We start from the raw sequence: 57671 nt of genomic DNA on the forward strand, positions 1-57671 counted from the left end.
TTAAATGTGGCAAAATTAATTCCCCTATCGTACCTTTATCCACGGTTCCCAATCTTGATCTGACCTTTTATGATTTGCACCACAAAAATCAGCTTTTATTGGGAACCTTGTTTTACCCTCTAAATAAGTTTAAACAACTTCGTTAATAAATGTAGTTGTTTAAACTTTTTTTCCGGTCAGTTTTTTTGGCTGATACTTCTTTTACCCTATAAAAATTGGTGCTTTTACCAGCCTAACCAAATCCAAACATATTGCCCACCAATTTTTATAGGGTAAAAGAAGCATGGTGCAAAGCACAAAAAAACAAGTTTAAACAAGTTCAATAAGTGATTTCGACAATTCATTTTACAATTTTTAAACTCAAACCCAAATTTATTGATCCATAATTTTATCAGTTCCTACCCTTCCTTTTTTGCCCTATAACCTATTTGCGTTCTCGGTGTTTCTTCTTTTTCGATAAATTTACTCAGATAGGTAAAGAGCAATTCTATCTTTTCGTCGTGCTTGATCATTTGCTTTTCTACTTGTTCTACTCTTAGAAAAACATCTTTATGTGCCAGCAGCATTTCCCTTATCCGAGTGTAAATTCGTATGATTTGGATATTGACATGTATAGCACGCTTACTATTGAGAATACAGGATAACATGGTTACACCTTGTTCTGTAAAGCAGAACGGCATATAGCGAAGACCTTGCCGGTCTTCCCTGGAGGTCACATTTTGTGACCTCCAATTTTCAAACTCTTCTTTATCCATCTCAAACATAAAATCTTCAGGAAAGCGCGCCATATTTCGCCTTACAGCTTGTTTCAGCACTTTAGTTGCTACGCCATATAACTCTGCCAAATCCCTATCAACCATTACTTTCTGATCCCGAACCATGTAAATCTTACTCATTACCACTTCGTCCGGTATCGTTGTAGCCAATTGTTTACTCATGCTTTCAAATATGTTTCTTTCTAATTTGATATAGAATTTTACCCGGTAAAAGAAGCATCAACCCTTAGTAATCACAAACTTCTTACTGTAATTTTTCGATCCCGTCCTGATCCGCAAAATGTAATTACCGCTGGCCATACTGGTGGTATTGATGCTGGTATTATACTTGCCAAAAACTGTAATGGCCGTGGTGTTTTGGTACATCAACTGGCCAATGCTGTTCCAAACAGAATATTGCAGATCACCTTTTTGGTACAACTCGAAACTTAAATTTAAAATATTATTTGTTGGAACCGGATAAATGATGAGGTTGATATCCGTAAGCGGGCTTTCGCCGACCGGCAGCGTAAAATTAAAATCTGCCGAAGGCGAAACACAACCTGCGGAAGTGGTTACATCAACCCGATAAGTACCTGCAACTTTTGGCTGATAGGTTTGGCCAGTTGCGCCTTGGATCAACGTATTATTTAAATACCATTGGTTGCCTTTGGCGAAATTGGAAGTTAAAGTGGCGCCATTCTGGGTGATTTGTGGTTTGGTAACGGGTACGGCAACACGTGCAGCAGCAGCACAACCGGCACTTTTTACGGTCAAATCATAAAAGTAATAGTAATAAGCCTGCGGCGTGGCGGCAGCGTTTGTTCCGGTAAGCGAGAAGAAATTGCCGATGGTAAACGGATAACCGATAACGCCGCCATTGTTGCGGTAAATAGTGGCGTTATTCGCATAACTGATGTTAATGGTGTAGCTTCCGGCGGCAGGAAGCAGTAAATTAAGCTGGTAAACACGGCCAACGTCGGTTGGGTCGTCCGCCTGTGAGCCGGTTTGCGGGTTGCTGCGCGTGGCGGCCACATTTAAAGTAACGCTGGAAACGGTTTGTCCGGAAGTATTGGTTGCCGTAAAAGTGATGGTGCCAGGATAACCAATGTACAGCCTGGCACTTTGCAAAATAACAGGAACGGTAGTGGTGATGTTCATTCCCGGCCCAAATTGGTTGTAGCCGCCGGATGAAAAAACGTTTTTAGTTACCGGGCCAACTTTTCCTGCCAAATCATTTAAACCGGCATAATAGGTGTTGTTGATGGGAGCCTGTGTTGTATTGACAGAAGGGCTGCTGTCAAAAGGCAGTGCATCAGTAGCATTGGCATACCAAAAAACGGTTCCATCGCCATTACCCGTTAACAAATACGAATTGGTATTGAAGCAGTTTACCGCCAGCAAATTGCTTAAAACAGGTGCCGGGCTGATGGTTGCCGTTTCGGTTGACTGGTTATTACTGCTTTGTGTATCTCCGGCTAAATTTGTTGCAGCCGTGATTTGATAAGCAGCGCCAGCCTGGGCATTAAAAGTTGTATTTAAAGTAAAATCCTGTTCTTGCGAAGGTAAAATCGTACCCGTAAAAGTTTCGTTAATGGTGGTAACCGATCCGTTTGCGTTGGTGATATTGACCGTAACCGGAACATTGCTGATGGCCGCGCTGCCATAATTATGCAAGCGGATACTGATTTGCTCGGCATTGTTACTGCAAGTGCCGGAAGCACCCGGACTTAAAATACTGGCAATACCGGCATCTTTTGTACTTCGGACAAAATTAATGCGGTAATCCTGGGTTTCGCCTTTTGCATAAGTTCCGCAGGCGGTAACGGCAGCAGGATCGGTGGTTTCTGTTTCTACAATCCGCATCAAACTATAGGTATTTGGCATTACCGAAACCGGCACCAAAATATTGCCGGTAAAAGAAGCATTGCCATTAATTATGGGCGAAGTAGCAACCAGTTCTCCGGCATCGTCAAAATCGCCATCGGCATTCCAGTCAATAAAAATTTTGGCGATTTTGTTAAAATTTCCACCGCAAGTTCCCAAAGTTATATTGAAAGGAAAAGTTGCGCCTTGCTCCAGCGTAGCAGTCAAACTGGTGTTATCGGTATAAGAAGTGCAACCGGCAGCCGCGGTATAATTGATTCCGGCAAACTGAACCTGGTTAATTTTAGAATCGGATGTCGAGTTTGCCGCCGAAGCACAATAAACCTTGCCGCCAACACCTGTAACAATCAGCGAATAAGCCTGAGGGCCGCGGCTCAATGTTCCTTTATGATTTACGGTGATGGTATAGCTTTTTCCCGGAACGGTGTTGGCGATGTAAACCTGTTCGATGTTATCGCGGCTATTATCACCGGTTGTGGCAGCCGCTGCCGGATTTGCAGGATCTAAAACCCAGGGCTTAAAAACAGTAGTATTTTGATTTATACGGATGTCGAGATCGTTTACCAATTTAATCGTTGGGTCATCCACTACGCCTGTTGGTCCGACCGTTCCTTCGGGATCAGTCCAGGAAATCGTGGCAACCAAAGGGCCGTTTCCGGAAGAAACCACATTAAAAGCTTGCGTTTGCCCTTGTGCCAAGCTATTTTCGCTGATGATGCTTTTCGTGCCGTTGTCCGTAATGGCCTGTGCCGCTTTGGCTATGTTGAGCAAGCCCCAGCCGTAAATATAATCGGGGCCGATATTTCCGGCATCAAAAGCAGTATGGCAAACCAAACCTTTTAACGTAGCAGCACGCATAAAACTGCCGGAACTTTTTTGTGCATAATATTCCTGCAACAAAAAGACCGAGCCGGCAACATTGGGCGAAGCCATGGAAGTGCCGGATAAAGCTTCGTAAGCATCAGGTGCTGTATAACCGGTTGAAGTTACGTTAACGCCATCACCGCAAATATCCGGTTTGATGCGGCCGTCATCCGTTGGGCCCCAACTACTGAAATAAGCAATGGCAATATCCGAAGACGAGGCCGGGCCAAAAGGCAAAGGGTTTACCGCGCCAACAGCCAGTACATTTTTGGCTAATGATGGAGCATCCATAATATCATAACCATCGTTACTGCTCAGGCTGGCCGGCCTGGCACCTTTGTTTACAATCGTCTGGTCGGTACGGCTTTGATAGCCATAATAGGTTGCACCAACAGCCGGGCCGGTTTCTCCGCGGGCATTTCCGGCGGCTACCGTAATCAGGTAATAAGGTGCGTTGTAAGCAATCCGGTCAAAACTTTGTGCATAGGTACTGTAATAACCAAACTTATAATCTTCGTTATCGCCGGGCAAGCCATACCATTCCCAACGGTTTGGCGTTACGCTGGTATTATAGCTCCAACCGGCAACAATACCATACGAATGATTGGAAACCAATAAGTTAACCGCAGCGGCAGCCATTTCCGAAGCATCATTGTTAAAATCATAAGCAACCAATCCGTTTGCACCAAAAGCCATTCCCCTTGCCGGTGCATAAACACCTTTGGCAATTAATGTTCCGGCTACGTGCGTGCTGTGTTCGCTGACCGTTGCTGAATTGTCTATCATGGTTACCGTTTTTCCGACGAACTCCTGGTGGTCGGGGTAGATTTTTCCTTCGTCCCAAATCCCTAATTTACTGCCCATAAAAGCACTTGAACCGGAAAGGTTTAAGCCGAGCGAACCGCCGGAATAAACCGATGTAGTTTGCGTGGTTGCCGCAGCAATAATGTTATTGTTGGTTTGCAGATAGATAGGAAAACCCAAAGCATCCACGCCTTGTAAAGACACGATCCGGCCATCTTTTTGCTTGCGTAAAATTGGCCAGCCTTTTACTTTGGCCAGGGCAAAAGCTTTGGTGCGGTTGCTTTCAAAATCCGTTTTTAAGCGGTCGGAAAAACTAATCAGCTCCCTCCTTTTGTCTTCGCTAACAAACTGCGCAAAGCCCGGAAGCGTTTTAAAAGTGATAAAAAACAATATAATACAGGTAAAATTTTTGATCATAAAAGAAGCATATTTAAATTAACGGGCCGGATAGGCTTAGGTGTTATTCGAGCGTTTAAGATACATACATTACTTTTATATCATGCGAAGTTTTTTAACCCTTATCTTATTTTTATTGGTTCCTATCCTTCAACCCAAACCTTTGAAAAAACCGAAACAGGGCATTTGCGGCTATGTGCTGCTTAAACAGGGCAACCAAATGCCAAGCCCGGGCCGCGCGCCATCCGTTTCGCAACCTGTAAAACGCGAAATTGCCATCTACAACCTTACCAATGTGAATGAAGCAAAAAGCAACGGCGCTTATTTTACCGGCATAAAAACAGTATGCGTGGCCAAAACCAGCAGCAATGCAAAAGGGTATTTTGAGGTAAATTTACCTGCCGGTCAATATTCGGTTTTTGTGGTGGAGAAGGCAGGTTTGTACGCCAACAGTTTCAACGGAAAAGGGAGCATTAATGCAGTTGAAGTATTGCCGGACAGCCTGGTGCGTAAAGACATTTACATCAGCAATAAAGCTGTTTTTTAAAAAAGCCTTATTACTGAATGCTTTTTTTATCGTGCCAAAATATGAATGCTTTTAAGTAATTTAGGGTTTTACTAAGATTGAAACCTATGCACCAGCAAATTGAAAATATAAAAAACACCAGAACTTTTTTGCTTACACTAATAGAGAATTTAAACACCGAACAGTTAAACCAATTACCCGAAGGTTTTAACAACAACATCATCTGGAACCTGGCGCATTTAACTGCCGTGCAACAAGCACTTTGCTACAAACGTTCCGGCCTGCAGCCCATTGTGCAGGACAAATATGTTACGCCTTTTTTGCCCGGCACCAAACCGGATAGTTTTATAGATAGTAATGAGGTAGAAACCATTAAAAGCCTATTGATATCCTCTCTTGACGAGTTTGAAAGCGATTATAAAAAAGGCTTTTTTAGCACTTATACACCTGTTGTTACGCGTTATGGCGTTGCTTTGGATAATATTGACGATGCCGTTAATTTTTTGCCTTTTCATGAAGGTTTCCATACGGCTTATATTATGGCTTTGAAAAGGTTGGTTTAAGATTATTAGTTGCCTCTTTTAATTTTTAATATTTTACCTGCTTGTTTAATAAATTATGGAAATAAAAAAGGATAATAGTTTTTTAGAGTTTCACAATATTATACAAAAGTTCTCGGATAGCAACTTTCTTTTTCGAGGCCAATCAAATTCAGCTTGGGAATTGATTCCTAAAATTGGAAGGCCAGAGTATACTAAAACAGTTCCTAAATATCTTAAAGAAAAGGATATTATAAAATCATGGTCAAGATATGCTAATCATAATTTGTCTAACATACCTGTTGATTTATGGGATTGGTTATCATTAGGTCAACATCATGGTTTAGGAACTCGATTACTTGACTGGACTAAAAATCCGTTAGTAGCTTTGTATTTTGCAACGGAAAACTGTAGTAGTAATAATGTTTTGTTGTGTCTTTATAGTTGATTTTAAAAACCATCCTTTAACAACAGATGGAGATCCTTTTGACATAACTTCTTCTGGCTTTTTCTATCCTAAAGGATTAACAGCAAGGGTAATTAGTCAAAGAGGTGTTTTTAGCATTTCGCATGAGCCAACAATATCTTTAGAAAAAAATATTAAAGAATATGAATTCATAAAAATCGTTATAAACAAGAAATCTAAAAAAGAGATTCAGAAGCAACTTGAACAGTATGGAATAAATGAATATTCGATTTATCAAGATTTGGATAGCTTATCTGACTATTTAAATAGATTTATAAGGGATAGAGAAATAAATTTCATTCCTTAACATTTGCTTCAAATATTAAGTTTAAGCTTAGCAATAATACATTTCTAAAAAAATTTCTTTCTTTACCTGTAGCGTTTCTAAAACTGCTTTCGTATAATTTAATAATTACAAAACAAATAATAGAACTGATCTATAAATTTTAATATTGTTTATTAAAGCTTACAAAACATAATTTCCAACAGGGAATGAATAACTGATACAAGCGGAAAAATCCGGCCTTTACCCGACAAGACCTGGTTCGGCAATGTAAATTAGTCCATTTGAAATACCAAGATTACTTTACCGGCAATACTTCTTTTACACCTATAAAAACAGCATCAGCTTAAATACTTCCCCACAATCGGCATCCGCCTGCCCATACCAAAAGCTTTGGCCGAAACCCGTAAAATAGGCGGCGTTTGGTAACGTTTATGTTCAGAAATATTGACCAGGCGGATTACTTTTCGCACCACAGCTTCCTCAAAACCGGCTGCAATAATACTGGTTGATGATTTTCTGAATTCGATGTATTCCTTTAAAATCCGATCCAAAATATCGTAATCCGGCAACGAATCCGAATCTTTTTGTCCGGGGCGTAATTCTGCGGAAGGTGGTTTTGCGATGGAATTTTGCGGAATGATTTCCCGTTCGCGGTTAATGTGATTGGCCAGTTCGTAAACCTGCGTTTTGTACACATCGCCCAAAACCGAAATCCCGCCGCACATATCGCCATAAAGTGTTCCGTAACCAACAGCGGCTTCGCTTTTGTTGGACGTGTTGAGCAAAATATAGCCAAACTTGTTGCACATCGCCATCAAAATAACGGCACGGCTGCGCGACTGGATATTTTCTTCTGCAATGTTAAAAGGCAAACCGGCAAACTGTGGTTCTAAAGCCTGTTCAAAAGCGTTGGTGATTTCTTTGATGGCCACAGTTTGGCTCATGCAGCCCAGATTTCTCACCAAATCTTCGGCATCTTTGATGGAATGATCGGAAGAAAAAGCTGAAGGCAGCAAAACCGCCATCACGTTTTCGGCACCTAAAGCTTCGCAGGCCAGCACACAAACCAAAGCCGAATCTATTCCTCCGGAAAGCCCAAGCGTTGCTTTGGTAAAACCTGACTTTTTAAAATAATCGCGAATACCCAAAATCAAAGCCTGATGAATTTGTTCGATTTTGCTCATTCGCGAAACATCTGGCGTTAAAGTTTTTTCTGCTTTGATGGATACTTCTTTTACACCTGTTTTTTCGATGTTGTAATATGCAATCTGCTCTTTAAAATAATCCAGTTCATCAATAATTTGTCCGTTAGAATCATAAACCATTGATCCTCCGTCAAAAATCAGTTCGGTTTGGGCACCAACATGGTTTACATAAAGCAGCGGCAAACCGTATTTTTTGGCATTGTAACTTAGAACCTTCATTCGCTCCTGGTCGTGGTTTACGGCAAAAGGCGAAGCGGCAATGTTGATCATCAAATCCGGTTTTTGCCCGATTAAAACGTCCATTGGCCGAATGCGATAAAGCGGATCATCAATGTTGTTCCACAGATCCTCGCAAATGGTCAGGGCAATTTTCTGGCCTTGATATTCAATGCACTCAAAATTGATTGCCGGTTCAAAGTATCGGTATTCATCAAACACATCGTAATTGGGCAGCAACGCTTTGTTGGCTACTGCTTTTACCGTACCATTTTCGATGAAGTAAGCGGAGTTGTACAAATCTTTTCCTTCGGGAGAAGAATTGACGGTGGGCAAACCGATGATACAGGCAATACCGTGGCATGCTGCTGCAATTTGCTTTGCCGATTTATCGCACAAAGCAATAAACTCGGCAAACTCTAAAAAATCGCGTGCCGGATAACCGCTAATGCACAGTTCTGCAAAAACTACTAAATCGGCACCGTTTTGCTGTGCTTCTTTTATGGCATTAATTATTTTATTGGTGTTGGCCTCAAAATTTCCAACGTGGTAATTAAGCTGTGCTAATGCGATCTTCATCATAAAAAAGGTATCTGTAAGCACAATATTAGCGTTTAACAGATTAAAATTTTATTTTCGTTTGCTATGAACCAAACTGTTTCCCAAATCCTAAAAAAACAAAGCTATCTATTTTTTCTGATTTGTGTTTTCCTGCTTTCCTGTAAAAGAAAAGATAAAATTGATGTCAGCGGCATCAACCTCAACGTAAAAATAGAACGTTTTGACCACGATTTTGATGGTTTCAGAAACAGCAATTACCCAACCAAAGCCAACCAGTTGTACCGGCATTACGGCGATTTTTATGTTGATTTTATCGAACGGATTTTGGGTGCCGGAAGCGTAAAAGACACAGCTTATTTTGCAAACCTCAGAAAAGTTTTTGCCGCGAGGTCTTACACGGATTTAAAGCACGAAGTGGATTCTGTTTACCCGAATTTGGACAAGCAGGAAGCCGAAATGACGGATGCTTTTAAGCACATCAAATACTATTACCCGCAGAAGAATTTGCCGCACGTTTATGCGTATTTCTCTGGTTTCCAAGCGCAAAACTCAATCGGAAACCATTATATCGGTATTGGTTTAGACCTTTTTCTCGGTGCCAATTCTAAGTTTTACCCAGCTTTGATTGAAACTTTTCCGCATTATATTTCGCGCCGTTTTACGCCTGATAATATGGTGCCGCGCGTGATCGAGAGTTTGGCGCGCGAAGAAATGTTTGAGGAGCAAACGGAGGACGACAAATCGTTGCTTTCGCGGATGGTTTACAACGGAAAGATCATGTATTTTATGGATCAGGTTTTACCGGAAATTGCTGATTCCACTAAAATTGGTTATACCGATGCACAACTGAAATGGTGCAACGAAAACCAGGCAAACATTTGGGGCTATTTTTTGGAAGATAACCTGATTTATGAAACAGATTACCAGAAGATACAGAAATATTTGACCGAAGCGCCTTTTACGCCAGGCTTGGGCGACCATAACAATTCAGCACCGAAACTGGCGGTTTGGACGGGCTGGCAGATCGTAAAGCAGTACATGGACAAAAACCCGAAAGTTACGCTGCAGCAATTGATGACAGACCGGGACGAACAAAAAATCCTTAACCAGTCCAAATACCACCCAAAATAAGCTTTACCAATTTTTAGGTGGTAAAAGAAGCATCATTTTAAAATGGCAAAAACAGTGCGCAGGCAAAGAACAATAGCACCTATAAAAAATATATTGGCAACAATCGTGTAGAAGACAGTATCACCAAAAAAGCGAAAATACACACCAAAAATTCCGATAAAGATACTTATCGCCAAGATAATATAATGCCGGGTATCGTTGGCAGAAGCGGTTTTGTTCATGTTTTGATAATTTGATTTCAAAAGTAAACCATTTTACCGAAAGCGAAAAACAGAAAAAGGGTTTTTACAAAAATTAAAGTTTTCTTCACCGAAAATATACCGGTAAAAGAAGCATCAAAAAAAACCCAGCTTTAGCCGGGTTTTTTAAGTTTATAATCGGAAAGGTTTTATCCGTTAGATAATGCTGCTGCACCACTAACAATTTCGGTTAATTCGGTTGTGATGGCCGCCTGGCGTGCCTGGTTGTACGAAAGTTTTAAGGCTTTCAGCAAATCGCCGGCATTTTCTGTGGCTTTGTCCATCGCCGTCATCCGCGCGCCGTGTTCGGAAGCATGCGAATCCAGAACAGCTTTGTACAATTGCACTTTGATGTTTTTTGGGATCAATTCTTCTACAATTTCCTCTTGCGAAGGTTCCAGAATATAATCTACCTGTGCTGTTTTTACCGCCTCTTTTTTAGAAGGTTTTGCAACCGGCAACAATTGTTCGGTTACAATGTATTGAACGGCAGCGTTACGGAAATGGTTGTAAATCAGTTCAACACGATCATAATCGCCGTTAACGAAACCTTGCATAATGGCTTCGGTAACCAACGAAACATTATCAAAATTCAACTCGGTAAACAACTCGTTGTTGTTGCCGATGACGTTGTATTTTCGGCGTTCGTAATATTCCTGCGCCTTTCTTCCGATGGCAACCACCGAAACGTTTTTTGCCCGCAACTGCTCTGCATATCTTTCGGCAATCAGGTTATTGGCCGCTTTGATAACATTGGCATTAAAAGCACCGGCCAAACCACGGTTGGAAGTAACCGCAACAATTAAAACCCGAACAGGCTCGCGCACTTGCATGTAAGGCGAAGCTGCATCTTCTAAACTTAACGACAAATTAGCCAAAATCTCGTTCAGCTTGGTCGCGTACGGCCGCATTTGCGTAATCGCGTTGGTTGCACGTTTTAGCTTAGCCGCCGAAACCATTTTCATGGCTTTGGTAATTTGCTGGGTAGATGATACGGAGGAAATCCGGTTTCTTACTTCTTTTAAATTGGCCATTTTCTAAGAGTAGTAAGTATCGAGTAACAAGTATTTAGATTACTTGCCGCTTGATACTTGATACTATTTACTCGATACTTTCTTAATTATAATTTGCAGATAGTTCTTTTGCTACGGTTTCTAATACGCTGGTGCTTGCATCGTCTAATTTTCCTGCTTTTAAAGCAGCTAAAACTTCGGGATGGCGAACTTCCAACTGGCTGGTAAATTCAGCTTCAAATTCCCTTACACGGTTTACCGGCACGTTGCGCATCAGGTTTTTTGTGCCGAGATAGATAATGGCCACTTGTTTTTCTACCGGAACCGGTGCAAATTGTGCTTGTTTTAGTATTTCTACATTGCGCGAACCTTTATCCAAAACTGTTTTTGTGGCAACATCCAAGTCAGAACCGAATTTGGAAAATGCTTCCAATTCGCGGTATTGTGCCTGGTCTAATTTTAGCGTACCGGCTACTTTTTTCATGGATTTAATTTGTGCATTGCCGCCAACACGAGACACCGAAATACCAACATTGATGGCCGGACGAACACCGGCGTTAAAAAGATTTGATTCTAAGAAAATTTGCCCATCAGTAATCGAAATTACGTTGGTTGGAATATAAGCAGAAACGTCTCCGGCTTGTGTTTCAATAATTGGCAAAGCCGTTAAAGACCCGCCGCCTTTTACAATACTGCGGATTGATTCCGGCAAATCGTTCATCGCTTGGGCAATCGCATCGTTTGCATTGATCTTGGCAGCACGTTCTAATAATCTGGAGTGCAGGTAAAACACGTCTCCCGGATAAGCTTCGCGGCCTGGTGGACGACGTAACAATAAAGAAACTTCGCGGTATGCTACGGCTTGTTTAGAAAGATCATCATAAATAATCAAAGCCGGACGGCCGGTATCGCGGAAAAACTCGCCAATGGCTGCACCGGCAAAAGGCGCGAAAAATTGCATCGGAGCCGGATCCGCAGCAGAAGCGGCAACCACAATGCTATAAGGCATCGCGCCGTTCTCTTCCAAAACCCGGACAATATTAGCTACGGTCGAATTTTTTTGACCGCAAGCCACATAAATACAATAAACCGGTTTGCCGGCTTCGTAAAATTCTTTTTGGTTGATGATCGTATCAATACAAACCGCTGTTTTACCGGTTTGCCTATCGCCGATGACCAATTCACGTTGTCCGCGGCCAATCGGGATCATCGCATCAATTGCTTTGATTCCGGTTTGCAAAGGTTCAGTTACCGGCTGGCGATAAATAACGCCCGGCGCTTTACGCTCCAAAGGCATTTCGTAAGTAGTGCCTGCAATTGGACCTTTACCGTCAATCGGTTGGCCTAAAGTATTTACCACACGGCCTAACATGCCATCGCCAACACGAATGGAAGCGATTTTTTTAGTCCTGCGAATGGTATCTCCTTCTTTCACTTCATCGTAAGCACCTAACAAAACCACGCCCACGTTATCTTCTTCCAGGTTCAAAACGATACCTTGCAGGCCGTTTTCAAACTCAACCAACTCGCCTGATTGCACTTGCGTTAAACCGTAAACACGGGCAATACCATCGCCCACTTGCAATACGGTCCCAACTTCTTCTAACTCTGATTCTGACTTAAAGCCTGCCAACTGCTGGCGCAGGATGGCGGAAACTTCGTCTGGTCTTACATCTACCATTTTTTGAGTTTATTTTAAATCGTTATATTCTTCTATTTTGAAAAGTACTTTTTTACCGGAATACTTCTTTTACCTGCATTTTTTTTGCCTCATCTATTTTCAGAAAGCAAAAATTGTTTAAACCAATTCTGCGGCTGTTTTATGTTCAAACTCTTTTTTAAGTTTGGTTAATGTGCCGGAGATGCTGGTATCAAACTGCCTGTCGCCAACGGTTAGTACAAACCCGCCGATTAAGCCCGGATCTACTTTTTCTTCCAGAACAACATCGCCAGCCGTTGCGGCTTTTACTTCGGCCATCGCTTCCAAACGGTTGCTTTCGGATAAAGGAACGGCCGAAACAATTACTGCTTTTACGATATGTTTTTTAAGATTGTACTGCTCTACAAATTCTTTTGCGGTATCAAACAAAATTTCCGAACGCATTTTATCTACCATGATCTTAAAAAACGAGATCGTGGCAGGCTGCACTTTCCCCGTAAAAACCTGGTTCAATATCGCTGATTTTTTTTGCGGCGAAACGATCGGGTTTCTTAAAACAGCGGCCAGCAAACTATTGGCCCGTAAGGTTTGCACAAACAGCGATAGATCGTTTTTGATCTGTTCGAGCAGGTTTTGCTCTTCTGCAAGGTCAATCAACGATTTGGCATATCTTGTGGCAACTTTAAACTCAGACATTTTTTATCACGTAAAATTAATTCAGCTTTACTTCTTTCAACAAATCGGCTACCAGCTCGTCTTGTTTGTGTTTGTCTTCAAACTGCTTGCGCAAAATCTTTTCGGCAATATCTACAGAAAGCGTGGCAATCTGGTTTTTAACATCCGCCATGGCAATTGCTTTCTGGCTGTTGATCTCAATTTTTGCTTTTTCGATGATCTTGTTGCCTTCTGTTTGTGCCGCAGCTTTTGCTTCACCGATTATTTGGTCTTTTACCTGTTTGGCTTCTTTCAAAATCAAATCGCGTTCGGCACGGGCCTGTTTTAACAAAGCTTCGTTTTCGTTGGTCAAACGGGCCATTTCTTCTTTGGCTGCTTCCGCTTTCAGCAAAGCATCTTCGATAGATCTTTCGCGCACATCAATGGCGCCCATAATTGGCCTCCAGGCAAATTTGGCCAGTAAAAAGAACAGTATCAAAAATGATATTGTCGTCCAAAATACTAAGCCAATTTCGGGGGTTACTAATTCCATATCTATTTAAAATTAACTGATAAAATAAAGCTGGCCTTTGCCAAACGCAAAAGGCCAGCTTGGATAAATTACTTAGGGTTGTTGCCCAAGAAAGCCACTACCACACCAAATAATGCAGCGCCTTCAATCAAAGCGGCTGCAATAATCATGGCAGTTTGAATTTTACCTGAAGCTTCAGGCTGGCGGGCGATACCTTCCATGGCTTTGCCACCTACCTGACCGATACCGATACCTGCACCGATAACAGCTAAACCTGCACCAATTGCAGCAATACTTCCAGTCATCATTGTTCTAAATTAAAAGTTAAATATAAATATAAAGTTGTTTACAAATTAGTGGTGGTGTTCTTCGGTTGCTGTACCAATAAATAGTGCCGTTAGCAAGGTGAAAACAAAAGCCTGCAGCAAGGCCACCAGCAGCTCCAGCACATCCATAAAAACTACAAATGCAATAGAAACCGGTGCAACCGCAATAGATTTAAAAACAAATATCAGTGATATCAAGCTCAATACAATAATGTGGCCTGCGGTGATATTGGCAAATAAACGGATCATCAAGGCAAACGGCCGGGACAAAATGCCCACCAGCTCTACCGGCCACATAATCGGGTACAGCCAAAAGGGTACGTCAGGTGCAAAAATATGTTTCCAGTAATATTTGTTGCCGTTCACGTTCACCACAACCATGGTAATAACCGCAAGCACAAAGGTAACCGCAATATTGCCCGTTACGTTGGCGCCACCCGGAAAAAACGGCACCAGCCCGATCAGGTTGTTGATCAATATAAAAAAGAAAATCGTTAAAAGCAGCGGCATAAAACGCTCGTATTTGTAACCGATGTTCGGTCGCGCAATATCGTCCCTTACAAACACAATCACCGGTTCTATAAAAGACTGAAAGCCTTTTGGCGCTTTGCCGACTCTTTTTTTGTAAGAAGAAGCAACGGCAAAAAAGAGGACCAGCAACAGTACACAGGCAATCCAAAGGGCAACCACGTTTTTGGTGATCGAAAAATCGTAAACTTTTTTGCTGGCCGCCTCGTCCACTTTGCCGGAAGGGTCTACTGCTTTTACCTTATCTTTTTCTAAAGCATAAGTGTAATATTTGCCTTTATAAACTTCGTGCCCGTGCCCAAAATTAGCAGAAGAAAACGTTTCAAAACCTTTGTTTGTATATAAAATAACCGGAAGCGGAAAAGCTGTTTCGCCCCAAAGGTGCCAGTAATGCGAATCGGCGATGTGTTCTAAAATAGCAACAGACGGATCAAATGACTCCTTTTTGTCCCCGGCTTTTTCATGTCCCGGGTTTTCCTGAAATGCAAATGCTTTTCCAACAAAAAGAACAGATAAAACAGCAAGAAAGAAGCTTAGCTTAATTTTTTTTGAGTTCAAAATATGGCTTAAATCCATTAAATATCGCGATTTTTACTTTTGATTTTGGAGGCGCAAGTTACACAACAAAGCATAAACTTCAAAGACCGTATTTAATAAATATAAATAAAAAAAGCAGGCTAAGAAAAGCCCTTGGTTTACGTGGTTTTTGGCCAAATAAACCGGCACAAAGAACATGCAGATTAACAGCTTGACCACTGTGGCCACTAAAAATACCTGAACCGATAATTGGCTGTTTTTTAGATTGCTTATCAGGGTAGAAAAGCACACCAAAAAAGTAAGTACGGCAAACATCAAAAACACCACCCAAAAATGCGGCATCAGCCCTAACCCTTTATAAAAATATTCGTATGCAAAGGGCGGCAATGCGATAAAAATCATCGCCAAACAATAACTCAAGATAAAATTAGAAATTCTCAATCTTTTAAAGATTTTAAAACGATGTACAACGAAACAAATACGCCGCATAAAGATAATACAGCCGTAACCCATTGCGTTTGATGGTGCATCACCTGGTCTGTTTTGTAGCCCGCAAACGAAAACAGGCCGATGATGATGATCATCTGGAAACCAAGCGCGCTGTATTTGATGTAATTGTTCATTTGAATTGGTTTACTTGGATGAATGAGGTTTCAAAATTAAGGGCTTGTTTAAATTTTATCAAACTTATTTGATGCTTCTTTTACCACCTAAAAATCATTGTCCTTTTGCAATACACGTACCGGTACAGTATCCAAAAACAGAATTTATGGGCATAAAAGAAGCATTATCAATTTTTACGGTAGAAATTTAAACAGGCCCTAAGTAACCAAAATGTTTTTTTAGTAGTTTGGCATTCGGTTGGTTTTCACAAAAATACTTTTGATACAATAATTAACAACGATACGCTTGGCCCGGTCTTTCAGCTTTAATACCATACTGTTTTTACCCCTGTTATTTTTGCTTGCGATGAGTGGCTGCTCTTTGGAAAAAGAAAGCCGCTTTAACCGAAGCATGCAAAACCTGACGGCGCACTACAACATTTTGTTCAATGCGCGGCAAATCATCCTGCAAAAAGAGGAACTGATGGCGCAGGTTTACAACGATGATTATTCGGAGATTTTAAGCGTTTACCAGGATACGATCGCTAAAACTGCAGCAGGAAACAAGGATCTGGAAGCAGTTACCAGCCGTGCAAACAGTATTATCAGCTTAAAAGAACAAAGTCATTATTTGGGTGATGCTTATTTTTTGCTGGGACAGGCTAATTATCTCGGCAGCGATTATTTTAATGCGGTGGAGTATTTTAGTTACGTGGTTCGTTCTTTCCCCAAAAACACAGAACTGACCCGGACGGCACTGGCCTGGAAAGCGCGTTCGTTAATAAAACTAAACCAGCCGGAAAAAGCAGGAATTGCATTAGACACCGCACGCCAGCTTTTTGAGGCAAAGAAAGCTTCGGCAGAAGACATCACCGGCGCGGATTTGCAATTTAATTTAGACCAAGGCAACTATGAACAGGCCGAAAAGCTGGCCGTGCAAGCCGTTGATTTGGCAAGCGATCGAAAAAGAAAAATACGCTGGACGTTTATTTTGGCGCAGATACAGGAAGCGAACAAAAAACCGGAAGACGCCTACAAAAATTATTCAAACGTTGTACACAGCAATGCTTCTTTTGAGCTTGCTTTTAATGCCGATTTAAACCGTTTGCGCATCGAAGAAAAGCAGCAAGGCGAACAAATTAACCGCATCAGCCGGTTGCGGTTGTTGCTGAAAGACGATAAGAACACGGATTTTATTGACCAGATTTATTTTCAGATTGGGGAAACGGCTTTGTCAGCCAAAAAAATTGACGAAGCGGTAAAGAACTATAAACTATCCGTTAAAAACAGTACCAAAAACCAGAAGCAAAAAGGCTTGTCGTACCTGCGTTTGGCCGACATCAACTTTAAATACAAGTCCGATTATATCCAGGCCAAAAAATACTACGACAGCACATTGCTCAACCTTTCACCCCAGTATCCGGGCTATCAGCAAATCCTTAAAAAAGCCAATAATTTACAATTGCTGGCCAGCCGTTACCAAATTATTACGCGCCAGGATACCTTGCAGGCTTTGGCCAAATTGAAAGAGCCGGACCGGATTGCCCGCATCAATTTAATGGTAGATCAGGATGCCATGCAGCAGCAAAACGCGCCCGTTACCGTAAATCCGGCTACCAACACGGGCAATGTTTCTTCCACGCTCAGCCGAAGTTCAAGCTCGTTTTACTTCTACAACCCGGATGCGGTAAACCAGGGCATCGCAGCCTTTATCCGTGTTTGGGGGAAACGAAGGCTGGAAGACAACTGGCGCATCAGTTCGCGTGTTGCAAATTTGGCTGCCACCAATCCGAATGCAGTGAACGACCCGGATGCTGCACAACCCATCCAGGCACCCGCGTTGGCAACGCCGGGAGCCGGAAATTACCGGCAGGAATTGTTGAACAGTATTCCGCTTACGCCTGCTTTGTTGGAGCAGTCCAACGTCACCATTTTTAATGCTTATGCCGATATTGCCGGTTTCTATAAAGATATTTTGAGCGATGAAAAGGAATCCATCCAGACTTACGAGTACATCGTTGCGCGCTTCCCCGATAATCCAAACTTAGCCCCTGTTTATTACAGCCTTTACCGTTTGTACACCGATGCGCACAACGAACCGCAAGCCGAGAAATACAAAAATTTGTTGCTGAAAAACTACCCGCAAACGCAGTATGCGCAAATTATTTTGGACCCGGAATACAGCAAAAAAATGCTGACCGAAGACTCGCGGCAAAATGCTTTTTACAATTCGGTTTATGATTTGTACCGAAACCGGAAATACGATGCCGTAATTGCGCAAACAGATTCGGCCTTAAAATTGAAACCGCAAAACCGCCTGGCACCGCAATTGGCTTATTTAAAAACCATCGCGCAAGGCCATCAGCAAAAGCTGGATCCTTTTCTGCTGGAGTTGCAGCAAATTGCCGCGCAATATCCGAATGACCGTTTGGTAACGCCTTTGGTGAAACAGCATTTAATTTTTATCAAAGAAAACCAGGCCGCAATTGTCGCTCGCCCGTTTGTGATTATGGACAGCGACCCGAACGATATTCCTTTTTCTCAGGATCGTTTTCATCCACAAACAATAGCCTCAAATCCGGTTGTTGCGCCTGCCCCTGTTCAGCCTAAAGCGCCTGAAGTTTTGGCTGCGCCGAAAAGCAATAGCACGATTAATGCTCCAACGGCCACTTTAAACAACAAGCTCAATGTTACTTTACCAACAGACACCAAAAAAATAGGCATAAAAGAAGCATCGCGTATTTTTACTTTGTCGGATAGTACCGAACTGTATTTCGTTATCAACGTTAATGGCGCAGCTAATCTGGCGCCTTCGCGTTTTGGCATCGGCCAGTTTAACCGCGCCAATTATCCTGATCAACCGCTAAAACATCAACTGAAAGAAATCGGCCAGACCAACCAGTTGATTTACACCGGCCGTTTTTATTCTTTGGGCGAAGTAAAAGAATACGCACGCCACATTGTGCCGCTTTTGCCGGAAATAATGAAAGTTCCGGCAGAGAAATATAATTTCTTTATCATCAGCCGGAAAAATCTGGATAAATTAGCCGATTCAAAATTGCTAAACAGCTACTTTGAATTTTATCAAGTTAATTATCTGTAATGCGCTATAAAGAACCTGCCAGAGACCAAAATTTCCGCCGCTACACCCTCAACTTTTGGAAGTTGGTGGCCGGTGTGTTTTTCTTTTTTGTTTTATTGTTTATGGCCGTTGCCTTCCAGTTGTTTGGCAAACTTCCCTCCTTCCGCGATTTGGAAAACCCGAAAAGCAATTTGGCCAGCGTAATTTTTTCGGAAGATAAACAAGAATTAGGCACGTATTATGTGCAAAATCGTTCAAACGTTACTTACTCGCAACTTTCGCCAAACGTTGTCCACGCTTTAATTTCTACGGAAGACACGCGTTTTTACGATCATTCGGGCATTGATTTCAGGCGCGTTTTCTCCATCGTTTTTTACAACTTGATCGGGAAGAAACAAGGCGGAAGTACCATCACGCAGCAATTAGCGCTCAATTTATTTTCAGAACGTGCGCACAATCCTTTTAAACGGATCATCCAAAAGTTACAGGAATGGATTACGGCAGTAAAAATCGAACGTAATTATACCAAGGAAGAAATCCTGACGATGTATTTAAACACCGTTGATTTTGGCGCTTACAATACTTACGGTATCAAATCTGCCGCACATACTTATTTCAATACCACGCCCGATAAGTTAACGCCCAACCAAGCTGCGCTTTTAATTGGCATGGTAAACGGTCCCGGCATTTATTCGCCAATTAATCACCCCGACAACGCCATTAAAAGAAGGAATTTTGTGCTGAAGCGGATGACAGATGAAAAGTTTTTAAGCGAAGGCCAGGCAGATGAAGAAAAAGCAAAACCCTTAGGCTTAAATTTCAACCCGATTGACCAGAACGATGGTTTGGCGACTTACTTTCGCTCTGTTTTGAAAAAAGACATCCAAAAAACGCTGGCCGACCAATCCATAACCAAAGCAGATGGCACGCCTTATGATTTGGACCGCGATGGTTTAAAAATCTACACCACGATCAATTACCAGATGCAGGATTATGCCGAACAGGCGCAAAAAGAGTACATGCGCGATCTGCAAAACCAGTTTAACGCACATTGGCGCGGCCGAAGTCTTTGGAAAATGATCCCTGATTTTAAAAGCATATTAGATCAGGGCATGAAACGTTCAGACCGTTACCGGATGCTGAAAGACCAGGGAAAATCAGACCAGGAAATTAAAACTGATTTTAACACGCCTGCCCGAATGAACCTTTTTACTTGGAAAGGGAACATTGACACCACGATGAAGCCAATTGATTCCATCGTTTACACCAAACTGATTTTGCGTAATGCGATAATGTCTATGGACCCTACAACCGGTTATATTAAAGCTTGGGTTGGCGGTGATAATTTCGAGCATTTTAAGTACGACCAGGTAAAAATGGGCACACGCCAGGTTGGTTCTACGGCCAAACCTTTTACTTATGCCGTTGCCATAGCCAATGGCATGTCGCCTTGTATGGAAGTTCCGGTAGAACCGGTTACCATCGTTACAGATGGCAAAGCTTGGACACCTTCTTCTCCTGCAAAAGACAACATTTACAGTTCTTTAAACCTGCGCAAGGCTTTGGCTATTTCCCATAACTGGATTGCCGCAAACATGATGCAAGCAGTTGGCCCAACATCTGTGGTTAATCTCATTAAAAAAATGGGCGTACATAGTCCAAACCTACAACCTTATCCTTCTATCGTTTTGGGAACCTTTGATGCTTCCGTTTTTGACATGACGGGCGCTTACAGTGTTTTTGCCAACCATGGTGCCTGGACAGAACCAATTTATTTGTTGCGTGTGGAAGACAAGAACGGTAACCTGCTGTATGAGCGTAAACCAAAAGTGGTAGTGGCAATGGACGAGCAAACGGCTTACGTGATGACTTACATGCTAAAAGGCGTGATCCAGGAAGGAACCGGATGGCGTTTAAGAAGCAAGTACGGTTTAACCAACCCAATCGGCGGCAAAACCGGCACCACGCAAAATAATTCTGACGGTTGGTTTATCGGCATTACGCCGCAATTGGTTACCGGCGTTTGGACGGGTTGCGAAGATATGCAGATACACTTCCGTTCTACAGATTTGGGTGAAGGTGCCAACACGGCATTACCGATCTTTGCCTTGTATATGAAAAAGGTTTACGCCAACGCTAGCTTAGGCATCAAAAAAAATGTGGATTTTGACCCGCCGAAAAATGGTGTCAGCATCACGATGGATTGCGGCGCGTACAGCCAGCAACAACAGCAAAAAACAGAAGTAGATAAACAATTGGGCTTTTAAGCGTTTACTAATTTTATACCGATAAAAGAAGCAAGCGTTGTTGGGCATGAGTAATTTCGATTATAAAGAAGCATTAAAAGCGGTTCCGCACAAACCCGGCGTTTACCAGTATTGGGACGACGAGAACACGATCATTTATATTGGCAAAGCCAAAGACCTGAAAAACCGGGTCAGTTCCTATTTCAACAAAGATGTTTTAAGCAGCAATGGCAAAACCAAAGTGCTGGTTTCCAAGATCAGGAAAATTACGTTTACCATTGTTGATACCGAAATTGATGCCTGGCTTTTAGAAAACAGCCTGATCAAAAAGCACCAGCCGCGTTACAACGTGCTGCTGAAGGACGATAAAACCTATCCCTGGATCGTCATCAAAAACGAACCTTTTCCGCGCATTTACTGGACGAGAAGGATCATCCGCGACGGTTCCAAATACCTCGGCCCATACGCTTCCATTAGCATGATGCACACGATTTTGGATTTGATCCGGGAAACTTATCCATTGAGAACCTGTAACCTTCCGTTAACCGAACCTAATATTGATGCCGGTAAATTTAAAGTTTGTCTGGAATATCAATTGGGAAACTGCAAAGGCCCTTGTCAGAAATACCAATCCGCAGAAGATTATTTGAACAACATCGAGGAAATTAAAGACATTTTGAACGGGAAAACCGGCTCTGTGGTGAAGCAATTGAAAGAGCAAATGGAAAATGCCATTGCCGAACTGAATTTCGAGTTGGCGCACAAACTGAAAAGAAAATTCGAACTGCTGGACAATTACCAAAGCAAATCAACCGTGGTCAATTCTTCGATTACGGATGTGGATGTTTTCAGTATTGCTTCCGAAGAAAGGTACGCGTTCGTTAATTTTCTAAAAGTGATGAACGGCGTAATCACCCAAACACAAACTTTGGAACTGAAAAAACGTCTGGATGAAACCGATGAAGAATTACTGACTTTGGCTATTTCCGAATTTCGGACACGTTACAACAGCATGTCAAAAGAAGTTATTGTTCCGTTTGATATTACTGTGGATGAAGGTTCCAACATCCGTTTTACCGTTCCAAAATTAGGCGAAAAGAAAAAATTGTTGGATCTGTCGCAAAAGAATGTGCAGTTTTTTAAGAGCGGAAAAATTGACCAGTACGAAAAATTAAACCCGGAAGTCAGGACAGATCGCTTGTTGACACAAATGATGAAAGATTTACGTTTAAACCAGTTGCCGCGGCACATCGAATGTATTGATAACTCTAACTTTCAAGGCTCGTTCCCGGTTTCGGCAATTGTGGTTTTTCGGGATGGAAAGCCGTCGAAAAAAGATTACCGTTTTTTCAATGTAAAAACAGTAGTCGGCCCTGATGATTTTGCCACAATGGAAGAAGCCGTTTACCGCCGCTACAAACGTTTGCTGGAAGAAAACCAGGAATTGCCACAACTCATTATTATTGATGGCGGAAAAGGACAATTGTCATCTTCGGTAAAAGCGTTGAAAAAGCTGGATATTGATAAAAAAGTAACGATCATCGGAATTGCCAAACGTTTGGAAGAACTGTATTATCCCGGCGACCAATATCCGATGTACTTAGACAAAAAATCGGAAACGTTAAAAATCATCCAGCAATTGCGCGACGAAGCGCACCGTTTCGGAATCACGGCGCACCGCAAAAAACGCAATAAAGCCACCATTGCAACCGAACTGGAAAACATTCCGGGAATTGGCAAAACCACGGCCGATAAACTGCTCACCTATTTTAAGTCGGTAAAAAGAGTACGTGAAGCTTCGCAAGAGCTATTGATGGAAGTGGTAAACAGCAAACAAGCTTTGGCCATTCACGATTTCTTTACGCAAGAAAAAGCCCCGCAAGAGTAATCCTGCGAAGCCAATGCTTCTTTTACCGGGTAAAAATTGGTGTGTTAGCAACCCCAAAATTTTCGTTTGTAATATTGATGAAAGTGTTGATCAGCAAATAAACTTTGGCAACCCATAATTTTTTTACACAAGAAAAAGCCCCGCAAGAACATTCTTGCGGAGCCAATGCTTCTTTTATCAGGTAAAAATTGGTGTGTTAATATTGCCACAAATCCTGTTCGTAGTTCAGCAAAGATTTTTTGATCTTTTCCGATTCGTACAGCTTGTCAATCCCTTGTGCGTAATCTTTAATCCGCTCATCTTTATCGTTGGATTCTTTCACGATGTAACTGGAAAAAACACGCTTCATAAAAATATCATCAAAACTTAAACCGGTGGCATCGTTGTGGCGATTAACTGCTTCTTTGGTTACCAAAATATTCCTGGCTTCCGGAAAGTAAATCCAAAACGCGGGTTGATAATCCAAGTTTAATCCACCTGCATGAGATTTGATTAAAGGTGCAATACCGATGATGCGAGGTTCAAAAACAGAACGTTGTTTATCAAAAATCCAATCTTCTTTGATCCTGAATTTGATTACGCTGTCCGGGTTAAATTCACCCGCTTGCATTCTGGAACCTGTTTTTTCTCCTGTGTTTTTATCAAAAGTATCAATCATCGCACTGTCAGCCATTTTTGCCATAGCCTGGTTTGGTTTTAGCAAAGCAGAAAATTCGTCTCCGTTCGGGTCGTTTTTAGTTGGAGAAGGATCATAAGCATTCAATTCTCCTTTTGCAATGGCATCCATTAAAATATCAATCAAACGTGCTTTTGGAGAAGCCAGGTATTGGTTCATCCGTTCGCGAACGTCAATTTCGCGCCAAACCCTTTTTGCAAAAGCTACATCAGCTTCGCGCAGGTATTGGTAAGGCGTAACTTTTGCATTTAAAATACTGGTCTTTTTGTAATAACCGTCCTGCGGTTTGTAATAGCCATCCTGCGGGCGCACAAACGCCTTTACATTGCTCGTATCTCCCAACGCCTGGGATTTGGCAGCCGCCGCAGTTTGTTTTTTAGGTGCAGTCCTTCGGGTAGCCGTTCTCCTGCGCGTTTGTGCGAAAGAACTTGCACAAAGCAGGCATAAAACTAAAATAACCAGGTTCCTTTTCATAGTTTTTTAATTTGCGGTCAATACAATTGGGTCTAAACCACGTTGCGTACCATCTGGGCCAACAGCAATAATATTATCAAAAATCACACGTGATCCAGGCGTAATGGTAGCTAAAGCCGATTTCATCGGGCCGGAAAGATCACTTCCGGAACCGGAAATGGTAATTGCATCCTGACGAGGCTTAACAACCGTCAACGAAAAACGCGTAACATTAAATTTAGCATCAAAATCAAAATTTTCTAACCGTGCAAAAACCCGGTCCTGCGCTTTGATATTTCCTGAAGCAACTGCTCCGCTGCTTTTACCGGCAAATTGCGCTTTTGGATCAGGGATTCTTTTCACACGAAATTCCTGCACACCTAAAACCTGGTTTTTCCCGGGGGAGGTTTCGCCGGAAACGGTAATTTTCGCCGTTGTTCCGGGTGAAGAAACGGTAGCTGTAAATTTTCCCGCCGAACCACTGATGGAACCGCCGCTGATGCTTAAATGCAGTTTTTCTTTGGCAATACCGGGCGCCGAAACCGAAACCGGGTTAGGTACGCCAACATACAACACGTTCATTTTATCCGGGGAAATCACTGCCGAAGGGCGTGCAACCTGATACGTTTGCGGTGCCGTTTTGTACTCTTTAATCGTTCCGTCGTTTTGTTTTACACGAATGCTTCCAACCCAGGTAAAAACACCTTCTCTAGCTGTTCCAACTGTATATTTTCCTCTGCCGCCTGTAGTTGATAACCTCGAGCCACCTACTGTAATATCCGGATTTGATTTAGAATCTGATGCGGTTAAAAATACTTCGGCAGTATAAGGCTGACCGGCAACCACATAACTGCTGGGCGCAACTGCCACTGCAGAAAACTGATCCAAGTTAACTACCGCCTGATCCATTTTCCCGAAAATCCGTTTAACCACGTCAGATTCGGCATTTTTGGTATCCGTTTGGATTTTGGTTAAAACCGTCATGGAAGCAGTAAGCGGTGTGCCTTCGCCAAAATTGATCTCTTCCCATCTTTTTTTGCCTTCAACTGCTTTCGCCGGATCATTCGCTTCCAAAGAAAACGTTAAACCTGCACGGTCTTTCGGTTCTACAAGCGCAATTAATTTTTCGCGCGTTTCGTTGATCTTATTTTTAAGCTTCAACCCCTCGCCCTGATTAACCATATAACCCGGAGAAATATCCAAATTTGCCCTTTCAACCAAATCGCCTGATTCTTCGCTGTAACCTTGCCCCTCTTTTACAAAATGTTCTTTTAACTTATCAATATAAGTGTTCAGTTCTTCTGCTACTGCCCTGGCTTGTACGGCCTTATCGTAAATTGGTTTTGCCCTTTGCGGCTCTTCTTTCAGTTTGGTGTTCTCAAAAGAAGTGAATAATTGGTTAACGCTGTTGTTTACATTGTTTTTAGAAGTATTTAAACTGTCGTTTATATTTTTAAATTCATTTAAAATTGTGTCCGAGACATTCAAGGCCAGCATCGCAAGCAATACCAAATACATGATATTGATCATCCGCTGCCTTGTCGTTTCCTTACCTCCAGCCATTTGCTATTGTTTTATCTATTGGTGTAGTATTTATGTTATAATTTGTTTAGGAACGAGGCTGGTTCATCGCTGATAACATGTTTCCGTAAATGTTATTTAAAGAAGACAGGTTTTTTGCCAAGCGACCCACTTCTTCTTTAAAGGCTTTAGAATCATCTAAAGATTCGTTAAAGTTTTGCATCGTTAAAGAAACATTTTGATAGAACTTGTTCATTGATTTCAGGTGCGCGCTCGAATCCTGTAGCTCCAATTCATATACTGCGTTTAGGGCAGATAAATTTTTGGCCAGGTTGTTTACCTGGTCGTGGTAAGCTTTAGAATCAATGTTAGAATTTGCCATTTCGTTCAAGTTGGCCGAAGCTTTCTCGAAAGAAACACTCAGCTTATCATAACCTGAAGCAGCAGTTTTCAGTTTGTTGGTAAACTCTGTAGTTGCAGCGCCGGCATCGGCAACGCTTGAAATGGTAGAAACCTTATCGCCAAATGTCCTTAAACCGTTGCCTAAACTGGTAATCAATTCCGGGCCAATTTTTGCATCGGCCAGCATTTTATCCAAGGCGGCAGTTGATTGTACCGGAGCGGCAACGGCCTGTGCAGGACGGGCAGAAACCTTTGGCATTTCGCCTGTGAAATCTTCACTAAGTTCAGGATAAACCCTTTCCCAGGCCGGGTCTTTTGCCGGTGGAAAAAAGCCTGTCAAAAAGAACAGGAATGCTTCAACACCCAGTCCCAATCCAATCATAATGTTACCATAAATTCCGCCTAAGTGAAGGATTTTAAATAACGCACCCACAATTACGACGCTTGCCCCCCAAGAAATTGCTGTGTGCAACCAGTCGAATTTTTTCTTTACAGCCATAGTAGTTTTAATAGTTTTTGTTTTTAAAAGTAGATGATATAATAGTTCAATTAGTAGTTAGAGCGTTTGTCTTTGATGTCCCTGCCCAGGAAATGGGTTACGCAGCGGAAACCAATGTAAGATTTTGCAGTGTCCTGGTATTCATAACCGCGGGTAGAGTTTTGGAGGAAGTAGCCAATATCTTTCCAGGAGCCGCCACGCACCACTTTGCGTTTCAGCACTTCGGGGTCGCTTGCTTTTGCTTCGTAATTAAAAGTCGGGCTCATATCGTGCACAAAAGTAGAGGCAGCTTCATCATAGGCAGAGGCTGTCCATTCTGCTACGTTTCCGGCCATGTTGTACAAGCCAAAATCGTTTGGAAAATAAGAGTGCACGCTTACCGTATAATAACCGCCATCGGAGGCATAATCCCCACGGCCGGGTTTAAAGTTGGCCAATAAACAACCTTTAGAATTTTTGATGTACGGGCCGCCCCATGGATAATCGTTACCGATCCGGCCGCCACGTGCTGCATATTCAAACTCTGCTTCGGTTGGCAGTTCATAAGGCTGGCGGTGCGGAATGCCGCGCGCATCTTTATAAGCATCGTTATAACGGCCGCGCCAAACGGTGTAAGCACGAACCTGGCGCCAGGTAACACCAACCACCGGATAATTTAAATAAGCCGGGTGCGAAAAATAACCTTGTACCATAGGTTCATTGGCGGCGTAAGAAAAATCGTTCAGCCAGCATAAAGTATCGGGGTAAACCGGAACGGTATCGCGTAAAATAAAATCAGAACGCCTTTTTGATTTGTCGAAGCGGTTGTTGGATGCTTCGCGCAAAACCATCAATGCGTAATTGTATTTCAAAAGGCGCACATCAATTTCGTTTTTATCAAAAATGCGGTCATCACCCTGGTAATACATGCCTTGCAGTTTAGCTTGATTGGCACTTGCCGCAGCACCGGCCTTACCTTTTCCTCTGCCGCCGCTAAAAACCGGGTTCTTAGCTACATAATTCCAATTGATGTATTTTTTACCGCTTGGGTCAGGCTTGGCGTTTTTGCCGCCCGGTTTATAGTAGTATTTATCGTCTTGCAGGTAATTGGTAATGGCGATAGAATCGCGCACCTGGTTTACAAATTCTTTGTATTTGGCATTGGAAGTTTCAGTCTCGTCCATAAAAAATGGAGAAACCGTAACTTGTTTGTTCTGGGCAGTTTGGGCAAAAGTTACGTCCTGGTCGGTTTGGCCCATCAAAAAGCTGCCGCCGGGAATGTAAACCATCCCGTAAGGCTGTTCTTGTTTAAAAGCTTTACCGGAAACGCCCCTCACTTCGCCCCTGTCGCCTCCGGAAGTTTTGCAACTGTTTAAAACAGAAAGCACCGATAAGCCTAATACACCAAAATAAAAGTTTTTCATTTTCAAATCCAAAGTATAAACAACTCGGTTAAAATTAATGCAATAACTAAATCTAAGGTAAAATATTTTCTACTGATGCTATTTTTTTCATCGCCGGAAAATATTTTATCGTTATAAAATTAACCAAACTATTCATCCTTGCAATACTAATGTGATGAAAATTAAAAATTGACAGCTATACACATTTTTAGTGCATAAAAACAGCATGGTTATTTGATTTCTTTACGCAGGTTTAGAAGCTAAAGTTTCGGAAATTATATGGTTTGCATTAATAACTGCAACAAACAAAAATTATTTTATTTGTTGGCCTGTTTTATATACTGCTCGATCGCCATGGTCATAGAAGGAGCTTCCGTGACCGGTGCCGGGATGTCCAGGACCAGCCCTTTTTCGATGGCTGCTTTGTGGGTGGTAGCGCCGAAAGCGGCAATGCGTGTGTTTTTCTGTTCGAAATCAGGAAAGTTTTTGTAAAGCGACTGGATGCTGGACGGGCTGAAAAAAGCGATGATATCGTAAAAAACTTCTGCCAGGTCAGACAAATCACTGCACACCGTGCGGAACAAAACGGCAGGCGTAAAATTGTAGCCGTTGCTTTGCAAAAACTTCTGAGTTTCTTCCGCCGCCACATCAGAGCAGGGGTACAAAAACTTTTCGTTGGTGTGCTTTTTTAAAACCTCGGCCAGGTCTGCAGCGGTTTGCTTGCCAAAAAATATTTTTCTTTTTCGGTACTGGATGTATTTTTGCAGGTAAAGGGCGATCGTTTCAGAAAGGCAGAAGTATTTCATCTCTACCGGAACCTCAAAACGCATCTCGTCACAAATCCTAAAAAAATGATCGGCAGCGTTGCGGCTGGCAAAAATCACGGCAGTAAAATCGCCCAAAGCAATTTTCTCTTTCCTGAATTCTCTGGCCGGCACGCCTTCTACATGGATAAAAGACCGAAAATCAATTTTTAAATTGTATTTTTTGGCCAGTTCTGTATATGGGTTTTTATCTGAATCGGGTTTAGGTAGCGTAACTAAAATACTTTTTACTTTCTTCAATCTTTCAGCGGCAATCTGCATAAGTAGCTGTATTTCTTATAATTTTAAAGCTTTCACCAAAATAAAAACAGGGCATAGTTCGAGGGCACAAAGATAAATAAATAAATAAACTTTACTGAATCTGTACACCGAAAGAATATTTATACTGCTGCGGATGTATTGCCAAAACAAAACCACTACGATCAATAAGCCAAACACCAGTAAAACGGCAGGTTTTAAGCTGTCGGCAATCAAACCAAAACTGATGACCAATGGCAAACTGATAAAAGTAAGGTTGAAATAAGTGAGGTAAAGCACCGAAATATATTCTTTGACCAAACTGCGGATATTAAATATCAGCCCCAAAATCCGCAAAACAACAATCTTCAGGATAAAAAAAACGATGACGGCAAAGGTAAAACCGAGGTAAAGCTGCCAGCCGTCGTCTATATAATTTCGGTTGTAATAAGCTACTATTTGATAAAACAGCAAACCGATGGTTGCGCCAAACAGTAAAAACAGCAAAATAAACGACCAGGAATTGATCAAATTTTCTTCTTTCGAAAATTGGGAAAGCACCCTTTTGCTGTAAAACGATTCGATAATATCGGCGATGGATTTGTTTAAAAAACGGTTGAGTATGGCCAGGTACAAAAGCAGGCCCAGCATCACGGCCAACATCCAGCGGTCTCTGAAACTGCGCGGTTTGCCGGTTTGCACTACTGTTTTTACCGGCTTAAAATGCAGGTCTAAAAATGCGTAGCCGGTGTACAGGTTGGCTTTGATAACGCTGTCTATAAACTGGTTTTTGCGGTTAGGATCCGGCGGCGTGATAAAGAAATTTGCAAGAGAATCTGAATGAAGTTGCTGTTTGACCAAAGTTGCAGAATCTAAAACTGGAACTTCGGCCCCAACCAAAGTGTCCGCAACGGCTGTTTGTGCAGATGCTGTTTTTACCAGTAAAAAAACAAGGAGCAGGATAACCGTTGAACGCATGAAATATTTTGGGCCGGATTAAACGGGCAGTTTTCTGCCGCAAATTTACCTCAATATTTTTGGATTGATGAATTGTTCTGCCGTATTTATCTGCGCCAATTGGTGCATGCTTTCTTTCAAATCCTCGTACAATTTTACAAACAAGCGGTAATAACTGCTGTAAACCTGGTACTTTTCGAGGTTTGGTTGGATAGTTTGATTGATTTGTGCATCGTCCTTCAACCTAAAACCATTAAACTTTCCGGTTTTGATGGCCAGAAAAGCGGCACCAATTGCCGAAGCATCTTCGGCCTGCACCACCGTTAATTTTTTTCCGGTAATGTCTGCCATCAACTGCACCCAAACCGGCGAAGCGGTAAAACCACCGCTTACGCGTATTTCTTCATTTTTTTCCGGGGATTGATTGAGCGCATCCAACACGTGGCAAATCGCAAAGCAAACACCATCCAAAGCGGCTTTCAAAAAATTGGCTTGCGTATGTGTTGTTTTAATCCCGAAATAAACGCCGCAACTGTTGCTGTCCCACAAAGGTGTTCGTTCACCGGTCAAATACGGCAGAAAAAGCAGGCCGTCGTTGCCGGCGGGTACTGTTTTTATCGTATCAAATAATTGCTCGTAATCTTTTGCCGACAATGCTTCTTTTACCATAAACTTTTCGAGCAGCCAGTTTAAAACCAAACCGCCATTGTTGATGGCGCCGCCGCAGATGTAGGTTTGCTCGTCCAGAATATAATTAAAAGTCATGGCCGCAAAATTGTACAAAGGCTTGCGGCTGGCCAGGCGCACCGCACCGCTTGTGCCAATAGTTAAAGCGGCAGTGTTCGGTTGATTGGCACCGCTGCCGAGGTTGGCCAAACAACCATCGTTGGCGCCGATCATCCAGGGCAATGCTTCTTTTATGCCTATTATTTTGGCGATGCCTGCTTTTAAATCCCGGCGCATGTAACTGGTGCTTACCGGTTTTGAAAGTTGGTTTGCACTAATCGCGGCCAGTTTTAAAGCTTCTTCGCTCCAACAAAACTTCAAAATATCAAACAAACCGGTGGCAGAAGCAATGGAATAATCAATCTCGAATTCACCAAACAACCGGAACCAAACCAGTTCTTTGATGGATATAAATTTGGCCGTTTGCCTGAACAAATCTTTTCTGTTTTCCCGAAACCAAATGATTTTGGTTAAAGGCGACATCGAATAAATGGGCGTGCCGGTCTGTTCGTACAAATTTTTTCCTTCGGGAGAAGAACGGAGCGCACTGGCGACGGTCGCACTTCGCGTATCGGCCCAGTTGATCATGTTGGTCAATGGTTTGCCTTGCGCATCAACCAAAATCAAACTGTGCATTGCGCTGCTTAAACTGATGGCTTTGGGCTGGCCTAAACGTGCAACAATTTCTTCAATACACTTTAAAAATCCTTGCCAAATCAGTTCCGGGTCTTGCTCGGCAAAACCGGTTTCTGTTGGCAACATCGGATAATGGACTTGCGACGAATCAATTGCTTCGCCATCTAAACCAACGGCAACCGCTTTTACGCTGCCCGTGCCAATATCAACGCCTAAAATATATGGTTGCAAGGTGATGCTGTTTTTATCGGGTAAAATTAGAAGTAATTTGTAATTATATTTGAACGATATTTATTAGAAAGGATGGACAAGGAATTAGCACTGATAATTACAGAGATGCTTATCAAACAGGATGAAACAACCGCGGAGGTAAAGAATGTTGGAGAACGGGTAGATAATGTTGCCATAGAATTAAAGGAAACCAACACTATCCTTAAAGATTTTATGGCCCTGTCTGTTAAACAATGGGAACAGCAGTACAAGTTTAATGAAATGATTGTGGTTGAACTGAAAAATATCAAAGACGTGCTTTCTACTTTTTCGCAATTAGAAAACAGGTTGAAAGCCGTTGAGGAACGCGAAAACAAATTTGAAAGCAGGCTGGCTAATATTGAAAAGTTGTTAAAAGCATCTTAAAACAATATTTCTTTGCTTCATTTCCAACGTAGCCGATAAATATCCTTTTTAGGATTATGTATTTAGTTCACATTTGATCGTTTTGTAGTTTACCGGCTTAGCCTCAGTCATTTTGGTAATAAGTTTATCAAAAATTGATTTTAAAAACCCCCTTCTGTTAAAACGGAAATGGTATTCATCTAAATAGTTTTGCAGGCGGTGCGTTCCACATTGGTGGTGAACGCCCCTTAACCAGCCCTTGATATTCATAATGTGAATATGTAATAGCGGAAAGCCTGCACCTTTATTGCTTTTCTCCTTTGTTATCGCCCAGTCCTTGCCCAAGGGCCAGTACCCGCGCCACCCGTCGGTTTTTACCGATGCCTGTGGCGCGATATGCGCATCAAATATTTTTCTCAAACTATCTGCCGATGCATCGTCGATTGCCCGGCAATAGGCCCTTCCAACCGTTGTTTTGCCTTTTTTGTCCGTCACTTTCTCTATAGCCAGCACAACCAAGTCCTTACTGCTGGGGCTCCTGCCCGGTTCCCCTTCCGAAAACCCGCCCACCAGGAACTCGTCCACCTCTACTTCGCCCGATAAGGCGTGCTTGCCGCCGCTTTTCATCGCTTCCTGTATCTTCGCTTTCCAAAGCCAGGCACTCCGCTGCTGGCAGCTAAATTCTTTGGACAGTTCACAGCTTGACATGCCTTTTTTACGGACCGAAACACGGAAGGCTATCTCAAATGCCTTCAGCAAGCCCAATTTGCACTTATGGAACAATGTCCCGGCGGTTGCCGATTGGTCGTAGCCACATTTCTTGCAGCGCAGGTAGTGCCATTCCCTGCCTTTGCCATACTGGTTGCCCTCACATTTCGAGCAAGAATACCCGCCAGCCAACTTCTTGTCTAAAATATACCTGAGGCAATCCCGCTCCGTTTTAAAGTTTTCCCTAAATTCGTTGATACTTATCCCGCTAAACATATTGACGTATTTAGCTTAAACATACTAAATAAATTATTGAAAATCAATAGCTTAACTGTAAAATTACTTTGCGAACTAAATACATAATCCTATAAATTGAATTTTATAGGCTGTAGTTTGGGATTGATATTGGCTATTTGGAATTTAATTTTTATCTAAATCAAAAGTTTTTCAATCAAACTTAGATTTCCAGCAAAGGTTTTTTGTCTTCAGAAAAAGTAAAAGTACAAACTGCCCTTAACATTGGTTTGATAAAAAACTAACTTTTTATTTTGCTTCAGTCTTACCTAACAGTACAAAATTTAGCCGATAAAAGAAGCATCAACATTTGATTATAAATTTATCTTTACTCTCGTTTAATTATTGAAATTCACAACCATGACCCGCAAACAACTCTTCTGGCGAATATTATTATTACTGCTCTTGTTTAGTTTGATTAAAAACTGGAAAGATGTAAAAAACGGTTTTATAGATGGCGTAAATGAAAGTTGGCACAAAGACAATATTACAAGTATGAAAAAATAGTCAAGCTTGTTTTGGATAAATAAATATTTATAAAGCAACTCTTTCAATTGGCTTATCCGAATTGTAATTGCGGGTTTTTACAAAACTGTTTTCCTAAAAAAAATGCCAGCCTGAACAATTGTTCAGGCTGGCATTTTACCTAATAAAAGACTGAAAGGATGACCTAATCCAGTAATGCTTTCTTTCTTTTTTGGTTAAAATATAAAACCATCCCGGTTAAAACCACGCCGGTGGCAATTTTTGTAACGAAGCTTTTCCGATTAAATTTCCATTCTGCTTTTAAGCCTTTTTCTGCAAAAATATTTGGGATATGGCCGTGTTTCAAATCGTCTATCATGCCTTCCACCACGTTGATCCTGTCGGCCAGCAACAAAGGCAGCCAGTGGCCGTATTCGTTTTCGCTGAAATTTTTGAAGGCGTAACGACGGATAACGCCGCTTAAACCGGAAGGCGGAACAGAAGTTCCTAACACGGCCGTAAGGTAGGGGCGTTCTTTTGATTTTAGTATTTCTACGGTTACTTTTTGCAACGGCGGCCTCACCCAGTTCAAACGCTGGTGGTCATCGCCGTTGTAGTGTTTCATTGGATAGGTCGGTTCGTTTTTCGGGTCGGCATCTACGCCCCAGCCATTGATATGCGTATAATCTTTTGTTGTGTTTTCCATGATCGTTCTTTTTTATTTTTTGGCAGATGGCGGGATCAAAACTGTTTTGATACAGTTGTCCAATTTTGATGAAAAAATATGGTAAGCATCGGCAACTTCTTCCAAAGGCACGCGATGGGTGATAATCCCTTTTGGGTTTAAACGGCCAGCGCGGATATGCTCGATCAACCTCGGCAGCAAGCGTTTAACAGAAGCTTGGTTAGCCCGAACGGTGAGGCCTTTGTTCAGTACATTACCTATTGGAACGAGGTTGTCCGTAGGGCCGTAAACGCCGACAACGGAAACAATACCACCTTTTTTAACCGAATTAATTGCCCAATGCAAAGCCGTGGCAGAACCGGCCTGCAACATTAATTTTTTGCCGGTAATGGTTTGTAAAGCATCGCCTGTGGCATCGGCGCCTACGCAATCAATACAAACATCGGCTCCAAACCAATCGGTTGTTTGTTTTACAAACATCACCGGGTCTTCCATTTCTTTGAAATTATAAGCTTCACACTGCGCATATTTTTTAACGAATTCCAGGCGGTAATCCAAATGATCAATCACAATCACCCGGCCGACTCCAAAAAGCCAAGCGCATTTTGCCGCTAAAATCCCAACCGGACCGGCGCCAAAAATCACAACTGTGTCGCCGGTTTTTATGCCGCCCATTTCTGCCGCCTGGTAACCGGTTGGTACAACATCCGTTAATAAAACCGCATCATCGTGGTCCATCCAGTCCGGGATAACCGTTGGGCCAACATCAGCATAAGGAACGCGCACATACTCTGCCTGCCCGCCATCGTACCCGCCGGCCGTATGCGAATAACCAAAAATCCCGCCCACGGCAGTGGCCTGAGAATTTGATTCGTGGCAATTGCCGTACAGTTCCTGCTTGCAAAAAGCACATTTTCCGCAGGCCACGTTAAAAGGCACGATCACGTTATCGCCTACTTTTAAGTTTTGTACCGATGCGCCTATATCTTCCACTACGCCTATAAATTCGTGCCCGAAAGTTGTCCCAACCCGGGTATCCGGCACCAAACCGTGGTACAAATGTAAATCAGAACCGCAGATACAAGACCGTGTAACGCGGACAATGGCATCTTCGGGATGCAGGATTTCGGGTAATGGCTTTTGGTCTGCCCGCACCCGCCGCGGGCCGCGGTAATTCATTGCTAACATAAATTGTTCCTCTCTTTTTTAAATTGAATTGGTTGTTCGGAAAGTACTCCCCGGTTTATATTAATTATTTTAATTATTGATGCTGTTTTAAACTTTGCTGTTTTTTGCACAAGGTTTACGTTTTGGCAAAAATCCAGTGTTTAATACAATAATTAAGTTAAATACTTTTAAATTAATTTGGTTTGCAATATTTTACCTGAAATGATAAATTAAAAAAGCCCGCTTAGAAAAAGCGGGCAAGTATCGGCACGAAATACTACCTTAAAACGGATTTAGTTTTTAATAGCTGATGGGATAGACACTGTTTTCCGCCCAGGTTCAGCCCGTTTTGCTATATGGCACAAATATGACCAATGCTTCTTTTACCACTACTTTTTTAACCAAACCTCCTAAAAAAATTTATCCAGTAAAAACAGTATTCATATCAAATATTTGTAAATTTACTTCACCTAAATAAACGTTACCGTGTTGGCTTCCTGGTTGCAACGGCATTGGTGCAGATGCTTTTTGTTGTTGGCCGTTTTTTGGCTGATGGAAAAGCCTTTGCCTCTTTATGCCCAGCAAGTTTTTACTATTTCGGGCAGGCAAAACAAAGCCGTAGTGCATTTTAAGTTTGTGCGGAATATGCTGGTTGTCCAAGCCAAAATCAATAACCGCGGCCCTTATAATTTTGTGCTGGATACCGGTTGTGGTTATATGATGATCACCGATCCGCTGCTGGTGGATTCCCTCAACCTCAAATACAAAAAGAAATTAAAAATCACCGGTTTGGGCGAAGGCGAAGACCTGGACGCCTGGCTGGTTTCGGCACTGCATGTAAAAATAGGGGACATTGAAGCAGATAATGTATCGGCCGCAATTTTGGGCAAAGATGTGTTAGAACTTTCCGGTTTTGCCGGCATCCCGATACATGGCTTAATTGGCTACGATTTTTTTAACAGTTTCCCCGTAAAAATCAATTTTGCCGACAGCACAGTTACTGCTTTTGGCACCAATAAATTGCCCAACTGCAAAAAATGGACTAAAATCCCGTTGCAGATAGAAGGGAAAAAACCTTACCTGTTTGCTAATATCAATTTTGGCCAGGGTTTGGCTTTGCCGTTAAAACTGATTGTTGATCTGGGTGCCGGCCATCCTTTATCTTTAGAAAGCGGCTGGAACAACACTGGCGGCATGCCCGAAAAATACATTGCGGCAGCCAATTTGGGCGTAGGTTTAAGCGGGCCGGTCAACGGTTATATGAGCCGGGTTGACGTGATGGAGATCGGCACCTACAAGTTTAAGCAGGTAATAGCCGCGTTCCCCGATTCGTGCAGCGTAATGGGAAAGCTGGATGCCGTAAAACGCAACGGCAGCATCGGCATTGATTTGCTGAAACGTTTTGTGATGCTGTTTGATTACCGGCAAGGCTACCTTTACCTCAAGCCCAATTACAATTACAAAGAACCTTTTGAGCATGACATGAGCGGCATGGAATATTGTGCGGCAGGGGCGGGTTTAAACCGGATCATTGTTTGTAGGGTAGAGCCAGGTTCGGCGGCAGATTTGCTGGGGATTGAAAAAGACGATGAGTTGCTGGCCATCAATTTTAAAGCAGTAAGCCACATGAGTTTGCAGGAAGTGGACGATATTTTACGTTCAAAAAACGAGCGGACATTGTTGCTGGAAGTGCTGCACCACAACATCCAGGCAAAATTACTGCTGACTTTGAAGCGAAGAATTTAATGGTTTTACTTTGTTAACCCTCAACTTTTTTGGGTTGATTTTGGTCTAAAACCTCATGTTCAATCCTTTTGTCTGGGACAAGCCACATTATGGCAATGCCCGTATAAATTGCCAGGCTTATTTTGGTGTTGGCAAAGGAAAAACCAACGGCTATTACATACAAAAGTACCGAACTTTTGCCTTTCCAGTCTTTGCCAAATGCCTTTGCAAGTTTTGAGTTTTTGCCCGCCTGGCCAATTAATGTTTTTGCCAAAATAAAATAGGCAACACTATTCATAAACAAAATACTTCCGTAAAGTAAAACCGGCCATTTTGTAAAATTGTTTTCGCCCATCCATTCGGTTGTAAACGGGATCAAAGACAGCCAAAACAGCAAATGCAAGTTTCCCCAAAGTGCTTTTCCGTTGATTTTATCCACCGCAGATAACATATGGTGATGGTTGTTCCAGTAAATGCCCACATAAACAAAACTAAGCACATAGCTTAAAAACACCGGCAGTAAAGCAACAAGCGCCTGTATATTATCTTCATGCGGAACCTTTAGTTCCAAAACCATAATGGTAATGATGATGGCAATTACACCATCGCTAAATGCTTCTAAACGGGTTTTGTGCATGGATACAGTTTAAGCACAAAAGGTAAAATTGTTTTTTGTAACATCAAAATTTAAAAACAAGCCAATTAATTGATGCTTCTTTTATGGCATAAAAATAAAGGACATACCCCTGACCCCTCTCGAGAGGGGAACCTGCAAACGTCGCCTTTCCAAACGTTGGAAAGATAGCAAGCCATGCTTCCCCTCTCGAGAGGGGCCAGGGGTGTGTCCTTTAAATGAATAATAAAAGTTTAAACAAGTTAACAAGCAAATCAGCCGATGCTTCTTTTATGCCTATAAAATCAGTGTCTCTTGTATTGGAAAATAAAGTATTTAAACCTTTTGATTTTTAGGGCGATAAAAGAAGCATCAACAAAAAGCCGAATAAAATCAAAACTTATCCTAATGTTAAATCAACTTTTTATTAATCTTTAACAGCCAATGTTTCTTTAATCATGCGCTCAAGCATCTTTTCATTTTCAGCATCAATTCTGAAACCTGAAAATACAATCCGTCCTTTTTGGTCTATTAAATAGTTTGAAGGCGCGCCGGGTGCTGCTAAATTGCCTTTATCTCTTCCGGGATTATCGTGCAAAGCCATAAAAGTATAGCCGGTTTCTTTTAAAAAAGCAGGTACAGCTTGGTCTTGCGAAGGCTCCAGGTTTAAACCTAAATAAGCAATATCATTTTTGCTGAATTTTTTTAAAACGGATTCAAAATGCGGAAATTCGGCCCGGCAAGGCCCACAGCCCGGAAACCAATAAGTTAACAAAACAAGCTTGCCCTGATAGTCTGACAAAGCCGTTTTTCCGCCGGATTGAAAATTCTCCAAAGAAAAATTCGTAGCCTTTACCGCCCTGCTGTCCCTGATTTTCCAGATGCTTTTTACCACGCTGTTGCTGTCCATGTCTAATTTGCTGCCATATTTAAACACCGCATCGTGTAAACCTTCCGTCGGTTCTTTACTGTACAAAACCGCAAGGCTATCAAAAGCCATGTTGGTTTGTTTGGCCGCATCGGCCGCTTCTGCTTTAAACAATACCAGGTATTCTTTCGCATCTATACCATAACTGCCCGACATAGGGTTATCTAAATCAACTTGGTTTAATAAAGCCAACGCTGTTTTAGGGTCATTTTCGGCCAACGCTTTTCTGGCCTTTAAAAAAGCATCCGCAACAATTATCCTGTCTTTCCAGATATTACGGTTCCTTTTGCCTTCGATGGCCATGGTTAAGGCAACGTCAAAAGCTTGGTCGGCATTGGTTTTCAGCAAAAAGTCAACATAGGCCAAAGTGCCACCTAAATACCATTCGGAAAGCGGGTTGGCTTTATGGTTGTACAACTGCTTAAAATAAGCAACTTTTTCTGCAGGAACAGAAGAATTAATGGCTAACAAAAACAAAGATTTTATGGCACACTCATTCTCCGGGAACTTCCTCACCACTTCCAAAGCCAGGGAATCATGGCGTAGTTTATCTGTTTTATCAAAAGATTCAGCATAATCAGTAGCATAATCGGCATTTTTAGGGTCAAGCTGCATGGCTTTGATTAAATATTCCCGGCGTTTGGTTAAATCGTTGTTTAACCTTGTAGCACTTGCAAGAAGGTACCAAATTTCAGCTTTGTCTGGTTTTAAAATACTTGCCTGTAACAGAAACGGCGTTGCTTTTGGGTTTTCATGGTTTACATAATATTGACCAATAGCAAACGGAACAACATAGTTTTTAGGATATTTTGATGTCCAGGTTTTGTATTGCGCTTCCAGTTGGGGATGGTCATTCATTTTAAAAGCATCAATAAAAGCCTCATGCGCTTCCAAATTGGATGGGTTGGCTTCAACCTTGGCCCGGAGTTTTTGTATGGCTGCTTCCTGGGCGGTGGTTAGTTTAAAATTGTTTTGGGCTTTTACTTCGAAAGCAAACAAGCTGATTAAAACTAAAATTGCGGTTATCCTTTTCATAACTAATTTTTTAGGAAAGTTACACTATTAATTTATTTTTCAAACAACAATGCTTCTTTTATCGGCATAAATTTGGTGAATGTTTATCATCGCTTTAAAAAATCTTTCTTAACTTGTCTTGTTAAAAAACAATCCAATTAGTTTTCCACAATTTTTACATGGTCGAATACGGAGAAGAAGAAACCATAAAAGTGCCGCGTTTTAATGAGGAAAACGGCTTTTATACCACTACGGAAAGAAGCCGTTTGATGGCCAAAATCAAGGCGAAAAACACGTCGCCGGAGGTTTTATTGAGAAAGGCTTTGTGGCAAGCGGGCATCCGTTACCGCCTTTACAACAAACAGCTTCCCGGCAAGCCGGATATTTTGATCCGCAGGTACAAGCTGGTTGTTTTTATTGATGGCGAGTTTTGGCACGGGTTTGACTGGGAAAATAAGCGCGAAAAAATCAAAACCAACCGCGGTTTCTGGATTGCCAAAATCGAACGGAACATGCAGCGCGACAGGATCAACAAAATCAAACTGGAAGCTTTGGGTTTTAAAGTGATGCGGTTTTGGGAAAAGCAGGTCAAAAAAGAATTGCAAACCTGCCTCGATCAAATCCAAGATCATATCCATCAATTTAAACCTTAGCACTTCTCAAAAAACTAATTTTCCTGCATAAAATCCGCAATTAATTTTACTGTTGACAAACGGGCAGGCAAAGAAAAATCAAAACCAAACACCAAAAAAACAGGCATAAAAGAAGTATGGGCAAAAACCGGCCAATGCTTCTTTTAGCACCTAAAAATTGTTTCTGCCTGACATTTGCCCTAAGCCAATTATCCCGCCAAAAACGTATTTTTGCATAAACTTAAAAACACAACATGTCGTCAAATACCGAACACGTACAATGCCTGATTATTGGTTCTGGCCCTGCCGGTTATACGGCTGCAATTTATGCCGCCCGCGCCGATCTGAAGCCTGTTTTATACACTGGGATGCTTGCTGGCGGACAGCTAACGCAAACTACCGAAGTGGAGAATTTTCCGGGTTATCCGGATGGCGTGCAGGGGCCGGAAATGATGGAGCATTTTCAAAAACAGGCCGAGCGTTTTGGTACGGACATCCGTTTTGGTTACGTAAGTTCGGTTGATTTTTCAGGTTCTCCGCATAAAGTGATAGTGGATGAAGTAAAAACGATTTTGGCCGATACGGTGGTCATTTCCACCGGTGCTTCTGCCAAATGGCTGGGCCTGGAATCCGAGCAAAAGTACAACGGTTTTGGCGTTTCTGCCTGTGCCGTTTGCGATGGCTTCTTTTTTAAAGGCCAGGATGTGGCGATTGTTGGGGCAGGGGACACGGCCGCAGAAGAAGCAACTTATCTGGCCAAGTTGTGCCGCAAAGTTTATATGATTGTACGTAAACCCGAGTTTCGTGCTTCTAAAGCCATGGTAAGCCGGGTTTTAAATACGCACAATATCGAAGTCATTTACAGTTCGGAAACACAGGAAATTGTAGGCAACGGACAAACGGTAGAAGGTGTACGCATCAAAAACACCGACACGCAAGCAGAACGTTTGCTAAATGTTACCGGCTTTTTTGTGGCAATCGGCCATCACCCAAACACGGATATTTTTAAAGGCTGGATTGATACGGACGAAACCGGTTACATCATCACCAAACCCGGTTCTACCCAAACCAATATCGAAGGTGTTTTTGCCTGCGGCGATGCCCAGGACAAGGTTTTCCGCCAGGCCATAACCGCAGCCGGCACCGGTTGCATGGCCGCGCTGGAAGCTGAACGTTATCTGGCGGCTAAAGAGAGTGTTGTTGAAGCGTAGGAGGTTTGAGGTAAGAGGTTTGAGGCGGAAAGGTAAAAGGTGGAAAGGTAGCCGCCATACTTCCCCCTCAAGGGGGTCAGGGGGTTTACCACCTAAAAATCATTATGGCAAATACAAACACGGCAACCAACAGCATCATCAAAACTTTAATAAGTTGGGTAATCGTGCTGGGCGTGCTGGCTTTCGGTTATTTCTATTTTAAAGGCAAACTTTTTGCTTCCCGCAAGGAAATGAAAGAAGATGTGATGGTGCAAAAAATCACGTCGATGGGCAAACTGGAGCTGGTAAAATATTCGATGAAAGATGTGATCGAACAAAAGGAAGTGCGCACCATTTTGCCCGATAAACGCATTTTGTTTGTTGCCGTTGGCGAAGTTACCGGCTGCATTGATTTAACCAAAGTCCAGAAAAAAGACATTGTTGCGGCAGGCGAAGATTCGATTACCGTGTTTTTGCCGCAGCCGCAAATTTGCTATGTGAAATTAGACCACCAGAAATCGCAGGTTTATGATGTTTCCGGAACCTGGTTTCCAACCGATACCAAAGATATGGTCGAAGGCATTTACAAAATTGCCGAGCAGCGTTTGCTCAAAAACGCATCGGATATGCAGTTGCTGCAAAAAACAAAGCAAAACGCGCTACTGATTTTTAAACCGCTGCTTGAAAATATTTCCGGGAAAAAAGTGGGTGTAATATTTAAGTAACAATCTTCGTGTTTAAACATATACAGTTTTAAAAGACGTTAATTTTTTTAGTTTTGATTCTTACGCTGTTGTTTACTTCATGAAATTTAAATTTTTCTGCTGCACTTTTATTTTTCTTTGTGCAGCATCTTTGTGTTTTTCTCAAAATAATGATCCTAATTTCGGCATTATCCCGGCACCTTTTTCCATCAAACCAAACCCAGGCAAATTTTACCTGCATAAAAGAAGCATTGTAAAAACGGAGTTAAAGGACGACCGTTCTGTTGCGTTTCTGTCTTCTTTTCTTACGCAATTTAATCCTTCAAATCTTCAAACTAAAACTGATACGGCAACTTCCATCATCGAGCTAACTTCAATTGGTGCGGAAAATTTGCCGGAAGAAGGTTATCGTTTAAGGATCACGCCAGCAAAAATTACGGTTGTGGGGAAAGATGCCGGTTTGTTTTACGGCGTGCAATCATTGATCCAGTTGCTGGCCGACACAAAAACGACCGATAAAAACAGTATCAATTGTTTGGAAATTGAAGACCATCCGCGGTTTAAATACCGGGGAATGCATTTGGATGTTTCGCGGCATTTTTTTCCTGCTTCTTTTATCAAACAATATTTGGATTTGCTGGCGATGTACAAAATCAACACGTTTCACTGGCATTTAACGGACGACCAGGGCTGGCGCATCGAGATCAAAAGATATCCAAAACTGACCGAAATTGGAAGCCAGCGCACACAAACGTTGATTGGAAATTACCGTTACCGCGGTCAGCAACAATTTGACAACACGCCTTATGGTGGCTTTTACACGCAGGAAGAAATCAAAGAAATTGTAAAATATGCGGCCGATCGTTTTATCACCATCATCCCGGAAATTGAAATGCCCGGCCATTCTACGGCTGCGATTGCGGCTTACCCTGAGTTGGGCTGCACGCCAAACAAAACTTACAAAGTGGCCGAAACCTGGCATGTTTTTCATGGTGTTTATTGCCCTTCCGATTCTACTTTTAACTTTCTGCAAAATGTTTTAACGGAAGTGATGCAATTGTTTCCGGGAAAATACATCCATATCGGCGGCGATGAAGTCCCGAAAAGTGTATGGCACAATTCTCCGTTTTGCCAGCGTTTGATCAAAAGGCTGAAGCTGAAAAACGAACATGGTTTGCAAAGTTATTTTATTGGGCGGATTGAAAAGTTTCTGAACGAAAACGGCCGAAACATCATCGGTTGGGACGAGATTTTACAAGGCGGGCTGGCACCAAATGCAACCGTGATGAGCTGGCGAGGCGAAACCGGCGGAATTGCGGCAGCCAGGCAAAACCACGATGTGATTATGGCTTCGCAAAAAGCAGGTTTGTATTTTGATAAGGCGCAATCCAAATCATCGCAGGAGCCGCTTGCTAACAATGGTTACGCGCCTTTGCAGCAAACTTATAATTATAATCCTGTTCCAAGCTCGTTAACGGCAGCGCAGCAGCAATTTGTTATTGGTGTGCAGGCAACTTTATGGACCGAATACATCAGCACAACTGCACAGGCAGAATACATGCTGCTGCCGCGGTTGCTGGCTTTGTCCGAAATTGCATGGACGCCGTTGGCCAATAAAAACTTTCGGGATTTTGCAGAAGTACGTTTGCCGCGGCATTTGTACCGTTTGGATGCCGACAGCATCAACTTCCGGGTACCCGAGCCTTTTGGCATCCGCGATACTTTTATGATCGGCCAAACGCTCAATTATCAGCTAAAACCTTCGGTTGCCAACAGCAAGATTTATTATACCATCAGCAGCAATTCTTCGGCCCAAAAAAGTTTGCTTTACAAAGAACCGATCAACATCAACATAGAAAACAACCAAACGCTTACTTTGCAAACGGTACAAGTTACGCCGAACGGTAAAAAAAGCTTGGTAAACAAAGTATCCGTTTATAACCGGCAGCCATTTTTGGCGCAAAACATCCAGCCGCTTGCCGAAGGTTTAAAATATAAAATTGTAAGCGGGAATTTCAATACTTCGGCACAATTGGACAGCGCGACGGTGGTTGATACTGGAACGACGAAAACCATCAACGTTGAAAGGCTCAGAAAAAACAACGGTTATTTTGGGGCGATTTACCAGGGCAACATACGCATTGACCAGGATGGAAATTACAATTTGGGCTTGAGTTCTGATGATGGTTCGCAACTGTTTTTGGACGACGAGCTGGTGGTTGACAACGACGGCAAACACGCTTTGTCGCAAAAGAACAACCAGGTGCCGCTGCAAAAAGGTTTTCATAAAATTAAGATCAAATATTTTGATGCCGGCGAGGCAACTACGCTAAGAGTTTATTTAAATTTAGCCGGAAAACCACAAACAGAATTGCCGCCCGATATTTTATTTAATTGATTGCTATGAGATTTTTAGGTGATAAAAGAAGTATCGTTTGTCCATTCATTGCGATTGTTGCAACGATAATTTTGGCCGGATGTAATTCGGCCAATAATAATCAACCTGTTGTGCAAAAAAGCTTTGCAACGGTAAAACCAGCATTGATGCAGCCTTTCCGTTTTCATAAAACCATTGAAGTTTCGCCGGACAATATTTTTGATGTTTTTAGCTGGGGAAGAGGATCGAACAAAACGGGCGCTTATTTGATTTTGGAATCGGATTCGACTGGCGCAAAGTACACCACCACAACCGGCGATTTGGACGGTGCTATCACCGATGTTTACAATACGGATATGGACATGGACGGCAACCCGGAAATCCTGATCCAAACCAAAGCCAAAGATTCGACCCAACACATGCAAATCGAGGCTTTTGAGTACAAAGACAACCGCGCACAAAAGCTGAATTTCCCGAAATTGACCTCATCACAGAAAAAAGGTTACCGTGGCGAAGACCAGTTTTATATCAAAGAAGGAACATTGATGCGCCAGTTTCCGGTTTACGATGGGAGCGGGGCCGATGCCAAACCAACCGGCCAAAAACGGGTTTTGGAATACGGCATCCGCAACAATAGTTTTACGGTAAAAACAGTAGAGGCAGGCGATGAAAATAAAAAGCAAACAACTGGTGCAACAGATACCACTAAAAAAACACCGGTAAAAGAAGCATTGGTTGCCTCAACAAAAACGTCAACAAAAAGTACTTCCAAAAAGCAGAGGCATCATCATGTTGCAGAACGCCGCCATCACGCTACTAAAAAAAACAAGCATAAAAGCAGTAGCCGTTCCAGCAAAAAGCATCGGAGGCATAGGAGATAGTGGTTATTTGTTTAGTTTGATGCAGAAACAAACCCCTAACCCCTCTCGAGAGGGGAAGCATAGTTTGCTACATTTCTAAGATCTTTCCCGTTTTTGCCTTGTTAATTTAGAAATGTCTGCGTCATATTTCCCCTCTCGGCAGGGGTCAGGGGTGTGTCCTATGTAAAACCAGACAAATTTTAGGGTGGTAAAAGAAGTATCAGACACTTACACAACTAATAAACAAACTCCCCAAACTCAGATTTAACCGTTAATTTTTTTTCAGATGCAGCTTCTACACGGCCAACAATTTGCGCTGCAATGTTAAACTTTTTGGAGATTTGAATAATTTGCGAAGCAAGTTCTTCCGGCACATACAACTCCATTCGGTGGCCCATATTAAACACTTTGTACATTTCCTGCCAGTCGGTGCCGGATTCCTGCTGGATCAATTTAAACAAAGGTGGCACCGGGAAAAGGTTGTCTTTAATCACATGAACCTGATCTACAAAATGCAAAACTTTGGTTTGCGCACCGCCGCTGCAATGCACCATGCCATGAATTTGCGGTCGAAATTGTTCTAAAACCGCTTTGATAACGGGCGCATAAGTGCGGGTTGGGGAAAGCACCAACTTACCGGCAGTAATTGTTTTTCCGTTGCCAATATCGATCAGGTCAGTCAGGTTTTTGGAACCGGAGAAAACTAAATTCTCCGGAACCAAAGGGTCAAAACTTTCGGGATATTTGGCAGCCAAACTTTTGTTGAACACATCATGGCGGGCAGAAGTCAGGCCGTTTGAACCCATGCCGCCATTGTAAGAATTTTCGTAAGAAGCTTGCCCGTCGGAAGCCAAACCTATAATCACATCTCCTGGTTGGATATTTTCGTTGGAGATCACCTCTGCTTTTTTCATCCGGCAGGTAACGGTCGAATCTACAATAATCGTTCGCACCAAATCGCCCACATCAGCCGTTTCGCCGCCGGTCGAATAAATACCGATCCCTAATTCCCGAAGTTGCGTTAACAATTCTTCCGTTCCGTTGATGATGGCGGCAATCACTTCTCCCAGAATTAAATTTTTATTTCGGCCGATGGTGGAAGAAAGCAGAATATCATCAGTTGCGCCAACGCAAAGCAAATCGTCCAGGTTCATAACAACGGCATCTTGCGCAATGTCTTTCCAAACCGACAGATCGCCGGTTTCTTTCCAATACAAATAAGCCAACGAAGATTTTGTTCCGGCGCCATCGGCGTGCATAATGTTGCAATACGCATCGTCATGGCCTAAAATATCAGGGATAATTTTGCAAAAAGCTTTCGGAAAAATGCCCTTGTCGATGGATTTGATGGCCTGGTGCACGTCTTCTTTGGAAGCCGAAACGCCCCGCAGATCATATCGCTGTGAAGAAATCATGGGGTAAAAATAGGGATTAGCTGTCGGCTTTCAGCAATCAGCTTTCAGCTTTTGCATAGTTAGATAAAACGGCGCATACTGTTTTTATGCCATAAAAAAAGCTCCGGAGCTTTCCGAAGCTTTTATAGATTTAGGACAGGAAGCTGATTGCTGAAAGCTGACAGCTAACGGCTTTCGCCCTATTTAATAAACAACAACTCCCTAAACTTGGGCAGCGGCCATTGTGCATCATCTACCAGTTGTTCTAATTTATCAACGTGGTAACGGATTGGGTCGAAATAACCTTTTACTTTTTCATCATAAGCGATGGATTTTTCGCGAATATCTTCAATGGCGTTGGCGTTTTTTCGTTCTTGCAGCATTTGTTTAGCGTTGGTTTGAACCTCGTTGATGTGGCTGGAAATCTTGCGGATCAGTTCCATTTGCACACTGTAAGCGGCTTCTTCCAAACCAATTTCTTTTAAACCTTTTACATTGTCAATCAGCTTGTTTTGGTAGATTATGGCTGCGGGAAGAATGGAACTGTTGATTAGTTCGCCCATCACACGGGCTTCAATTTGCAGTTTTTTGTAAAAGTTTTCCAGCAAAATCTCGTGGCGGGCCTGGGCTTCGCGTTCGCTGAAAACGCCAGTTTTGTTAAACAGTTCGGCTGTTTTTTCCGACAATAGAACGTCCAGCGCTTTTGGTGTGGATTTAATATTGGCCAAACCGCGTGCTGCCGCTTCTTTTTCCCATGCTTCGCTGTAACCGTTGCCTTCAAAACGGATCGCTTTCGATTCTTTAATGTATCTTTTGATGATCGTCATCAAAGCCACATCTTTTTTCTCGCCTTTTTTAATCAGCTTGTCCACATCGTATTTAAACTTGGTCAACTGGTCGGCAACGATCAAATTCAAAACCGTCATCGGACTGGAAGAATTGGCCGAAGAACCAACCGCGCGCAACTCAAACTTATTGCCCGTAAAAGCAAAAGGAGAAGTCCGGTTACGGTCTGTGTTATCACGCAAAATCTGCGGAATTTTCGGAATGCCTGACCATAACGAGTTTTCATCTTTCATGATCCGGCTGATGCGTGCTGTTTCTATCTCGTCTAAAACATCGTTTAACTGGCTGCCCAAAAAGATGGAAATAATAGCAGGCGGCGCTTCGTTGGCACCCAAACGATGATCGTTGGTAACCGAAGCGATAGAAGCGCGCAACAAATCCGCATGTTCGTAAACGGCACGAATGGTATTGACAAAGAAAGTTAAAAACATCAAATTGTTCTTCGGCGTTTTGCCCGGCGAAAGCAAATTTTTTCCTGTGTTGGTAATCAGCGACCAGTTATTGTGCTTGCCCGAACCGTTGATGCCGGCATAAGGTTTTTCGTGCAGCAATACTTTAAAATGATGGCGCAGGGCAACTTTGTCCATTAAATCCATCAACAGTTGGTTGTGATCAATGGCTAAATTGATCTCTTCATATATTGGCGCACACTCAAATTGCGAAGGAGCAACTTCATTATGTCGGGTTTTTAACGGAATGCCCAACTTCAACGCTTCCGTTTCAAAATCCTGCATGTAAGCGTAAACACGATCCGGGATGGAACCGAAATAATGGTCTTCCAACTGCTGGCTCTTGGCTGACATGTGGCCGAAAAGTGTTCTTCCCGTCAGAAACAAATCCGGGCGGGCGTTAAACAAAGCCACATCCACCAAAAAATATTCCTGCTCGATGCCCAAAGAAGCGTTTACTTTTTCAATGCTTTTATCAAAATAATGGCAAACATCTACGGCCGCTTTGTCCAGGGCAAGCAAAGCTTTTAATAAAGGCACTTTGTAATCCAAAGCTTCGCCGGTGTAAGAAACAAAAACGGTTGGGATACACAGCGTTTTGCTGATGATAAACGCCGGGGAAGATGGGTCCCAGGCGGTATAACCACGTGCTTCAAACGTGTTGCGGATGCCGCCGTTCGGGAAACTGGAAGCGTCCGGTTCCTGCTGCGCCAAAGCATCGCCGCTAAATTTTTCGATGCCGTTTCCGTCTCCGCCCGGCTCAAAAAACGAATCGTGTTTCTCGGCCGTTGTGCCGGTTAAGGGCTGAAACCAGTGCGTGTAATGCGTAACGCCTTTGCTTACTGCCCAAGTTTTTAGGGCCGAAGCAATGTGTTCGGCAATTTCGCGCTCAACCGGCACACCTTTATCAATCGAATCAATAATGCTTTGGTAGGCTTCTTTTGATAAATACTCCTTCATTTTCTTTTTGTCGAAAACGTTGGAACCAAAATAATCGGAAATTTTTGGCGAAGGCGCGTTCACTTCAGGAATAGTGCGGGTTGAAACAGACTGGAGCGCCTGAAAACGGATGTTAGACATATTAATTATAAGTTTTTAACAAGTTTGCTATTGAATCATTCAAAAAAATATATGGATCGAAAACAATGCCCATAGTTACAAGAAATGTTACTAATTTCATAAATAAAGGTAAAATTTTGATAGAAAAGTAAAAAATAATGGAAAAAGTCAGTTTTTTAAAGAGAAAAAATAATTTTAATGCGCATCATATGCCATAAACCGAAATCTAAACGAAAAGAAAAATTTTTTGAACCAGGTTCAAGGCAAGGTATTACTGAAAGGTATGCTTCTTTTATCACCTAAAAAACAGGCTTGTGCAATTTGTCTTAAAGCTGTTTTTTTGCCAGGTTTTTATGCTAAACTTTGTATGTAAAGTATAATCAACAAAATGTTAGCACGGGAAGAATTAAAACGGTACAACCGGCAGGTCATTTTACCGGAAATAGGTTTATCCGGCCAGCAAAAACTAAAAGCTGCCAAAGTGCTGATGGTTGGTGCCGGAGGTTTAGGTTGCCCGGTTTTACAATATTTAGTTGCAGCAGGTGTTGGCGAAATAGGAATTGTAGATGACGACCGGGTGGATGAAAGCAATTTGCACCGGCAAATTTTGTATTCTTCAGCAGATGTTGGCAAACCGAAAGCTGTTGTTGCTGCGGAAAAGCTGAAAATCATGAACCCTTATGTAGAATTAAAGGATTATCACCAACGATTAACGGTAGAAAATGCCGAAGAATTAATCAGAGCGTATGATTTAATTATTGATGGTTCGGATAATTTCCCGACACGTTATCTGGTAAACGACACTTGTGTTCAGCTAAATAAAACGCTTGTTTTCGGTTCGATTTTTAAATTTGAAGGAAATGTTTCTGTTTTTAATTACCTCGGCGGGCCGCAATACCGTGATATTTTCCCCGAAGCCCCTGCCAATAATGATGTTCCAAATTGTGCAGAGATCGGTGTTTTAGGCGTGCTGCCAGGTTTGGTAGGCTTATACATGGCAAACGAAGCCATCAAAATTATTTGTGAGATCGGAGAAATACTTTCCGGAAAACTAATGACGGTTAATGCTTTAGATAACGCCGTCAGCATTTTTAAATTCGCGAAACAAGCTCAGCAAAAACCAATAACCCAAAAACAGGGAGTTGAAGTTGGTAAAAGCAACAAGCAGGAAATCAGCATAGAAGAATTAGAAAACTGGTTGGAAAAAACGCCGGATGAAGTTTTTTTGGTTGATGTACGGGAAGATTACGAATTTGAAGATTTTAACATTGGCGGCATCAATATTCCGTTTGATGAATTGATAGACAAGGCGGATGCCCTCCCCAAAAACAAAAAAATAGTGTTTTGTTGCCGTAGCGGGCAACGCAGCAAAATGGTCGTTGAGCTATTACAACCAAGTTTTAAAGGAGAAATGTATAACCTTAAAAACGGCATTTATTGATACTTCTTTTATCAACTAAAAATTCATGGCGTCATTCCAACAGCAGGGGGAAATCTTTGTTCAAAAAAACAAGATGAACGCTTGGATGATGGTTCCTCTCTTTGTTTGGAAAAATCAACAGGAATAAAAAATTCATTATATGGATAAAAGTATTGAAGTATCAACTTTCATCATCTTCTTTTTCATATCCTTCGTAGTAGTAAGATTGTTCGATGCCTTTAAAAATAATTTCCCGGTTGTTGATGTCTTCTGTTAAGTTGGCAGCAAGCAACGTTCGTAATTCCAAGTCGTTAATCGGGCTGCGTTCCATTGCCTGTAAATAAAGTGTTTTATCTGCAAATTGCCAGTTTACTACTTTTTTAAGCCGCTTTTTTAAAAGCATGTCCAGCCAAATTCGCATTGTCCTGCCGTTGCCTTCCATAAAAGGATGTGCTATATTCATTTCCATATATTTTTCAATAATTTCTTCAAAAGTGTGCTCTGGCATTTGTTCCACTTTTTGCAAAACTTCCTTCAAATTCAAAGCTGTTGCAAACCTGAAACCACCTTTTGAGATATTTTGGGTACGAACCTTTCCGGCAAAATCATACAATCCGCCGAACAAATAGTTGTGTATTTGCTGTAACCCTTTGCTTGTTCCTACCTCTATTTTTTCTATATCATCTGTATCAAACAAACTAAAAGCTTTCGCTAAACTTTTTTTATCGATGTTTTTCATTTGATGCTTGAAATGTTTGTGGTTGTAGGGTTGTACATAATGGAAAATATCTTGCGAAGAACTGGGATTTAAAACTCATCAACCAAATCCAAAGTTAGATTTATAATCAAATGTTGATAATTCTTTTATCGGCTAAATTTTGTTCCTTTTGCTGAAACTGAACAACAATAGCAAAATGCAAGTTGATTTGTAATTCGTCAGCCAATTTTTTGCAAAATCATAGAATAGTTTTATGCCGTTTATTTTTGCTCAATTTTGCTTATAGCATTACTAAGAGAACTCTCTGATTCAAAGTACTTACTTTTTATCAATTCTGTCTTTTCCTTATTGTTTAAAGTTGCATTTAATGTATTTAATAAAAAATTGTAATTTGTACGGTCAACTGGAGTTTTCAAAATATTCTTTAACCACAACCACATGGTTTGTTCGCCTATTTCCTTTTTTATAGCTGTAAAAATTAGAGGTGCGTAATAATATACATAATACTCTCTGTCTTTGTAGTCGGCGTTAGATTTAACTTTTGCAAACGGCATTGCTTTAAAGTTTTTTAATTCCTTTATTTTGTCATTTATTATTTGTTGATAAATACTGTCAGTCAGATAACATCTTTAGTAACATCATATAATACAGGATACCAACAAGTTTGAAATCCATCTGTTCTTACAGAATACCCATTGAAAGCAATGTTTCCCTTCCAATCTTGCCTACTGTAATTTATAACAGTATCTGTTGCAATGGGATATTTTCCTGTATAACGCATTTCTAATGAATGAGGTAAAAACTTCGCTTTGCCAGTATTGTCTGGAAAAAAATAGCCTATTGATTCATGAGTAGATGATGTATCATTCAAAGCTTTATCGTAAGAAATAAGAAAATTTTTATCAAGACTTTTAAAGTATAAAATATTCATTCCCGAATTAAGTCGGATCACATAATTTTTTATTCTTGGAATGTTTTCTAAAATAATATCACAGTCAAACGTCCCTTTTGCAATTGAAATATTTACTGATCCCTTCAATATAGGAATAGTGTCTTGAGCTTTTGCAAACTGAAATATAACGGTTAACAGTAATAAACAATTAAGGAATTTCTTTTTCATTTACAGTGTCGATTTATTGGTGTAAAACTCCTAAACATACAAAAGTTTCTTGTTTTAGCTACATCAATTAAAATTTTAAAAATTGTTGTTAAAATTTTATTTTTCACATAACCAATGCTTCTTTTACCACCCAAATTTAAGTGGCCATTCTAAACCACACCCCAATTCCACATTCCCTTCCTTACCTTCCCTTTAAATTTTTTAATTTTGCGCTTCCACCAAACCCAAACAACTTGGAGCCGCAAAACTTAACCACCGTACAAACCGCCAAAGACCTTGGCCTGCTTCCCGAAGAATTTGAACGCATTAAAGAGATATTAGGACGCGTGCCCAACTTTACCGAACTTTCTATTTTTTCGGTGATGTGGAGCGAGCATTGTTCCTACAAAAACTCCATCACCTGGCTCAAAAAACTGCCGAAAGACGGTCCGCGGATGCTGGCCAAAGCCGGCGAAGAAAACGCCGGATTGGTTGATTTGGGCGATGGCATTGGTTGCGCTTTCAAGATCGAATCGCACAACCATCCGTCGGCTTTAGAACCTTATCAGGGCGCGGCAACCGGCGTGGGCGGCATCAACCGTGATATTTTTACGATGGGCGCAAGGCCGATTGCGCAATTAAATTCCCTTCGTTTTGGCGATTTGAAAAACGATCGCACCAAATGGCTTATCAAAGGCGTGGTCAAAGGCATTGGCGATTACGGCAACGCTTTTGGCATCCCAACGGTTGGCGGCGAGTTGTTTTTTGATGAATGTTACCAGGTTAATCCGCTGGTCAACGCTTTTTCGGCGGGCATTGTCAAGGCTGGCGAAACCGTTTCGGCAACGTCGTACGGCGTTGGCAATCCGGTTTACATCGTTGGTTCTTCCACCGGGAAAGACGGCATTCATGGTGCTGCTTTTGCCTCAAAAAACATCACCGAAGATTCGGTGAACGATTTACCGGCCGTTCAGGTTGGCGACCCTTTCCAGGAGAAATTATTGCTGGAAGCATCTTTGGAAGTAATTAAAACCGGTGCCGTTATCGGGATGCAGGATATGGGCGCGGCGGGGATTATCTGCTCCAACTCAGAAATGTCGGCCAAAGGTGAACACGGAATGGTCATTGATTTGGATAAAGTCCCAACGCGCCAGGAAAATATGCAGCCGTTTGAAATCCTGCTTTCCGAATCGCAGGAACGGATGCTGATTGTGGTAGAAAAAGGCCGCGAAGCAGAAGTGCAAGCCGTTTTTGATAAATGGGATTTAAACTGCGTGCAAATTGGCGAAGTAACCGATACCAAACATTTGGTTTATTACCGGAATGGAGAAATGGTAGCAGATGTGCCAGCGGATGATTTGGTTTTGGGCGGAGGCGCGCCGGTTTACGAGCGCGAATACAAAGAACCGGCTTATTTTCAGGAGAATAAAAAGTTTAACATTGACCAAGTTGCAGAGCCGGAAGATTTAAAAGCCGTTGCCGATCATCTCGTTTCCCATCCAAATATTGCTTCCAAACGTTGGGTAACCGACCAGTACGATTCGATGGTTGGCACTTCCACCGTAACCACCAATCAGCCTTGCGATGCTGCTGTTGTTGCGGTAAAAGGAACGGATAAAGCGATTGTTTTAACACTGGATTGTAATTCCAGATACGTTTACGCTGATCCTGAAACCGGTTGCGCCATTGCCGTTGCCGAAGCTGCCCGGAACATTACCTGCGCTGGCGGCGAGCCGGTTGCCATTACCAATTGCCTCAACTTTGGCAACCCTTACGTGCCCGAAGTTTACTGGCAGTTTGTTGGCGCGATCAAAGGCATGAGCGCGGCTTGCGAAAAATTCCAAACGCCGGTTACGGGCGGCAACGTGAGTTTTTACAACCAAAGCAGCGATGAAGGCCCGGTTTTCCCAACGCCGACCATAGGGATGCTTGGTGTGATGGATGATCTTTCAACCTTAACGCGTTCTGATTTCCGGAACGAAGGCGACTTAATTTATCTCATCGGCGAATCTAAAAACGATATTGCATCTTCTCAATACCTGGCTTCTTTCCACAAAATTGCTGCTTCTCCCGCACCGTTTTTTGATTTGGAAAAGGAGTACGCGATGCATCAAATTATCAAACTGTTAATTAAAGAAAAGCTGCTGGTTTCGGCGCATGATGTTGCTGATGGCGGTTTGTACATTGCTTTGTTAGAATCGGCGATGCCAAACAGATTTGGTTTTGAGATTGAAACCGATGCCGAAATCCGAAAAGACGCTTTCCTTTTTGGCGAAGCGCAAGGCAGGGTAGTGGTTTCCATTAAACCGGAAAACCAGGAAGTTTTGGTCGAATTAATGGCGACATCAGAAGTTGAATTTAGTTTTTTGGGAACCGTTACCGCCGGAAGTTTGAAAGTTGACGACACTAATTTTGGGCAGGTAAAAGAAGCATCATCAGTTTATAATCATGTGCTGCACGATATTTTAGGCGATTAAAATTTGTCGAAATAGAATCTGTGTAACCTTTTTCAAATCCGTGCAATCCCAAAATCAAAAATGTTAAAAATCAACGGCATCCATCACATCGCCATCATCTGTTCCAATTACCAAACCTCCAAAAAATTTTACACTGAAGTTTTAGGTTTTGAAGCAGAACGGGAAGTTTTTCGCGAAGCCAGAAACTCTTGGAAACTGGATTTAAAAGTGGCCGGCAAATACCAGATCGAACTTTTCTCTTTTCCCAATCCTGCGCCTCGCCCTTCGCGGCCCGAAGCGGCAGGTTTGCGGCATTTGGCTTTTGAAGTGAACGATCTGGAGGAGGCAATACTGTTTTTATCGGCAAAAAATGTGCAAACAGAACCCATCCGCGTAGATGAATTTACCGGAAAACGCTTTACTTTTTTTGCCGATCCGGATGGTTTGCCTTTAGAATTGTATGAGCGTTAAATGAGCACTGTTTTTCGGTTTAAACAGTTTTTAGTGGATCAAAACACTTGCGCTATGAAGATCAATACCGACGGTGTGTTATTGGGCGCAACAGCATCTGCAGAAAACCCAAAAACAATTTTAGATATCGGGACCGGAACAGGCGTAATTGCTTTGATGCTGGCGCAACGTTTTCCGGAAACCAAAATTGATGCGGTAGAGATTGATTTAGCATCGGCAAAAACAGCGGCAGAAAATTTTAACAACTCGCCTTTTGCCAATCGGCTTAACTTGTATCCAATTGCAATCGAGAATTTTTGGCTGCAAAAACAGCATCAGCAATACGATCTGATCGTTTCCAACCCGCCGTTTTATTTGGATACACTGACTTCCCCAAAAGAAAATAAAACGCTGGCTAAACATGCAACTCTGGTTTTTTTTGAAAACCTGATGAAAAGCGTTCCTGATTTTCTCAGTCCAAACGGAAGTTTTTGGATAATTTTGCCTGTAAAAACAGCATCAGTTATAAAAGAATTGGCGCAAAAACAATTGTTTCTGCAACAAGAAATTGCTGTTTCATCTTTCAAAAATGATCCTTCGCATCGGTACATGCTTTCTTTCGGCCTAAATCAAACTAAAACCAATTACGCTGATTTTACTATTTATGCAGATCAGAAAATTTACAGTCTGGATTATCAAACGCTGTTGAAAGACTTTTTAACCATTTTTTAATTGGCAAATTAGTTGTCGGCCTAAGTCATTCGCCATAAACCATCAACTATTACCCATGAACCATCAACTTAACATGCTTCTTTTACCATGAAAAAAATCGGCTTAATTTCTGATACCCACGGTTATTTAGACCCGGCTGTTTTTAAACATTTTGATGCGGTTGATGAGATTTGGCACGCCGGTGATTTTGGTAATATCGCTCTGGCCGATGAACTGGCTGCTTTTAAACCGCTTCGTGGTGTTTTTGGTAATATTGACGGCAAAGATGTGCGCGCCGTTTATCCGCAAAACCTGCGTTTTTTTTGCGAAGAAACGGATGTTTGGATGACGCACATTGGCGGTTATCCTGATAAATACAATGCGGCTGTAAAACCCGAAATTTATGCCAACCCGCCCGCTTTGTTCATCGCTGGCCACTCGCACATTTTAAAAGTAATGTTTGATAAAAAGATCAATTGTTTGCACCTGAACCCCGGCGCGGCAGGCAAACAAGGCTGGCACAAAACGCGCACGTTGCTACGGTTTTCTGTTTCAAAAAAACGGATCCATGATTTGGAAGTGATCGAAATGCTGAACCCGTAAATACCAGCCACACCAATTTTATGCCGGTAAAAGAAGCATTGCCTTATTTCAATTAAAACAGTTTTTCTTTGGCTGCTTCGGCTTCAAAAACTGCATCGGCAGGCAAGGCCGGTTGTTTGGCTGCGGCTACGGCCAGTTCGTCGCAGCGTTCGTTTTCCGGATGCCCGGCATGGCCTTTTATCCAAACCAGTTTAATTTGGTGCTGCTTATAAAGTTCCATCAATTGCAGCCATAAGTCTTTGTTTTTCTTGTCTTTAAAGCCTTTTTTAATCCAGCCGTAAACCCATTTTTTTTCGATGGCATCAATAATGTATTTTGAATCAGAATAAATGGCAATGGTTTGACCAGGCTTTTTGATGGCTTCCAACGCTTTGATAACGGCCATTAGCTCCATGCGGTTGTTGGTGGTTTTACGGAAACCGCCCGAAAGTTCTTTGTAGTGGCTTCCGGCTTTCAAAATTGCCCCGTAACCGCCGGGGCCGGGGTTTCCGCTGGAGGCGCCATCTGTAAAAATCTCAATCATACTGTGGCAAAAGTAAATTTTAGTTGCGGGTTTTAGGGCGATAAAAACAGCATGCAATTTTCAGCATAAATTTACTTGACTTTTACCATAAGATTTTTACTTTTGTACCAGCAAAACGGTGAGCGTAGCTCAGTTGGTTAGAGCATTGGTTTGTGGTGCCGAGGGTCGTGGGTTCGAGCCCCATCGTTCACCCGTTATGGGGCAAAGTCTTTAAAACAGATTTTTGCCCCTTTTTTTGCCTGTAACTCTTTGTTTTTCAGATGTATTTCAAACACCTCGTTGTTCATTCCAGGCCGGATGCCTTTTTGCCCATTGCCCGTGCCTCGGCCAGAATAGTGCCCGTGCCTCCACTTTTATACTGGTTCTCCCACTTACTGATTCGCCCAGGGATCTATTCCCAGTTCATCTGCTGCTGCCTTTGCTGATCCCCTGGCATCAGATAGCTCTACTGCCATCTTCTTAAATGCCAAATCATACGCGCTTGTCCATCTTGGTCAAATTTAAAACCTATTTAAATCCGCCTATCATTTTTCTCAAACCAAATGTGGCAACTCCAAAATTGAAATGTCGTATTGTTTGTATGTTTTAAGTCTCATCGCATATGGCGCACATAATTTATGACGTTTAATTAAAACTCAAACCAAAGAGTGCCGGTAATAGGAGAGCCGGTAAGGATGTTTTTTTGGCTTTGCGGACCCATTTGTTTCGCT

General features: G+C 42.1%; 51 protein-coding genes and 1 tRNA gene (1 of these 52 running past the window's edge). 21 read left to right on the forward strand and 31 right to left on the reverse strand.

The window, feature by feature from the left end:
* Positions 1-398: 398 nt before the first annotated feature.
* Together V5804_RS04790 and V5804_RS04795 are read right to left on the reverse strand one after the other, a co-directional pair.
* Positions 399-938 carry an ORF6N domain-containing protein gene (locus V5804_RS04790; RefSeq protein WP_369590239.1) on the reverse strand — a complete coding sequence of 180 codons (540 nt, stop codon included), beginning with the start codon at positions 936-938 and terminating at the stop codon, positions 399-401.
* Between the two features lie 57 nt (positions 939-995).
* Positions 996-4727: a S8 family serine peptidase gene (locus V5804_RS04795; protein WP_369590240.1), complete on the reverse strand. Its 3732-nt coding sequence runs from the start codon at positions 4725-4727 to the stop codon at positions 996-998.
* Between the two features lie 142 nt (positions 4728-4869).
* On the opposite strand from V5804_RS04795, the gene V5804_RS04800 reads away from it, so the two are divergent.
* The 4 genes from V5804_RS04800 to V5804_RS04815 all read left to right on the forward strand — a co-directional run bounded on the left by V5804_RS04800 (position 4870) and on the right by V5804_RS04815 (position 6544).
* Positions 4870-5253: a hypothetical protein gene (locus V5804_RS04800; RefSeq protein WP_369590241.1), complete on the forward strand. Its 384-nt coding sequence runs from the start codon at positions 4870-4872 to the stop codon at positions 5251-5253.
* 128 nt (positions 5254-5381) lie between these two features.
* Positions 5382-5795 carry a DinB family protein gene (locus tag V5804_RS04805; RefSeq protein ID WP_369590242.1) on the forward strand — a complete coding sequence of 138 codons (414 nt, stop codon included), beginning with the start codon at positions 5382-5384 and terminating at the stop codon, positions 5793-5795.
* A gap of 55 nt (positions 5796-5850) precedes the next feature.
* Positions 5851-6219 (forward strand): FRG domain-containing protein, encoded by a 369-nt coding sequence (locus V5804_RS04810; RefSeq protein ID WP_369590243.1) that lies wholly within the window; start codon positions 5851-5853, stop codon positions 6217-6219.
* Positions 6167-6544 (forward strand): hypothetical protein, encoded by a 378-nt coding sequence (locus tag V5804_RS04815; protein WP_369590244.1) that lies wholly within the window; start codon positions 6167-6169, stop codon positions 6542-6544. Before V5804_RS04810 ends, V5804_RS04815 begins: the two co-directional genes overlap by 53 nt.
* A 317-nt stretch (positions 6545-6861) precedes the next feature.
* Here the strand turns inward: V5804_RS04815 and V5804_RS04820 are convergent, their stop codons facing one another.
* The gene (locus V5804_RS04820) at positions 6862-8523 is read right to left on the reverse strand and encodes an NAD+ synthase (protein ID WP_369590314.1); all 1662 of its coding nucleotides are present in this window, start codon (positions 8521-8523) and stop codon (positions 6862-6864) included.
* Between the two features lie 66 nt (positions 8524-8589).
* Between V5804_RS04820 and gldB the strand changes: the two genes are divergently transcribed.
* Positions 8590-9636: a gliding motility lipoprotein GldB gene (gene gldB / locus V5804_RS04825; RefSeq protein ID WP_369590245.1), complete on the forward strand. Its 1047-nt coding sequence runs from the start codon at positions 8590-8592 to the stop codon at positions 9634-9636.
* A 32-nt stretch (positions 9637-9668) separates the two neighbouring features.
* Here gldB and V5804_RS04830 read toward each other — a convergent pair whose 3' ends face one another.
* The 9 genes from V5804_RS04830 to V5804_RS04870 form a co-directional block, all read right to left on the reverse strand.
* Complete coding sequence (locus V5804_RS04830) at positions 9669-9857, reverse strand: hypothetical protein (RefSeq protein ID WP_369590246.1); 189 nt, start codon at positions 9855-9857, stop codon at positions 9669-9671.
* Positions 9858-10024: 167 nt separating this feature from the next.
* Positions 10025-10909, reverse strand: a complete 885-nt coding sequence (gene atpG / locus V5804_RS04835; protein WP_369590247.1) for an ATP synthase F1 subunit gamma — start codon at positions 10907-10909, stop codon at positions 10025-10027.
* An 82-nt stretch (positions 10910-10991) separates the two neighbouring features.
* Positions 10992-12569: a F0F1 ATP synthase subunit alpha gene (gene atpA / locus V5804_RS04840; RefSeq protein WP_369590248.1), complete on the reverse strand. Its 1578-nt coding sequence runs from the start codon at positions 12567-12569 to the stop codon at positions 10992-10994.
* 117 nt (positions 12570-12686) lie between these two features.
* Positions 12687-13244 (reverse strand): ATP synthase F1 subunit delta, encoded by a 558-nt coding sequence (gene atpH / locus V5804_RS04845; protein WP_369590249.1) that lies wholly within the window; start codon positions 13242-13244, stop codon positions 12687-12689.
* 16 nt (positions 13245-13260) lie between these two features.
* On the reverse strand, positions 13261-13755 hold the full coding sequence (locus V5804_RS04850; RefSeq protein ID WP_369590250.1) for a F0F1 ATP synthase subunit B: 495 nt from the start codon (positions 13753-13755) through the stop codon (positions 13261-13263).
* Positions 13756-13823: 68 nt separating this feature from the next.
* A complete protein-coding gene (atpE, locus tag V5804_RS04855) occupies positions 13824-14039 on the reverse strand; it encodes an ATP synthase F0 subunit C (protein WP_299291421.1) in 216 nt (71 codons plus the stop codon).
* A 48-nt stretch (positions 14040-14087) separates the two neighbouring features.
* Positions 14088-15164, reverse strand: coding sequence for a F0F1 ATP synthase subunit A (gene atpB / locus V5804_RS04860; RefSeq protein WP_369590251.1), 1077 nt, complete (start codon positions 15162-15164; stop codon positions 14088-14090).
* Between the two features lie 61 nt (positions 15165-15225).
* Complete coding sequence (locus tag V5804_RS04865; protein ID WP_369590252.1) at positions 15226-15456, reverse strand: hypothetical protein; 231 nt, start codon at positions 15454-15456, stop codon at positions 15226-15228.
* Positions 15457-15562: 106 nt separating this feature from the next.
* Positions 15563-15748 carry an AtpZ/AtpI family protein gene (locus V5804_RS04870; protein ID WP_369590253.1) on the reverse strand — a complete coding sequence of 62 codons (186 nt, stop codon included), beginning with the start codon at positions 15746-15748 and terminating at the stop codon, positions 15563-15565.
* Between the two features lie 391 nt (positions 15749-16139).
* On the opposite strand from V5804_RS04870, the gene V5804_RS04875 reads away from it, so the two are divergent.
* Genes V5804_RS04875 through uvrC form a run of 3 tightly spaced genes read left to right on the forward strand, consistent with a single transcriptional unit; the run spans position 16140 to position 22943 of the window.
* Positions 16140-18830 (forward strand): tol-pal system YbgF family protein, encoded by a 2691-nt coding sequence (locus tag V5804_RS04875; RefSeq protein ID WP_369590254.1) that lies wholly within the window; start codon positions 16140-16142, stop codon positions 18828-18830.
* Positions 18830-21076, forward strand: coding sequence for a transglycosylase domain-containing protein (locus V5804_RS04880; RefSeq protein ID WP_369590255.1), 2247 nt, complete (start codon positions 18830-18832; stop codon positions 21074-21076). Before V5804_RS04875 ends, V5804_RS04880 begins: the two co-directional genes overlap by 1 nt.
* Positions 21077-21122: 46 nt before the next feature.
* Complete coding sequence (gene uvrC / locus V5804_RS04885) at positions 21123-22943, forward strand: excinuclease ABC subunit UvrC (protein WP_369590256.1); 1821 nt, start codon at positions 21123-21125, stop codon at positions 22941-22943.
* A 196-nt stretch (positions 22944-23139) separates the two neighbouring features.
* Here the strand turns inward: uvrC and gldN are convergent, their stop codons facing one another.
* The 7 genes from gldN to V5804_RS04920 all read right to left on the reverse strand — a co-directional run bounded on the left by gldN (position 23140) and on the right by V5804_RS04920 (position 31487).
* Entirely contained in the window at positions 23140-24093 is a 954-nt protein-coding gene (gene gldN / locus V5804_RS04890; protein WP_369590257.1) for a gliding motility protein GldN, read from the reverse strand.
* A 6-nt stretch (positions 24094-24099) separates the two neighbouring features.
* A complete protein-coding gene (gldM, locus tag V5804_RS04895; protein ID WP_369590258.1) occupies positions 24100-25635 on the reverse strand; it encodes a gliding motility protein GldM in 1536 nt (511 codons plus the stop codon).
* A 46-nt stretch (positions 25636-25681) separates the two neighbouring features.
* A complete protein-coding gene (gene gldL / locus V5804_RS04900) occupies positions 25682-26494 on the reverse strand; it encodes a gliding motility protein GldL (protein WP_369590259.1) in 813 nt (270 codons plus the stop codon).
* A 50-nt stretch (positions 26495-26544) separates the two neighbouring features.
* Positions 26545-27897, reverse strand: coding sequence for an SUMF1/EgtB/PvdO family nonheme iron enzyme (locus tag V5804_RS04905; protein WP_369590260.1), 1353 nt, complete (start codon positions 27895-27897; stop codon positions 26545-26547).
* Between the two features lie 296 nt (positions 27898-28193).
* Positions 28194-28961, reverse strand: a complete 768-nt coding sequence (locus V5804_RS04910; RefSeq protein ID WP_369590261.1) for a uroporphyrinogen-III synthase — start codon at positions 28959-28961, stop codon at positions 28194-28196.
* A gap of 15 nt (positions 28962-28976) precedes the next feature.
* A complete protein-coding gene (locus V5804_RS04915) occupies positions 28977-29915 on the reverse strand; it encodes a DUF4271 domain-containing protein (protein ID WP_369590262.1) in 939 nt (312 codons plus the stop codon).
* Positions 29916-29960: 45 nt separating this feature from the next.
* Entirely contained in the window at positions 29961-31487 is a 1527-nt protein-coding gene (locus tag V5804_RS04920) for a gluconokinase (protein WP_369590263.1), read from the reverse strand.
* A 72-nt stretch (positions 31488-31559) separates the two neighbouring features.
* On the opposite strand from V5804_RS04920, the gene V5804_RS04925 reads away from it, so the two are divergent.
* Positions 31560-31892: a hypothetical protein gene (locus tag V5804_RS04925; RefSeq protein ID WP_369590264.1), complete on the forward strand. Its 333-nt coding sequence runs from the start codon at positions 31560-31562 to the stop codon at positions 31890-31892.
* A gap of 54 nt (positions 31893-31946) precedes the next feature.
* Here V5804_RS04925 and V5804_RS04930 read toward each other — a convergent pair whose 3' ends face one another.
* The 3 genes from V5804_RS04930 to V5804_RS04940 all read right to left on the reverse strand — a co-directional run bounded on the left by V5804_RS04930 (position 31947) and on the right by V5804_RS04940 (position 35211).
* On the reverse strand, positions 31947-32855 hold the full coding sequence (locus V5804_RS04930; RefSeq protein WP_369590265.1) for an IS1595 family transposase: 909 nt from the start codon (positions 32853-32855) through the stop codon (positions 31947-31949).
* A 688-nt stretch (positions 32856-33543) separates the two neighbouring features.
* Positions 33544-34044 carry a hypothetical protein gene (locus V5804_RS04935; protein ID WP_369590266.1) on the reverse strand — a complete coding sequence of 167 codons (501 nt, stop codon included), beginning with the start codon at positions 34042-34044 and terminating at the stop codon, positions 33544-33546.
* A gap of 12 nt (positions 34045-34056) precedes the next feature.
* Positions 34057-35211, reverse strand: a complete 1155-nt coding sequence (locus V5804_RS04940; RefSeq protein WP_369590267.1) for a zinc-dependent alcohol dehydrogenase — start codon at positions 35209-35211, stop codon at positions 34057-34059.
* 531 nt (positions 35212-35742) lie between these two features.
* Here V5804_RS04940 and V5804_RS04945 point away from each other — a divergent pair.
* Entirely contained in the window at positions 35743-36936 is a 1194-nt protein-coding gene (locus V5804_RS04945; protein WP_369590268.1) for an aspartyl protease family protein, read from the forward strand.
* Between the two features lie 13 nt (positions 36937-36949).
* Here the strand turns inward: V5804_RS04945 and V5804_RS04950 are convergent, their stop codons facing one another.
* Positions 36950-37552 (reverse strand): TMEM175 family protein, encoded by a 603-nt coding sequence (locus V5804_RS04950; RefSeq protein ID WP_369590269.1) that lies wholly within the window; start codon positions 37550-37552, stop codon positions 36950-36952.
* A 403-nt stretch (positions 37553-37955) separates the two neighbouring features.
* Positions 37956-39491 carry a redoxin domain-containing protein gene (locus V5804_RS04955; RefSeq protein WP_369590270.1) on the reverse strand — a complete coding sequence of 512 codons (1536 nt, stop codon included), beginning with the start codon at positions 39489-39491 and terminating at the stop codon, positions 37956-37958.
* Positions 39492-39649: 158 nt separating this feature from the next.
* On the opposite strand from V5804_RS04955, the gene V5804_RS04960 reads away from it, so the two are divergent.
* The 5 genes from V5804_RS04960 (at position 39650) to V5804_RS04980 (ending at position 45254) form a co-directional block, all read left to right on the forward strand.
* Positions 39650-40123, forward strand: coding sequence for a very short patch repair endonuclease (locus tag V5804_RS04960; RefSeq protein WP_369590271.1), 474 nt, complete (start codon positions 39650-39652; stop codon positions 40121-40123).
* 233 nt (positions 40124-40356) lie between these two features.
* The gene (trxB, locus tag V5804_RS04965) at positions 40357-41313 is read left to right on the forward strand and encodes a thioredoxin-disulfide reductase (protein WP_369590272.1); all 957 of its coding nucleotides are present in this window, start codon (positions 40357-40359) and stop codon (positions 41311-41313) included.
* A 104-nt stretch (positions 41314-41417) separates the two neighbouring features.
* Positions 41418-42017 carry a DUF4230 domain-containing protein gene (locus V5804_RS04970; protein ID WP_369590273.1) on the forward strand — a complete coding sequence of 200 codons (600 nt, stop codon included), beginning with the start codon at positions 41418-41420 and terminating at the stop codon, positions 42015-42017.
* 79 nt (positions 42018-42096) lie between these two features.
* Complete coding sequence (locus tag V5804_RS04975; RefSeq protein ID WP_369590274.1) at positions 42097-44394, forward strand: family 20 glycosylhydrolase; 2298 nt, start codon at positions 42097-42099, stop codon at positions 44392-44394.
* A 5-nt stretch (positions 44395-44399) separates the two neighbouring features.
* Entirely contained in the window at positions 44400-45254 is an 855-nt protein-coding gene (locus V5804_RS04980) for an FG-GAP repeat domain-containing protein (protein WP_369590275.1), read from the forward strand.
* A gap of 215 nt (positions 45255-45469) precedes the next feature.
* Here the strand turns inward: V5804_RS04980 and V5804_RS04985 are convergent, their stop codons facing one another.
* Together V5804_RS04985 and V5804_RS04990 are read right to left on the reverse strand one after the other, a co-directional pair.
* The gene (locus V5804_RS04985) at positions 45470-46648 is read right to left on the reverse strand and encodes an AIR synthase related protein (RefSeq protein WP_369590276.1); all 1179 of its coding nucleotides are present in this window, start codon (positions 46646-46648) and stop codon (positions 45470-45472) included.
* A 179-nt stretch (positions 46649-46827) separates the two neighbouring features.
* Positions 46828-49002 carry a glutamine synthetase III gene (locus tag V5804_RS04990; protein WP_369590277.1) on the reverse strand — a complete coding sequence of 725 codons (2175 nt, stop codon included), beginning with the start codon at positions 49000-49002 and terminating at the stop codon, positions 46828-46830.
* 367 nt (positions 49003-49369) lie between these two features.
* Here V5804_RS04990 and moeB point away from each other — a divergent pair, with 367 nt between their 5' ends.
* Positions 49370-50422, forward strand: coding sequence for a molybdopterin-synthase adenylyltransferase MoeB (gene moeB, locus V5804_RS04995; protein WP_369590278.1), 1053 nt, complete (start codon positions 49370-49372; stop codon positions 50420-50422).
* A 160-nt stretch (positions 50423-50582) separates the two neighbouring features.
* On the opposite strand, the gene fic is transcribed toward moeB, so the two are convergent.
* The 3 genes from fic to V5804_RS05010 form a co-directional block, all read right to left on the reverse strand.
* Entirely contained in the window at positions 50583-51140 is a 558-nt protein-coding gene (gene fic / locus V5804_RS05000) for a protein adenylyltransferase Fic (RefSeq protein ID WP_369590279.1), read from the reverse strand.
* A 239-nt stretch (positions 51141-51379) separates the two neighbouring features.
* Positions 51380-51673: a hypothetical protein gene (locus V5804_RS05005; RefSeq protein ID WP_369590280.1), complete on the reverse strand. Its 294-nt coding sequence runs from the start codon at positions 51671-51673 to the stop codon at positions 51380-51382.
* 62 nt (positions 51674-51735) lie between these two features.
* Entirely contained in the window at positions 51736-52239 is a 504-nt protein-coding gene (locus V5804_RS05010) for a hypothetical protein (RefSeq protein ID WP_369590281.1), read from the reverse strand.
* 233 nt (positions 52240-52472) lie between these two features.
* On the opposite strand from V5804_RS05010, the gene purL reads away from it, so the two are divergent.
* From purL to V5804_RS05030, 4 genes are all read left to right on the forward strand, one after another.
* Positions 52473-54695 (forward strand): phosphoribosylformylglycinamidine synthase subunit PurL, encoded by a 2223-nt coding sequence (gene purL, locus V5804_RS05015; RefSeq protein WP_369590282.1) that lies wholly within the window; start codon positions 52473-52475, stop codon positions 54693-54695.
* A 60-nt stretch (positions 54696-54755) separates the two neighbouring features.
* Complete coding sequence (locus V5804_RS05020; protein ID WP_369590283.1) at positions 54756-55145, forward strand: VOC family protein; 390 nt, start codon at positions 54756-54758, stop codon at positions 55143-55145.
* Positions 55146-55856, forward strand: a complete 711-nt coding sequence (locus V5804_RS05025; RefSeq protein WP_369590284.1) for a tRNA1(Val) (adenine(37)-N6)-methyltransferase — start codon at positions 55146-55148, stop codon at positions 55854-55856.
* An 87-nt stretch (positions 55857-55943) separates the two neighbouring features.
* Positions 55944-56438, forward strand: coding sequence for a metallophosphoesterase (locus tag V5804_RS05030; RefSeq protein WP_369590285.1), 495 nt, complete (start codon positions 55944-55946; stop codon positions 56436-56438).
* Positions 56439-56490: 52 nt separating this feature from the next.
* Here V5804_RS05030 and rnhA read toward each other — a convergent pair whose 3' ends face one another.
* A complete protein-coding gene (gene rnhA, locus V5804_RS05035) occupies positions 56491-56961 on the reverse strand; it encodes a ribonuclease HI (RefSeq protein ID WP_369590286.1) in 471 nt (156 codons plus the stop codon).
* A gap of 118 nt (positions 56962-57079) precedes the next feature.
* Between rnhA and V5804_RS05040 the strand changes: the two genes are divergently transcribed.
* Positions 57080-57153, forward strand: a tRNA-His gene (locus V5804_RS05040).
* Positions 57154-57589: 436 nt separating this feature from the next.
* Here the strand turns inward: V5804_RS05040 and V5804_RS05045 are convergent.
* Positions 57590-57671, reverse strand: the 3' portion of a protein-coding gene (locus V5804_RS05045; protein WP_369590287.1) for a glycoside hydrolase family 2 TIM barrel-domain containing protein. 2666 nt of this gene lie beyond the right edge of the window; the window shows 82 of its 2748 coding nt (coding positions 2667-2748); its start codon lies off the right edge, out of view; the stop codon is at positions 57590-57592.

The organism is Mucilaginibacter sp. (assembly GCF_041088075.1).
In the GTDB taxonomy this organism is placed as follows: Bacteria; Bacteroidota; Bacteroidia; order Sphingobacteriales; family Sphingobacteriaceae; genus Mucilaginibacter_A.

Excerpts from the sequence above, each read along its gene's own strand:
- V5804_RS04915 (WP_369590262.1), bottom strand. The coding sequence starts at position 29,915 with ATGCGTTCAACGGTTATCCTGCTCCTTGTTTTTTTACTGGTAAAAACA.
- V5804_RS04875 (WP_369590254.1), top strand. The coding sequence starts at position 16,140 with ATGCAAAACCTGACGGCGCACTACAACATTTTGTTCAATGCGCGGCAA.
- atpE (WP_299291421.1), bottom strand. The coding sequence starts at position 14,039 with ATGACTGGAAGTATTGCTGCAATTGGTGCAGGTTTAGCTGTTATCGGT.
- V5804_RS04870 (WP_369590253.1), bottom strand. The coding sequence starts at position 15,748 with ATGAACAATTACATCAAATACAGCGCGCTTGGTTTCCAGATGATCATC.
- V5804_RS04970 (WP_369590273.1), top strand. The coding sequence starts at position 41,418 with ATGGCAAATACAAACACGGCAACCAACAGCATCATCAAAACTTTAATA.
- V5804_RS04810 (WP_369590243.1), top strand. The coding sequence starts at position 5,851 with ATGGAAATAAAAAAGGATAATAGTTTTTTAGAGTTTCACAATATTATA.
- atpH (WP_369590249.1), bottom strand. The coding sequence starts at position 13,244 with ATGTCTGAGTTTAAAGTTGCCACAAGATATGCCAAATCGTTGATTGAC.
- trxB (WP_369590272.1), top strand. The coding sequence starts at position 40,357 with ATGTCGTCAAATACCGAACACGTACAATGCCTGATTATTGGTTCTGGC.
- V5804_RS05020 (WP_369590283.1), top strand. The coding sequence starts at position 54,756 with ATGTTAAAAATCAACGGCATCCATCACATCGCCATCATCTGTTCCAAT.
- atpA (WP_369590248.1), bottom strand. The coding sequence starts at position 12,569 with ATGGTAGATGTAAGACCAGACGAAGTTTCCGCCATCCTGCGCCAGCAG.
- V5804_RS04925 (WP_369590264.1), top strand. The coding sequence starts at position 31,560 with ATGGACAAGGAATTAGCACTGATAATTACAGAGATGCTTATCAAACAG.
- V5804_RS04930 (WP_369590265.1), bottom strand. The coding sequence starts at position 32,855 with ATGTTTAGCGGGATAAGTATCAACGAATTTAGGGAAAACTTTAAAACG.
- V5804_RS04990 (WP_369590277.1), bottom strand. The coding sequence starts at position 49,002 with ATGTCTAACATCCGTTTTCAGGCGCTCCAGTCTGTTTCAACCCGCACT.
- V5804_RS04945 (WP_369590268.1), top strand. The coding sequence starts at position 35,743 with ATGGAAAAGCCTTTGCCTCTTTATGCCCAGCAAGTTTTTACTATTTCG.
- V5804_RS05010 (WP_369590281.1), bottom strand. The coding sequence starts at position 52,239 with ATGAAAAAGAAATTCCTTAATTGTTTATTACTGTTAACCGTTATATTT.
- gldL (WP_369590259.1), bottom strand. The coding sequence starts at position 26,494 with ATGGCTGTAAAGAAAAAATTCGACTGGTTGCACACAGCAATTTCTTGG.
- V5804_RS04955 (WP_369590270.1), bottom strand. The coding sequence starts at position 39,491 with ATGAAAAGGATAACCGCAATTTTAGTTTTAATCAGCTTGTTTGCTTTC.
- V5804_RS04790 (WP_369590239.1), bottom strand. The coding sequence starts at position 938 with ATGAGTAAACAATTGGCTACAACGATACCGGACGAAGTGGTAATGAGT.
- V5804_RS04940 (WP_369590267.1), bottom strand. The coding sequence starts at position 35,211 with ATGTTAGCAATGAATTACCGCGGCCCGCGGCGGGTGCGGGCAGACCAA.
- V5804_RS05005 (WP_369590280.1), bottom strand. The coding sequence starts at position 51,673 with ATGCCGTTTGCAAAAGTTAAATCTAACGCCGACTACAAAGACAGAGAG.
- V5804_RS04905 (WP_369590260.1), bottom strand. The coding sequence starts at position 27,897 with ATGAAAAACTTTTATTTTGGTGTATTAGGCTTATCGGTGCTTTCTGTT.
- V5804_RS04985 (WP_369590276.1), bottom strand. The coding sequence starts at position 46,648 with ATGATTTCTTCACAGCGATATGATCTGCGGGGCGTTTCGGCTTCCAAA.
- V5804_RS04880 (WP_369590255.1), top strand. The coding sequence starts at position 18,830 with ATGCGCTATAAAGAACCTGCCAGAGACCAAAATTTCCGCCGCTACACC.
- gldN (WP_369590257.1), bottom strand. The coding sequence starts at position 24,093 with ATGAAAAGGAACCTGGTTATTTTAGTTTTATGCCTGCTTTGTGCAAGT.
- atpB (WP_369590251.1), bottom strand. The coding sequence starts at position 15,164 with ATGGATTTAAGCCATATTTTGAACTCAAAAAAAATTAAGCTAAGCTTC.
- V5804_RS04950 (WP_369590269.1), bottom strand. The coding sequence starts at position 37,552 with ATGCACAAAACCCGTTTAGAAGCATTTAGCGATGGTGTAATTGCCATC.
- V5804_RS04935 (WP_369590266.1), bottom strand. The coding sequence starts at position 34,044 with ATGGAAAACACAACAAAAGATTATACGCATATCAATGGCTGGGGCGTA.
- gldB (WP_369590245.1), top strand. The coding sequence starts at position 8,590 with ATGAACCAAACTGTTTCCCAAATCCTAAAAAAACAAAGCTATCTATTT.
- V5804_RS04820 (WP_369590314.1), bottom strand. The coding sequence starts at position 8,523 with ATGAAGATCGCATTAGCACAGCTTAATTACCACGTTGGAAATTTTGAG.
- V5804_RS04830 (WP_369590246.1), bottom strand. The coding sequence starts at position 9,857 with ATGAACAAAACCGCTTCTGCCAACGATACCCGGCATTATATTATCTTG.
- fic (WP_369590279.1), bottom strand. The coding sequence starts at position 51,140 with ATGAAAAACATCGATAAAAAAAGTTTAGCGAAAGCTTTTAGTTTGTTT.
- V5804_RS05025 (WP_369590284.1), top strand. The coding sequence starts at position 55,146 with ATGAGCACTGTTTTTCGGTTTAAACAGTTTTTAGTGGATCAAAACACT.
- moeB (WP_369590278.1), top strand. The coding sequence starts at position 49,370 with ATGTTAGCACGGGAAGAATTAAAACGGTACAACCGGCAGGTCATTTTA.
- V5804_RS04975 (WP_369590274.1), top strand. The coding sequence starts at position 42,097 with ATGAAATTTAAATTTTTCTGCTGCACTTTTATTTTTCTTTGTGCAGCA.
- atpG (WP_369590247.1), bottom strand. The coding sequence starts at position 10,909 with ATGGCCAATTTAAAAGAAGTAAGAAACCGGATTTCCTCCGTATCATCT.
- V5804_RS04850 (WP_369590250.1), bottom strand. The coding sequence starts at position 13,755 with ATGGAATTAGTAACCCCCGAAATTGGCTTAGTATTTTGGACGACAATA.
- V5804_RS05030 (WP_369590285.1), top strand. The coding sequence starts at position 55,944 with ATGAAAAAAATCGGCTTAATTTCTGATACCCACGGTTATTTAGACCCG.
- rnhA (WP_369590286.1), bottom strand. The coding sequence starts at position 56,961 with ATGATTGAGATTTTTACAGATGGCGCCTCCAGCGGAAACCCCGGCCCC.
- V5804_RS04980 (WP_369590275.1), top strand. The coding sequence starts at position 44,400 with ATGAGATTTTTAGGTGATAAAAGAAGTATCGTTTGTCCATTCATTGCG.
- uvrC (WP_369590256.1), top strand. The coding sequence starts at position 21,123 with ATGAGTAATTTCGATTATAAAGAAGCATTAAAAGCGGTTCCGCACAAA.
- gldM (WP_369590258.1), bottom strand. The coding sequence starts at position 25,635 with ATGGCTGGAGGTAAGGAAACGACAAGGCAGCGGATGATCAATATCATG.
- V5804_RS04910 (WP_369590261.1), bottom strand. The coding sequence starts at position 28,961 with ATGCAGATTGCCGCTGAAAGATTGAAGAAAGTAAAAAGTATTTTAGTT.
- V5804_RS04960 (WP_369590271.1), top strand. The coding sequence starts at position 39,650 with ATGGTCGAATACGGAGAAGAAGAAACCATAAAAGTGCCGCGTTTTAAT.
- V5804_RS04795 (WP_369590240.1), bottom strand. The coding sequence starts at position 4,727 with ATGATCAAAAATTTTACCTGTATTATATTGTTTTTTATCACTTTTAAA.